Source organism: Streptomyces sp. NPDC101225, from assembly GCF_044767585.1.
Classification (GTDB): Bacteria; Actinomycetota; Actinomycetes; order Streptomycetales; family Streptomycetaceae; genus Streptomyces.
In genome coordinates, this window is sequence record NZ_JBIWOE010000007.1 from 228,894 (window position 1) to 283,723 (window position 54,830).

General features: G+C 72.8%; 52 protein-coding genes and 2 pseudogenes (1 of these 54 only partly in view). 23 read left to right on the forward strand and 31 right to left on the reverse strand.

The window, feature by feature from the left end; translation table 11 throughout:
- Nucleotides 1-187 precede the first annotated feature (187 nt).
- From ACIRPX_RS13300 to ACIRPX_RS13315, 4 genes are all read right to left on the reverse strand, one after another.
- Nucleotides 188-1,405, reverse strand: a complete 1,218-nt coding sequence (locus ACIRPX_RS13300) for an MFS transporter (protein WP_404192638.1) — start codon at nucleotides 1,403-1,405, stop codon at nucleotides 188-190.
- A gap of 97 nt (nucleotides 1,406-1,502) precedes the next feature.
- Nucleotides 1,503-2,552, reverse strand: coding sequence for an endonuclease/exonuclease/phosphatase family protein (locus ACIRPX_RS13305; protein WP_404192640.1), 1,050 nt, complete (start codon nucleotides 2,550-2,552; stop codon nucleotides 1,503-1,505).
- Between the two features lie 212 nt (nucleotides 2,553-2,764).
- Complete coding sequence (locus tag ACIRPX_RS13310) at nucleotides 2,765-3,382, reverse strand: TetR/AcrR family transcriptional regulator (protein ID WP_404192643.1); 618 nt, start codon at nucleotides 3,380-3,382, stop codon at nucleotides 2,765-2,767.
- 72 nt (nucleotides 3,383-3,454) lie between these two features.
- Nucleotides 3,455-5,044, reverse strand: coding sequence for an MFS transporter (locus ACIRPX_RS13315; protein ID WP_404192646.1), 1,590 nt, complete (start codon nucleotides 5,042-5,044; stop codon nucleotides 3,455-3,457).
- A gap of 197 nt (nucleotides 5,045-5,241) precedes the next feature.
- On the opposite strand from ACIRPX_RS13315, the gene panB reads away from it, so the two are divergent.
- The 3 genes from panB to ACIRPX_RS13330 all read left to right on the forward strand — a co-directional run bounded on the left by panB (nucleotide 5,242) and on the right by ACIRPX_RS13330 (nucleotide 8,117).
- Entirely contained in the window at nucleotides 5,242-6,117 is an 876-nt protein-coding gene (gene panB / locus ACIRPX_RS13320; protein ID WP_404192649.1) for a 3-methyl-2-oxobutanoate hydroxymethyltransferase, read from the forward strand.
- Between the two features lie 156 nt (nucleotides 6,118-6,273).
- Nucleotides 6,274-7,299, forward strand: coding sequence for an ATP-binding cassette domain-containing protein (locus tag ACIRPX_RS13325; RefSeq protein WP_404192652.1), 1,026 nt, complete (start codon nucleotides 6,274-6,276; stop codon nucleotides 7,297-7,299).
- Complete coding sequence (locus tag ACIRPX_RS13330) at nucleotides 7,296-8,117, forward strand: ABC transporter permease (protein WP_404192654.1); 822 nt, start codon at nucleotides 7,296-7,298, stop codon at nucleotides 8,115-8,117. The genes ACIRPX_RS13325 and ACIRPX_RS13330 overlap by 4 nt, the downstream gene beginning before the upstream one ends.
- A 40-nt stretch (nucleotides 8,118-8,157) precedes the next feature.
- On the opposite strand, the gene ACIRPX_RS13335 is transcribed toward ACIRPX_RS13330, so the two are convergent.
- Nucleotides 8,158-11,460 (reverse strand): BTAD domain-containing putative transcriptional regulator, encoded by a 3,303-nt coding sequence (locus tag ACIRPX_RS13335; RefSeq protein WP_404192657.1) that lies wholly within the window; start codon nucleotides 11,458-11,460, stop codon nucleotides 8,158-8,160.
- A gap of 212 nt (nucleotides 11,461-11,672) precedes the next feature.
- Between ACIRPX_RS13335 and ACIRPX_RS13340 the strand changes: the two genes are divergently transcribed.
- Nucleotides 11,673-12,440, forward strand: coding sequence for a site-2 protease family protein (locus tag ACIRPX_RS13340; protein WP_404192660.1), 768 nt, complete (start codon nucleotides 11,673-11,675; stop codon nucleotides 12,438-12,440).
- Here ACIRPX_RS13340 and ACIRPX_RS13345 read toward each other — a convergent pair.
- From ACIRPX_RS13345 to ACIRPX_RS13355, 3 genes and pseudogenes are all read right to left on the reverse strand, one after another.
- The gene (locus ACIRPX_RS13345) at nucleotides 12,425-12,601 is read right to left on the reverse strand and encodes a hypothetical protein (protein ID WP_384248726.1); all 177 of its coding nucleotides are present in this window, start codon (nucleotides 12,599-12,601) and stop codon (nucleotides 12,425-12,427) included. The two genes, ACIRPX_RS13340 and ACIRPX_RS13345, sit on opposite strands and share 16 nt — an antisense overlap.
- Before the next feature lie 85 nt (nucleotides 12,602-12,686).
- Nucleotides 12,687-13,403: an NADPH-dependent F420 reductase gene (gene npdG, locus ACIRPX_RS13350; RefSeq protein ID WP_404192663.1), complete on the reverse strand. Its 717-nt coding sequence runs from the start codon at nucleotides 13,401-13,403 to the stop codon at nucleotides 12,687-12,689.
- A gap of 37 nt (nucleotides 13,404-13,440) precedes the next feature.
- A pseudogene (locus ACIRPX_RS13355) lies at nucleotides 13,441-13,647 on the reverse strand (hypothetical protein); the annotation flags it as partial.
- Between the two features lie 154 nt (nucleotides 13,648-13,801).
- On the opposite strand from ACIRPX_RS13355, the gene ACIRPX_RS13360 reads away from it, so the two are divergent.
- A complete protein-coding gene (locus tag ACIRPX_RS13360; protein WP_404192666.1) occupies nucleotides 13,802-14,404 on the forward strand; it encodes a hypothetical protein in 603 nt (200 codons plus the stop codon).
- Between the two features lie 67 nt (nucleotides 14,405-14,471).
- Here ACIRPX_RS13360 and ACIRPX_RS13365 read toward each other — a convergent pair whose 3' ends face one another.
- Nucleotides 14,472-14,702, reverse strand: coding sequence for a hypothetical protein (locus tag ACIRPX_RS13365; protein WP_404192668.1), 231 nt, complete (start codon nucleotides 14,700-14,702; stop codon nucleotides 14,472-14,474).
- 58 nt (nucleotides 14,703-14,760) lie between these two features.
- Here ACIRPX_RS13365 and map point away from each other — a divergent pair, with 58 nt between their 5' ends.
- Together map and ACIRPX_RS13375 are read left to right on the forward strand one after the other, a co-directional pair.
- Complete coding sequence (gene map, locus ACIRPX_RS13370; protein WP_404192670.1) at nucleotides 14,761-15,618, forward strand: type I methionyl aminopeptidase; 858 nt, start codon at nucleotides 14,761-14,763, stop codon at nucleotides 15,616-15,618.
- An 85-nt stretch (nucleotides 15,619-15,703) separates the two neighbouring features.
- Nucleotides 15,704-15,823 (forward strand): annotated as a pseudogene (locus ACIRPX_RS13375) (biliverdin-producing heme oxygenase); the annotation flags it as partial.
- A 48-nt stretch (nucleotides 15,824-15,871) separates the two neighbouring features.
- On the opposite strand, the gene ACIRPX_RS13380 reads toward ACIRPX_RS13375, so the two are convergent.
- Nucleotides 15,872-16,528: a PhzF family phenazine biosynthesis protein gene (locus ACIRPX_RS13380; protein ID WP_404192672.1), complete on the reverse strand. Its 657-nt coding sequence runs from the start codon at nucleotides 16,526-16,528 to the stop codon at nucleotides 15,872-15,874.
- A gap of 234 nt (nucleotides 16,529-16,762) precedes the next feature.
- Here ACIRPX_RS13380 and efeO point away from each other — a divergent pair, with 234 nt between their 5' ends.
- Genes efeO through ACIRPX_RS13400 form a run of 4 tightly spaced genes read left to right on the forward strand, consistent with a single transcriptional unit; the run spans nucleotide 16,763 to nucleotide 21,044 of the window.
- Nucleotides 16,763-17,902 carry an iron uptake system protein EfeO gene (gene efeO, locus ACIRPX_RS13385; protein WP_404192675.1) on the forward strand — a complete coding sequence of 380 codons (1,140 nt, stop codon included), beginning with the start codon at nucleotides 16,763-16,765 and terminating at the stop codon, nucleotides 17,900-17,902.
- Between the two features lie 12 nt (nucleotides 17,903-17,914).
- Entirely contained in the window at nucleotides 17,915-19,207 is a 1,293-nt protein-coding gene (efeB, locus tag ACIRPX_RS13390) for an iron uptake transporter deferrochelatase/peroxidase subunit (protein ID WP_404192678.1), read from the forward strand.
- A gap of 3 nt (nucleotides 19,208-19,210) precedes the next feature.
- Nucleotides 19,211-20,083, forward strand: a complete 873-nt coding sequence (gene efeU, locus ACIRPX_RS13395) for an iron uptake transporter permease EfeU (protein ID WP_404192681.1) — start codon at nucleotides 19,211-19,213, stop codon at nucleotides 20,081-20,083.
- Nucleotides 20,043-21,044: a hypothetical protein gene (locus ACIRPX_RS13400; RefSeq protein ID WP_404192683.1), complete on the forward strand. Its 1,002-nt coding sequence runs from the start codon at nucleotides 20,043-20,045 to the stop codon at nucleotides 21,042-21,044. The genes efeU and ACIRPX_RS13400 overlap by 41 nt, the downstream gene beginning before the upstream one ends.
- Before the next feature lie 34 nt (nucleotides 21,045-21,078).
- Here the strand turns inward: ACIRPX_RS13400 and ACIRPX_RS13405 are convergent, their stop codons facing one another.
- Genes ACIRPX_RS13405 through ACIRPX_RS13425 form a run of 5 tightly spaced genes read right to left on the reverse strand, consistent with a single transcriptional unit; the run spans nucleotide 21,079 to nucleotide 26,001 of the window.
- Complete coding sequence (locus ACIRPX_RS13405) at nucleotides 21,079-21,819, reverse strand: bifunctional DNA primase/polymerase (RefSeq protein ID WP_404192686.1); 741 nt, start codon at nucleotides 21,817-21,819, stop codon at nucleotides 21,079-21,081.
- Nucleotides 21,820-21,857: 38 nt separating this feature from the next.
- Nucleotides 21,858-22,508, reverse strand: coding sequence for a TetR/AcrR family transcriptional regulator (locus ACIRPX_RS13410; protein ID WP_404192689.1), 651 nt, complete (start codon nucleotides 22,506-22,508; stop codon nucleotides 21,858-21,860).
- A 24-nt stretch (nucleotides 22,509-22,532) separates the two neighbouring features.
- On the reverse strand, nucleotides 22,533-23,528 hold the full coding sequence (locus ACIRPX_RS13415) for a small ribosomal subunit Rsm22 family protein (RefSeq protein ID WP_404192692.1): 996 nt from the start codon (nucleotides 23,526-23,528) through the stop codon (nucleotides 22,533-22,535).
- A 47-nt stretch (nucleotides 23,529-23,575) separates the two neighbouring features.
- Entirely contained in the window at nucleotides 23,576-24,751 is a 1,176-nt protein-coding gene (locus ACIRPX_RS13420; protein WP_404192695.1) for a serine hydrolase domain-containing protein, read from the reverse strand.
- A complete protein-coding gene (locus ACIRPX_RS13425) occupies nucleotides 24,703-26,001 on the reverse strand; it encodes a multidrug effflux MFS transporter (protein WP_404192698.1) in 1,299 nt (432 codons plus the stop codon). Before ACIRPX_RS13425 ends, ACIRPX_RS13420 begins: the two co-directional genes overlap by 49 nt.
- Before the next feature lie 84 nt (nucleotides 26,002-26,085).
- Between ACIRPX_RS13425 and ACIRPX_RS13430 the strand changes: the two genes are divergently transcribed.
- Complete coding sequence (locus tag ACIRPX_RS13430; protein WP_404192701.1) at nucleotides 26,086-27,096, forward strand: Gfo/Idh/MocA family oxidoreductase; 1,011 nt, start codon at nucleotides 26,086-26,088, stop codon at nucleotides 27,094-27,096.
- 60 nt (nucleotides 27,097-27,156) lie between these two features.
- Nucleotides 27,157-27,927 (forward strand): SDR family oxidoreductase, encoded by a 771-nt coding sequence (locus ACIRPX_RS13435; protein WP_404192704.1) that lies wholly within the window; start codon nucleotides 27,157-27,159, stop codon nucleotides 27,925-27,927.
- 242 nt (nucleotides 27,928-28,169) lie between these two features.
- On the opposite strand, the gene ACIRPX_RS13440 is transcribed toward ACIRPX_RS13435, so the two are convergent.
- The gene (locus tag ACIRPX_RS13440; protein ID WP_404192706.1) at nucleotides 28,170-29,321 is read right to left on the reverse strand and encodes a D-alanyl-D-alanine carboxypeptidase family protein; all 1,152 of its coding nucleotides are present in this window, start codon (nucleotides 29,319-29,321) and stop codon (nucleotides 28,170-28,172) included.
- Between the two features lie 200 nt (nucleotides 29,322-29,521).
- Between ACIRPX_RS13440 and ACIRPX_RS13445 the strand changes: the two genes are divergently transcribed.
- Together ACIRPX_RS13445 and ACIRPX_RS13450 are read left to right on the forward strand one after the other, a co-directional pair.
- On the forward strand, nucleotides 29,522-30,991 hold the full coding sequence (locus tag ACIRPX_RS13445; protein ID WP_404192708.1) for an ABC transporter permease: 1,470 nt from the start codon (nucleotides 29,522-29,524) through the stop codon (nucleotides 30,989-30,991).
- Between the two features lie 97 nt (nucleotides 30,992-31,088).
- Entirely contained in the window at nucleotides 31,089-31,814 is a 726-nt protein-coding gene (locus tag ACIRPX_RS13450; protein WP_404192711.1) for an ABC transporter ATP-binding protein, read from the forward strand.
- A gap of 22 nt (nucleotides 31,815-31,836) precedes the next feature.
- Here the strand turns inward: ACIRPX_RS13450 and ACIRPX_RS13455 are convergent, their stop codons facing one another.
- Both ACIRPX_RS13455 and ACIRPX_RS13460 read right to left on the reverse strand, forming a co-directional pair.
- On the reverse strand, nucleotides 31,837-32,817 hold the full coding sequence (locus tag ACIRPX_RS13455) for an aldo/keto reductase (RefSeq protein ID WP_404192713.1): 981 nt from the start codon (nucleotides 32,815-32,817) through the stop codon (nucleotides 31,837-31,839).
- A gap of 101 nt (nucleotides 32,818-32,918) precedes the next feature.
- Nucleotides 32,919-33,245 carry a nuclear transport factor 2 family protein gene (locus ACIRPX_RS13460; RefSeq protein ID WP_404192715.1) on the reverse strand — a complete coding sequence of 109 codons (327 nt, stop codon included), beginning with the start codon at nucleotides 33,243-33,245 and terminating at the stop codon, nucleotides 32,919-32,921.
- 129 nt (nucleotides 33,246-33,374) lie between these two features.
- Between ACIRPX_RS13460 and ACIRPX_RS13465 the strand changes: the two genes are divergently transcribed.
- From ACIRPX_RS13465 to ACIRPX_RS13480, 4 genes are all read left to right on the forward strand, one after another.
- Nucleotides 33,375-33,941, forward strand: coding sequence for a DoxX family protein (locus tag ACIRPX_RS13465; protein WP_404192717.1), 567 nt, complete (start codon nucleotides 33,375-33,377; stop codon nucleotides 33,939-33,941).
- Between the two features lie 54 nt (nucleotides 33,942-33,995).
- Nucleotides 33,996-34,406, forward strand: coding sequence for a MazG-like family protein (locus tag ACIRPX_RS13470; protein WP_404192720.1), 411 nt, complete (start codon nucleotides 33,996-33,998; stop codon nucleotides 34,404-34,406).
- 55 nt (nucleotides 34,407-34,461) lie between these two features.
- Entirely contained in the window at nucleotides 34,462-36,060 is a 1,599-nt protein-coding gene (locus ACIRPX_RS13475; protein ID WP_404192723.1) for an AMP-binding protein, read from the forward strand.
- Between the two features lie 98 nt (nucleotides 36,061-36,158).
- A complete protein-coding gene (locus ACIRPX_RS13480) occupies nucleotides 36,159-36,731 on the forward strand; it encodes a MarR family winged helix-turn-helix transcriptional regulator (protein ID WP_404192726.1) in 573 nt (190 codons plus the stop codon).
- A gap of 12 nt (nucleotides 36,732-36,743) precedes the next feature.
- On the opposite strand, the gene ACIRPX_RS13485 is transcribed toward ACIRPX_RS13480, so the two are convergent.
- Nucleotides 36,744-37,463: a gamma-glutamyl-gamma-aminobutyrate hydrolase family protein gene (locus ACIRPX_RS13485; RefSeq protein ID WP_404192729.1), complete on the reverse strand. Its 720-nt coding sequence runs from the start codon at nucleotides 37,461-37,463 to the stop codon at nucleotides 36,744-36,746.
- Nucleotides 37,460-38,950, reverse strand: a complete 1,491-nt coding sequence (locus ACIRPX_RS13490) for an aldehyde dehydrogenase (protein WP_404192732.1) — start codon at nucleotides 38,948-38,950, stop codon at nucleotides 37,460-37,462. Before ACIRPX_RS13490 ends, ACIRPX_RS13485 begins: the two co-directional genes overlap by 4 nt.
- A 141-nt stretch (nucleotides 38,951-39,091) precedes the next feature.
- Between ACIRPX_RS13490 and ACIRPX_RS13495 the strand changes: the two genes are divergently transcribed.
- A complete protein-coding gene (locus ACIRPX_RS13495) occupies nucleotides 39,092-39,802 on the forward strand; it encodes a type 1 glutamine amidotransferase (protein ID WP_404192734.1) in 711 nt (236 codons plus the stop codon).
- A 60-nt stretch (nucleotides 39,803-39,862) separates the two neighbouring features.
- Here ACIRPX_RS13495 and ACIRPX_RS13500 read toward each other — a convergent pair whose 3' ends face one another.
- The 8 genes from ACIRPX_RS13500 to ACIRPX_RS13535 all read right to left on the reverse strand — a co-directional run bounded on the left by ACIRPX_RS13500 (nucleotide 39,863) and on the right by ACIRPX_RS13535 (nucleotide 47,704).
- Nucleotides 39,863-41,341, reverse strand: coding sequence for an APC family permease (locus ACIRPX_RS13500; RefSeq protein WP_404192737.1), 1,479 nt, complete (start codon nucleotides 41,339-41,341; stop codon nucleotides 39,863-39,865).
- Nucleotides 41,342-41,507: 166 nt separating this feature from the next.
- Nucleotides 41,508-42,113: a TetR/AcrR family transcriptional regulator gene (locus ACIRPX_RS13505; protein ID WP_404192740.1), complete on the reverse strand. Its 606-nt coding sequence runs from the start codon at nucleotides 42,111-42,113 to the stop codon at nucleotides 41,508-41,510.
- 80 nt (nucleotides 42,114-42,193) lie between these two features.
- The gene (locus ACIRPX_RS13510; protein WP_404192743.1) at nucleotides 42,194-43,039 is read right to left on the reverse strand and encodes a fumarylacetoacetate hydrolase family protein; all 846 of its coding nucleotides are present in this window, start codon (nucleotides 43,037-43,039) and stop codon (nucleotides 42,194-42,196) included.
- An 11-nt stretch (nucleotides 43,040-43,050) separates the two neighbouring features.
- Nucleotides 43,051-43,983, reverse strand: a complete 933-nt coding sequence (locus tag ACIRPX_RS13515; protein ID WP_404192746.1) for a 3,4-dihydroxyphenylacetate 2,3-dioxygenase — start codon at nucleotides 43,981-43,983, stop codon at nucleotides 43,051-43,053.
- Nucleotides 43,976-45,439, reverse strand: a complete 1,464-nt coding sequence (locus tag ACIRPX_RS13520) for an aldehyde dehydrogenase (protein ID WP_404192748.1) — start codon at nucleotides 45,437-45,439, stop codon at nucleotides 43,976-43,978. The genes ACIRPX_RS13515 and ACIRPX_RS13520 overlap by 8 nt, the downstream gene beginning before the upstream one ends.
- 34 nt (nucleotides 45,440-45,473) lie before the next feature.
- Nucleotides 45,474-46,280, reverse strand: coding sequence for an acetoacetate decarboxylase family protein (locus ACIRPX_RS13525; protein WP_404192751.1), 807 nt, complete (start codon nucleotides 46,278-46,280; stop codon nucleotides 45,474-45,476).
- A 13-nt stretch (nucleotides 46,281-46,293) separates the two neighbouring features.
- Nucleotides 46,294-47,514 carry an NAD(P)/FAD-dependent oxidoreductase gene (locus tag ACIRPX_RS13530; RefSeq protein WP_404192754.1) on the reverse strand — a complete coding sequence of 407 codons (1,221 nt, stop codon included), beginning with the start codon at nucleotides 47,512-47,514 and terminating at the stop codon, nucleotides 46,294-46,296.
- A gap of 1 nt (nucleotide 47,515) precedes the next feature.
- The gene (locus ACIRPX_RS13535) at nucleotides 47,516-47,704 is read right to left on the reverse strand and encodes a ferredoxin (RefSeq protein ID WP_404192756.1); all 189 of its coding nucleotides are present in this window, start codon (nucleotides 47,702-47,704) and stop codon (nucleotides 47,516-47,518) included.
- 319 nt (nucleotides 47,705-48,023) lie between these two features.
- Between ACIRPX_RS13535 and ACIRPX_RS13540 the strand changes: the two genes are divergently transcribed.
- Nucleotides 48,024-49,379 (forward strand): glutamine synthetase family protein, encoded by a 1,356-nt coding sequence (locus tag ACIRPX_RS13540; RefSeq protein ID WP_404192759.1) that lies wholly within the window; start codon nucleotides 48,024-48,026, stop codon nucleotides 49,377-49,379.
- Between the two features lie 52 nt (nucleotides 49,380-49,431).
- Entirely contained in the window at nucleotides 49,432-50,748 is a 1,317-nt protein-coding gene (locus ACIRPX_RS13545) for a cytochrome P450 (RefSeq protein WP_404192762.1), read from the forward strand.
- A gap of 152 nt (nucleotides 50,749-50,900) precedes the next feature.
- Here the strand turns inward: ACIRPX_RS13545 and ACIRPX_RS13550 are convergent, their stop codons facing one another.
- The 3 genes from ACIRPX_RS13550 to ACIRPX_RS13560 form a co-directional block, all read right to left on the reverse strand.
- Nucleotides 50,901-51,572 (reverse strand): peptidoglycan-binding protein, encoded by a 672-nt coding sequence (locus tag ACIRPX_RS13550; RefSeq protein WP_404192765.1) that lies wholly within the window; start codon nucleotides 51,570-51,572, stop codon nucleotides 50,901-50,903.
- Nucleotides 51,573-51,647: 75 nt separating this feature from the next.
- Nucleotides 51,648-52,214, reverse strand: coding sequence for a hypothetical protein (locus ACIRPX_RS13555; RefSeq protein ID WP_404192767.1), 567 nt, complete (start codon nucleotides 52,212-52,214; stop codon nucleotides 51,648-51,650).
- Nucleotides 52,215-52,947: 733 nt separating this feature from the next.
- Nucleotides 52,948-54,132 (reverse strand): peptidoglycan-binding protein, encoded by a 1,185-nt coding sequence (locus tag ACIRPX_RS13560; protein ID WP_404192770.1) that lies wholly within the window; start codon nucleotides 54,130-54,132, stop codon nucleotides 52,948-52,950.
- 237 nt (nucleotides 54,133-54,369) lie between these two features.
- Between ACIRPX_RS13560 and ACIRPX_RS13565 the strand changes: the two genes are divergently transcribed.
- Nucleotides 54,370-54,830 carry the start of an AfsR/SARP family transcriptional regulator gene (locus ACIRPX_RS13565; RefSeq protein WP_404192773.1) on the forward strand. 2,833 nt of this gene lie beyond the right edge of the window, so the window shows 461 of its 3,294 coding nt (coding positions 1-461); its start codon is at nucleotides 54,370-54,372; the stop codon falls past the right edge of the window.

Here is a 54,830-nt window from a genome sequence, read left to right on the forward strand (position 1 = left end):
GGCGCGCCGGGGGGGGGGGGGGGGCGGGGGGGGCGGGGGGGGGGCGCGCCCCCCCCCCCCCCCCCCCGGGCGGGGGGGGGGGGGGGGGCCCCCCCCCCCCCCCCCACCCCCGTCGGCGCGAAGGGCGCCTCGTCCTCGCACGCCGGACGGACCGCGATGGCCCGGCCCGGCGCGCGGGCCGTGCGCGTCAGCGGTACGACGCCTCCGCTTGCGGCACGTGCGAAGCCACCACGCGCTCGCGTCCGAGCCGCGGCACCGCACGCCTCCGGTCCACCGCATACGCGACCCCGGCGACCCCCAGCCCCAGCACGGCCAGCGCCGCGCCCGTCAGCGCCGGGGACGTGACGCCGAGGCCGGCCGCCAGGGCCAGGCCGCCGATCCAGGCGCCGCCGGCGTTGGCCAGGTTGAAGGCGGCCTGGTTGGCGGAGGACGCCAGGGACGGGGCCGCCGCGGCCTTCTCCATGACCATCAGCTGGAGGGGCGAGCCGGTGACGAAGGCGGCCGCGCCCAGCAGGACGACCGCCAGGGCGGCGGTCCACCGCGCCGACATCAGCAGCGGGAACAGGGCGAGTACGGCGGCCAGGGCGAGCAGGCCGCCGAAGAGCGTGCCGCGCAGGGAGTGGTCGGCGAGGCGGCCGCCCGCCAGATTGCCGACCGTCGCGCCGACGCCGAACAGGGCGAGCAGCAGCGTCACGCTGGTCTCCGCGTAGCCGGCGGCGTCCGTGAGCATCGGCGTGATGTAGCTGTAGGCGGCGAACAGCGCGCCGAACCCGGCGACCGTGGTGCCCAGGGCCAGCCAGACGGGCAGGGAGCGCAGCGCGGCCAGCTCACCGCGCAGGCCCGCGACGGGGGCGTGCGGGTGGTCGTGCGGGATCAGCAGCGCGAGGGCGGCGATGGCCGCGAGACCGATCGCGCCGACACCGAGGAAGGTGGCCCGCCAGCCCAGGTGCTGGCCGATGAGCGTGGCCACGGGGACGCCGGCGATGTTGGCGACGGTGAGCCCGAGGAACATCAGCGACACGGAGCGTGCCTTGCGCTCCGGCGCCACCATGGCCGTCGCGACGACGGCGCCCACGCCGAAGAAGGCGCCGTGCGGCAGCCCGCTCAGGAAGCGGGCGGCCAGGAGCGAGTCGGGGCCGGGGGCGAAGGCGGACAGGGTGTTGCCCACCACGAACAGCGCCATCAGGCCGATGAGGACGCGGCGGCGGGACATCCGGGCGGTCACCGCGGCCAGCAGCGGGGCGCCGATGACGACGCCCAGCGCGTACGCCGAGACCAGGTGTCCCGCGGCGGGGATCGAGATGTGCAGGTCGTCCGCGACGTCGGGCAGCAGTCCCATCATCACGAACTCGGTCGTGCCGATACCGAAGGCGCCGACGGCCAGAGCGAGCAGGGCCAGAGGCATGGAGGAGCCTGTTCCTTTCGAGGAGCAGAGGTGCGGGTGTTCCGCCGTCTAAGTTCAGTTGCGGAACAAACTCTGCCAGGCTCAGCATTCCCAGCGGTTACGAGCTGGTGTCCAGGTTCACACGAGCCGCGATCGGAAGGTGGTCGCTCCCGGTCGCGGGCAGCGTCCACGAGCTCACCGGCTCGACGCCCTGGACCAGGATCTGGTCGATCCGCGCCATCGGGAACGAGGCCGGCCAGCTGAAGCCGAAGCCGCTGCCCGCCGCGCCCTGCGTGGAACGCATCTGCGCGGTCACGCCGTTGAGGGAGCGGTCGTTCATGGTGCCGTTGAGGTCGCCGAGCAGCACCTTGCGCTTCAGCGGCTCGGCCGCGATGGCCTCGCCCAGCGCGTCGGCACTCGTGTCACGCTGACGGGCGGTGAACCCGGCCTCCAACTTGACCCGGACGGAGGGGAGATGGGCGACGTAGAAGGCGACCTGTCCCTCGGGGGTGGCGACCGTGGCACGCATGGCCCGGGTCCAGCCCAGCTGGATGTCGACGGCCTTGACGCCGGTCATCGGGTACTTGCTCCACAGCCCGACGGTGCCCTGCACCGAGTGGTACTTGTACGTCGGGGCCAGCGCCCGCTCGTAGACCGGGACCACCGACGCCTTCAGCTCCTCCAGGGCCACCACGTCCGCCCCGGAGGCGGCCACGTCGCGGGCCGTGCCCGAGGGGTCGGGGTTGTCGGCGTTGACGTTGTGCGTGGCGACGGTGAGGTCACCGCCGCCGCCGGTCTTGTCGGTGAGCAGGCTGCCGAAGAGGTTCAGCCACACGGCCACCGGCACCACCAGCGCGATCAGCGCGGTGGCCGACCTGCGCACCAGCGCGATCAGCAGCAGGACCGGGACCAGCAGGCCGAGCCAGGGCAGGAAGGTCTCGGTGAGACTGCCCAGGTTCCCGATCCGGTTGGGGATCCGCGCATGAAGGAGCATCACGAGCGCGAGGAGCACGGCGACCGCGGCCGTCACGATGCCGCGGCGCCAGATTCTCGGATCGCCCCGCCAGCCGGAGAGCAGGCGGTTCAGCAGGCGGCGGAAGCGGTCCCCCCGGCGCTCGGGCCCCGAGCCGCCGTTGTCGGTCTCCGTCATGTACGCCTGCTGCGCCATACCGCGTCGCCTCACTGCCTGCCATGCCCACCGTCCGTCCCCCGTGTCCACGACCCTAGGGGATGTTCGGCCCCGATCTCGCCGTCCCGTGACGGCCGTACGGGCAGTGGGACGAAGAAGTCGGGGCGGTGAGTTCCGCATACGCGGACGCAAAGCGTGCTCTGTGACCGAACGCGCACATACCGGCCGGCCGGGACCCGTCGCGCCGGTCGCTAGTGCTGGGGCCGGAGCCCTTCGAGCAGGGTGTCGACGATCTGCTCGGAAAGTCCCTCGGGCAGGTCCGCGTCCGGGCGCATGACGCTGCGCAGCAGCATCGGGCCGACGACCATGTCGTTGAGCAACTCGACGTCGACGTCGGCCCGGATCTCCCCGTCGGCCTGCCCGCGCCGCAGCACCTCGACCTGGAGCCGGCGGCGCGGTTCGACGACGGCGGCCTGGTACGCCCGCCAGATCCGCGGGCTGCTCTTCATCTGGGCGAAGACGTTGTGCAGCAGCGCCGACGACCGGGTCATCACCCCGCGCCGGCGCAGCTGTTCCAGCATCGCCACCAGGTCGTCGCGCATCGTGGTGCCGGGCAGTTCGGGGTCGGGCGGCTCGGCGGCGCGGATGACGTCGACGAACAGCTCCTCCTTGCCGTTCCACCGGCGGTAGATGGTGGCCTTGCCGACGCCCGCGGTGCGGGCGATGCGCTCGATGGAGAGCTCGGCCAGCGGCACGCCGTCCTCCAGGAGCTTCATCACGCCTTCGACGATGGCGCGCTCGACGGCCTCGCTGCGGGGGCGGCCCCTGGTGGGCACCCCGGGATCGGCCTGACTGTCGGCGAGGCTCACGTCACTGCGTCCCTTCGGTCTGCTGGTCCGATTCTCCCGTGTGCACGGCACCTCCGAGCAGCCCGGAAGCGGTCATTCCGCCGCTGCCACCAACTCCTGTCGCTCCTCGCCCTGCTGAGGGGCGGCCGGCTTGCCGGGCAGGAAGAGGAAGGCCACGAGCGCGCCCAGCAGCGCGACGCCCGCGCCGCACAGGGCGGTGACGTGCATGGCGTGCAGGAAGGCGTCGTTGGCCGGGGTGATGAGGCCGTTGCCCCGCGGGCCGAGTTTCGCGGCGACGCCGAGCGTGGCCTCGATGGACTCCCCGGCGGTCTCCCTGAGCCCCTTCGGGAGCAGGCCCAGCTTGTCCTCGATGCCGGTGCGGTACGCCGTGGACAGCACCGAGCCCAGCACGGCGATGCCGAGCGCGCCGCCGACCTGGCGGAAGGTGTTGCTCAGCGCGGAGGCGGAGCCGGCCTTCTCGCGCGGCAGCGCCTGCATGATGACCACGCTGGTCGGGGTCATGACGTGGGCCATGCCGGCACCCATGAGGAAGAAGACGACTTCCAGGACCCAGATCGGGGTGTCCGCCTCGAAGCCCGCGAAGGCGGCGAGCATGCCGGCGAGCAGCAGCAGACCGCCCCCGGTGGTGGCCTTGTTGCCGAACCGGTCGACGACCAGCCGGGCCCGCGGCGCGAAGATCATCTGTGCGGCGGCCAGCGGCAGCATCAGCAGACCGGACTGCAGCGGCGAGTAGCCGCGCACGCTCTGGGTGTAGAAGACGGAGAAGAAGGTCACGCCCATCAGTGCGAAGAAGACCAGCGCTATGGCGGCCATGGCGGCCGAGAACACCTTGTTCTTGAAGTACGTGACGTCCAGGGACGGGTGGTTGCTGCGCTTCTCGAAGACCACGAACAGGGCGAGCACCAGGACGCCGGCGCCGATGGTCGACAGCACGGTCGCGTCCGTGAAGTCCGCGAGCTGACCGCCCTTGATGATGCCGTAGACGAGCAGGACGAGGCCGACGACGGACAGGACCACGCCGATCGGGTCGACCCGGCCGGGCCTGGGGTCGCGGGAGTCCGGCACCAGCCAGATCATCAGCGCGAGCGCGAGGAGCACGATCGGCACGTTGATCAGGAAGACGGAGCCCCACCAGAAGTGGTCGAGGAGCAGGCCGCCGGTGATCGGGCCGATGGCGATCGCGAGGCCGACACCGCCGGCCCAGATGCCGATGGCCTTGGGCTGCTCGTCGCGCTCGAAGACGTTCATGAGGACGGCGAGGGTGGCCGGCATGACGAAGGCGGCACCGAGCGCCATCAGCGCGCGGAAGGCGATGAGCTGGCCCGGCGAGCCGGACTCGGCGGCCAGCGCGGAGCCGACGCCGAACACGAGGAGGCCGCCGAGCAGCACCTTCTTGCGGCCCACCCGGTCGCCGATGAGGCCCGAGGTGAACAGCAGGCCCGCGAAGACGAGCGTATAGGCGTTGATCGCCCACTCCAGCTGGCTCTGCGTGGCACCGAGGCCGGTCGGAGCCGGGGTGGAGATGGTCTTGATCGCGACGTTCAGGATCGAGTTGTCGAGCACCACGATGAGCAGGCTCAGCATCAGCACGCCGAGGATCGCCCAGCGACGCCGGTGCACCTCTTCGGGGATCCGGCCGGCGGTGGCAGGTGGAGTGGTCATGGGCACCAGCCTAGATAATTAGAATACGAGACCGTACCGTATCGAAATTATTTTACTCAGCCCTTGCACGGGCCCGTGCGTCGTGCGCCGTACGCGTGACGTAGGTCCTCTTGGCTCGGGTCGGCACGAGGTGCCACCATGGACGTGATCCGGGGACGCCGTCAGGGCGCCTCGAGATGACTGAAGGAGCCGTAGTCATGACGCAGCTCTCGGCTGCCCAGCCTGCGCAGAACAAGCCCTCCGACGGCAGCAAGGCGCTGTACGGGGGCAAGAGCACGCGCCGCATCACCGTGCGCGACATCGCCCTCGCCAAGGAGCGCGGCGAGAAGTGGCCCATGCTCACCGCCTACGACGCGATGACCGCGTCCGTCTTCGACGAGGCCGGCATCCCGGTGCTCCTGGTGGGCGACTCGGCGGGCAACTGCCACCTCGGGTACGAGACGACCGTGCCCGTCACCATGGACCAGATGACCATGCTGTCGGCCGCGGTGGTGCGCGGCACGCAGCGCGCCCTGATCGTCGGCGACCTGCCGTTCGGCTCCTACCAGGAGGGCCCGGTGCAGGCGCTGCGCTCGGCGACCCGGCTGGTCAAGGAGGCCGGGGTCGGCGCGGTCAAGCTGGAGGGCGGCGAGCGCTCGCACGAGCAGATCCGCCTCCTCGTCGAGTCCGGCATCCCGGTCATGGCCCACATCGGGCTGACCCCGCAGTCCGTCAACGCCATGGGCTACCGCGTCCAGGGCCGCGGCGAGGAGGCCGCCCAGCAGCTGCTGCGCGACGCGAAGGCCGTGCAGGACGCGGGCGCGTTCGCGGTCGTGCTGGAGCTGGTCCCGGCGGAGCTGGCGGCCGAGGTGACACGGGTGCTGCACATCCCGACGGTCGGCATCGGCGCCGGCCCCGAGACCGACGCACAGGTCCTCGTGTGGACCGACATGCTCGGCCTGACCCCGGGGCGGGTGCCGAAGTTCGTCAAGAAGTACGCGGACCTGCGTGAGGTCATGGGCCAGGCGGTGAAGGCGTACGCCGAGGACGTCGTCGGCAGGACCTTCCCGGCCGAGGAGAACTCCGTCCACTGAGCCACTGCGGCACCAAGGCAGCCCGCCGATCGTCCCCCGTCGGCGGGCTGCCTCCATGTCCGCAGGGTGTGTCCGTCGGCGGGCTGTCGGCGCGCGCCGGATGCGTGTCGGTGGCCTGTCGGTCGTTTGTCGGTGGGGCCTGGCACCGTTCTGGTCATGACGCGAATCGACAACAACGCCAGTGGCGGCGGCATGGCCGTCACCGTGCGGGGGATGGTCAAGCACTACGGCGAGACCAAGGCGCTGGACGGCGTCGACCTGGACGTGCGCGAGGGCACCGTGATGGGTGTGCTCGGGCCGAACGGGGCCGGCAAGACCACCCTCGTGCGGATTCTGTCCACCCTGCTGAGCCCGACCTCGGGCGAGGCCACGGTCGCCGGGTACGACGTCCTGCGCCAGCCGCGGCAGCTGCGCCGGGTGATAGGACTCACCGGGCAGTACGCCTCGGTGGACGAGAAGCTCCCGGGCTGGGAGAACCTCTACATGATCGGGCGGCTGCTCGACCTGCCGCGCAAGGACGCCCGCACCCGTGCCGACGAGCTGCTGGAGCGCTTCTCGCTCACGGACGCCGCCAAGCGGCCCGCGAGCACCTACTCGGGCGGTATGCGGCGCCGGCTCGACCTCGCCGCCTCGATGATCGGGCGCCCCGAGGTGCTGTTCCTCGACGAGCCCACCACCGGGCTCGACCCGCGCACCCGCAACGAGGTGTGGGACGAGGTCAAGACCATGGTCGGCGAGGGCGTGACCGTCCTGCTGACCACCCAGTACATGGAGGAGGCCGAGCAGCTCGCCTCCGAACTGACCGTCGTGGACCGCGGGAAGGTCATCGCGGGCGGCGCCATCGACGCGCTGAAGGCCAAGGTGGGCGGACGCACGCTGCGGGTGCGGCCCGCCGACCCGCTGCAGCTGGAGCCGCTCGCCGGCGCCCTCGACCAGCTCGGCATCACCGGCCTCGCCACCACGACCGTCGACGCCGACAGCGGCACCGTGCTGGTCCCGGTCCTCAGCGACGAGCAGCTGACCGCCGTGGTCGGCGTGGTCATGGCGCGCGGCATCACGCTCAGCTCCATCACCACCGAACTGCCCAGCCTGGACGAGGTGTTCCTGTCCCTCACCGGCCACCGCGCCAGTGCCCCGCAGGACGCCGTTCCCACCGAGACCCGCGAGGAGGTCGCCGTATGAGTTCCGCAACCGCCACCGCCCCGGCCGCCGTTGCCGACGCCCGTATCTCCCTGCGCGGCCACCTGCGCCACACCGGCGCCCTGGTCCGCCGCAACCTGCTGTGGATCAAGCAGGACCCCGAGTCGATGTTCGACGCCCTGCTGATGCCGGTCGTCTTCACCCTGCTGTTCGTGTACGTCTTCGGCGGCTCGATCGGGCAGGCTCTGGGCGGCGGTCAGGACGGCTACGTCCAGTACGTCATCCCGGGCATGATCGCGATGATGAGCATGACGCTGTCCCAGGGCGTCGGCACCGGCTTCAGCCAGGACTTCAACTCCGGCGTCATGGACCGCTTCCGGTCGCTGCCGATCGGCCGCGGCTCGGTGCTCTTCGCGAAGATCTCGGTCGAGCTGGTGCGGATGCTGTTCGCCACCACCGTACTGATGATCGTGGCCGTGCTGGTCGGGTTCGACATCGACCACTGGAGCGGTCTGTTCGCGGCCGTGGGCCTGTCCGCGGTGTTCGCCTCCTCGATCATGTGGGTGTTCCTGACCCTGGGCGTGGTCCTGAAGAACGCGCAATCCGTGCAGGCGATGGGCTTTTTGGTGCTGTTCCCGCTGCAGTTCGGCTCGTCGATCTTCGCGCCGACGAATTCGATGCCGGGCTGGCTGCAGACCTTCACCGACTACAACCCGCTGTCCACGCTCGCCGACGCGGCGCGCGGGCTGATGGTGGGCGGCCCGGTGGCGCACGACCTGTGGGTGACGCTGGGCTGGTCGGTGGCGATCACCGCGGTGGCCGCGCCGTACGCCATCCACAAGTTCCGCACCAAGAACTGACGTTCACCCTCCCGCCACGGACCGGGACGGGGACCGGGGCTCAGACCAGGGCGGTGGCCTCCTCCGTGGAGAGGCCGCCGCCCTCCGCGTAGGCGGCCGCGTACGCCGCCTCGTCCAGGGCGGCGCGGGTGGCCGCCTCGGCCCTTTCGCGTGCCTCGCGCTCCAGGTACGAGGGGACGTGGCCGGGCGGCAGGAACCGCGCCGCGGCGCCGAGGCAGCGGGCGGCGTCGGGGGCGCGGCCGCCGCCGTCCAGACCGGCGAGGGCGATCGCCGCGATCGTCAGGTAGGTGGAGCGCATGGACGGGGCGATCGCCTCGGAGAGCGGGTCGCCGGCCCGCGCCAGGGCCTGGCGGACCTTGTCCAGGGCTTCCTCGTGGCGGCCGTCGGCGCCGTCCAGCCAGGCCTCGGTGCCGAGGATGAACGCGTCGAAGACGACGAAGTGCGCGATCTTGAACTGCTCGCGCAGCAGCCGGAGTTGCTCGCGCGCCTGCGGGATCCGGCCGGTCATGCCGTAGCGGCCGGCCAGGAACAGCCGGGCGGCGGGCATCGCCTCGTTGCCCGCGCCTTCCTGCCGGGCGATCACGTCGAGCAGCAGCAGCTCGCCGCGCTCGGTCTCGCCCGCCTCCAGCAGCGCGGCACCGAGCCGGGCGGTGAGCACGGCGACCTGGGCGCGGGCGCCGAGGCGCTCGGCGTGCTCGATCGCGGACCCGTAGTCGGCGGCGGCCGCCTGCCACCGGCCCCGCTTCTCGTTCGCCTCGCCGCGCGCCGAGAGCGCCTCGGCCGTGCCCCACAGGTCGCCGAGCCGGCGGTAGATCTCCAGCGCCTCGTCGGCGTCACGGATCGCGTCCCCGGCCCAGTCGCTGCGGTTGGCGAGCAGGTTGGCCCGCATGTGCAGAGCGGCGGCGAGCTCCCACTCGTACCCGGGCGTGGCCCGGCAGGTGCGGACGGTGGCCTCGATCAGCTCGCGCAGCCTCGTCATGTCACCGGTGAGCATGACGGCGAAGATCCAGAGGGAGCCGGGGCTGCGGCAGGTCTGCGGCAGCCCCGGGGTGTAGGTCTCGGAGATGATGCGCAGCTTCGTCTGCGCCTGCGGGGTCTGCCAGACGTCCAGCTCGGTGTCCATGCAGGCGAGATGGACGAGGTGCAGGCCGCGCCGGGCCTCGACGAGCAGCTCGCCGCTCCACGGCGGCGGGGTGTCCGTGCAGCGCTCCCACACGGCGACGGCGGGGCGGACGGGCTCGGTGAAGGGGTCGGGGCCGAGGGCCTGGACCTCACGGGACCAGTTGCGGGCCTCGATCCGCAGGTCGCGCATCTGCCAGTACCAGCCCAGCGACAGCACCAGGCAGATCGCCTCCTGCTCGTCGCCCCCGGCGACGGCGTGGCGCAGCGCGGTGCGCAGGTTCTCGTACTCGCGCTCCAGCAGGCCGATGGCCCCGCGCTGGCCGGGACCGCGCAGCAACGGGTCGGTGCGGCGGGCGAGTTCGCGGTAGTACGTGCGGTGGGCGAATGCGGCCTCGGCCTGTCCGCCCGCCTGTGCCAGGCGCTCGGCCGCGTACTCGCCGACGGTCTCCAGGAGCCGGTAGCGCATCGCTCCGTCGCCCGAAGGGGCGGCCACGACGAGGGACTTGTCGACCAGTGAGCCCAGGGCCTCCAGTGCCGCGGGTCCGCACACGGCCTCGGCGGCGGCGAGGTCGCAGCCGCCGGCGAACACCGACAAGCGGCGCAGCACCTCCCGCTCGTCCTCGTCGAGCAGGTCCCAGGACCAGTCGACGACCGCGCGCAGGGTCTGCTGGCGGGGCAGGACCGTACGGCTGCCGGAGGTGAGGAGGCGGAAGCGGTCGTCGAGCCGGTCGGCGATCTGACGGGGCGTGAGCAGCCGCAGCCGGGCGGCCGCCAGCTCGATGGCGAGCGGCAGGCCGTCCAGGCGGCGGCAGATCTCGGCGCACGCCTCGGGGTCCTCCTCGACGGCGAAGCCCGGCCGGGCGGCGGCGGCGCGGTCGGCGAGCAGGCGCAGCGCCACCGGTTCCGGCAGCGGTTCCACGGGGCGCAGCAACTCCCCCGGCACGCCGAGGGGTTCACGGCTCGTGGCGAGCACCGTCACCCCGGGGCAGCGCTCCAGCAACGCCTCCACCAGCCGGGCGGCGGCGTCGACGACGTGCTCGCAGTTGTCCAGGACGATCAGCATGCGGCGCCTGCCGCAGTGCTCGGCGAGCCGTTCCAGGGGGTCGTCGTGCCGGTCGCTGCCGGCGGCCCGCATCGCCTCGGCCCCGGCGCCGTACAGCACGGTCTCGCGGGCGCCCAGGGCGGTGAGGACGGCCTCCGGTACGGCCTCGGGGTCGTCGACGGGGGCGAGTTCGGCCAGCCACGCGCCCTCCCGGGCCGCCTCGGACACGGTCTCGGCGGCCTCCTGCGACAGCCGCGTCTTGCCGGCGCCGCCGGGCCCGAGCAGCGTCACCAGCCGGGCCGCCGCGAGGTCGCCCCTGATGGCATCGATGTCGGCCTCCCGGCCGACGAAGGAGGTCAGACGGGCACGGAGGTTGCCGGCGCGCGCGGCCTCCACCGGGGTGGCCGCGGCAGCCGGCCGCCGCTCACCGCGCACGGGCGGGGCCGTGGCGCTCACACCCAGCAACTCACCGTGCAGGGCGGCCAGTTCCGGCCCGGGGTCGGAGCCGAGCCGGTCCGCCAGCAGCCGCCGTACGTCCTCGAAGGCGGCCAGTGCCTGAGCCGTGCGGCCCGCGTCCCGCAGCGCGCGCAGCCGCAGCGCCTGGAGGGGCTCGTCGAGGGGGTGGGTGTCGCACAGGGCGGTGAGCTCCGGCAGGGACTGCTCGCCGTGGCCCAGGGCGAGGGCGGCGGCGTGGCGGGCCCGCAGCGCGTCGAGACGGCGGGTGTCCCAGCGTGCCGCCTCGGCCGTGCGGTCGGGCAGGTCGGCGAGCGCGGGGCCGTGCCACAGGTTGAGGGCGTCGTCGAGGACGACGGCGGCCTTGGCGGGGTCGCCGTCGGCGAGCGCGCGGATACCCTCGCCGGTCAGCCGCTCGAAGCGATGCAGGTCGACGTCGTCGGGCCGGGCCGCGAGCCGGTAGCCGCCCTCGTCGGAGGCGACGGCGTCCGCGCCGACGGCCCTGCGCAGCCGTCCGACCAGCGCCTGCAGCGCGCCGGGCGCGTCGGCGGGCGGGTCGCCGTCCCAGACCTCGTCGAGCAGCAGGCCGACCGGCACGGTGCGGCCGGCCCGCAGGGCGAGCACGGTCAGCAGAGCACGCAGCCGCGCCCCGCCGACCTGGACGGGTGTGCCGTCGGGGCGGAGCGCCTGGGTGGTGCCGAGGATGCGGTAGCGCACGGGGTCCATTGTCTCCGTAGACGTCGGGGCCGGTCACGGGGTTCGGGCGGGCGGTGCGGCGGCGCGGCCCGCGACGCGCGGTGCCCGCCCCGCGGAGCGGACGCGGAGACCCCGGCTGCCCACCCTTCCACGGAACCACCGCACCCCCGCGAGACGTTCTCCCCCTGCGCCCGGTACCGTCGGGCCGTCCCACCGCGGGAAAGTATCGTCCAGGGAGCCGCATGACCACCGCCACCACCAGCCGCAGCGACCGGAGGGTCAGTCCCGTCTTCCTGGGGATCGTGGCCGTCATGGCGGTGACGGGATGGGCCACCTGGACCGGGTTCGCCGAGCAGCCGGGCCTGGCCGTCTTCCTGTTCGTGACGACGGCCTGGGTCGTCTCGCTGTGCCTGCACGAGTACGCGCACGCGCGCACCGCCCTGCACAGCGGTGACATCACGGTCGGCGCGAAGGGCTATCTGAGCCTCAATCCTCTTGCCTATACCCATGCCGTACTGAGCATCGTGCTCCCCGTGATCTTCGTCATCATGGGCGGCATCGGCCTGCCCGGCGGTGCCGTCTTCATCGAGCGGGGCCGGATCCGGGGGCGCTGGCGGCACAGCCTCGTCTCCGCCGCGGGCCCGCTGACGAACGTGCTGTTCGCGGCCGTGTGCACCGCGCCGTTCTGGCTGCACGCCCTGGACGGTGTGCCGAGCGACTTCCGCTACGCCCTCGCCTTCCTCGCCCTGCTCCAGGTCACCGCGGCGATCCTGAACTTCCTGCCGGTGCCGGGCCTGGACGGCTACGGCATCCTGGAGCCCTGGCTGTCCCCCGGCGTCAAGCGCCAGGTGGAGCCGTTCGCGCCGTTCGGGCTGCTGTTCGTGTTCGCGCTGCTGTGGGTGCCGTCGATCAACGCGGTGTTCTTCGACCTCGTCGACGCGATCCTGCGCGGGCTCGGCGTCGCCGGCTGGGACACCTCCAGCGGCTACAGCCTCTACCGCTTCTGGTAGGCGCCGCGGGACCGCCTGACGTAGTACAGGCACATGTTGCTGGACAGTCCCGCCAGCAGGATCCACACGATCCCCAGCCAGCTGCCCTGCGCGAAGGAGACCACGGCCGCGGCCACGGCGAGGACGAAGACGATCAAGGCATAGACGCCAAGGCGGGGCATGTCGTTCGGCTCCTGTCGGCGGGCTCGGGAGAACACCGCGCCTGTTCGGGGGGACACTGCTACGGCTCCAGTGTCCCCCACGCGCTCACACGTCCGTCACACGGAGTCCGGCGTGCGCCTTGTAGCGGCGGTTCACGGAGATCAGGTTCGCGACCAGCGACTCGACCTGGTGGGCGTTGCGCAGCCGGCCGGCGAAGACGCCGCGCATGCCCGGGATGCGGCCGGCGAGCGCCTGCACGATCTCGACGTCGTCGCGCACCTCGCCGAGCACCATCACATCGGTGTCGATCTCGGCGATCTCCGGGTCCTGGAGCAGCACGGCCGACAGGTGGTGGAAGGCGGCCGTGACCCGCGAGTCGGGCAGCAGGGCGGCGGCCTGCTCGGCGGCGCTGCCCTCCTCCGGCTTGATCGCGTACGCGCCCTTCTTGTCGAAGCCGAGCGGGTTGACGCAGTCGACGACCAGCTTGCCGGCCAGCTCCTCGCGCAGCGCCTCGAGCGTCTTGCCGTGGCCGTCCCACGGCACGGCCACGATCACGACGTCGCTGCGGCGCGCGCACTCGGCGTTGTCGGCACCCTCGACACCGTGCCCGAGCTCCTCGGCCGCGGCCTGCGCGCGCTCGGCGGCCCGCGAGCCGATGATCACCTTCTGCCCCGCCCTGGCCAGCCGGTAGGCCAGTCCCTTGCCCTGCGGCCCGGTCCCGCCGAGGACGCCGACGACGAGTCCGGAGACGTCGGGGAGGTCCCAGGGGTCCTTGGCGGGGGCCTTCGCAGGGGTCTGTGCAGCACTGTCGGTAGAGGTCATGGGCCGACTGTACGTCCGGCCCGGGCGGCCCCGCCGGTCAGAGCCCGTTCGCCGGCTCCCGGGTGAGGCGCGTCACGGGCAGCCGCCGCAGGACGATCCGCTCGTACGCCCCGAAGTCCCCCGTCTCGTGGAGGAGTCCGACGGTGGAGGCGTCGATCCGTACGAGGTCGGAGTAGGCGGCGGGCAGTCCGTCGACGGTGCACACCGGGCCCCTGGTGCGGCCGCCGTCGGTCGAGCGCCGGAGCACGATGTCGATGTGGCCGTGGTCGCTCGCGGAGTCCACCCGGCCCGCGCGGAAGGGGACGGTGGCTTCGGTCATGCGCCCGCTGTCCCCCGGGCAGGCGAATTGAGGGTGAACTCCCGGTCACGGGTGCGCGATGGGTGCAGGATCGGTGCGCATGGATGCCGTACGGGTCGCGCTGCTGCGCGAGGTCCTTGCCGGAACCGAGTGGCTGGGCGCCACCCGGCGCTTCGCCGGGGCGCTGCGCGGCTCGGTGGTGTCGCACGGCGGGGGGCTGCTCCTGGTCGGCACCCAGGAGTACGAGCCCTGGCACCTCGCCGCCCACCTGGTGGACGAGGCCGCCTGGTCGGGAACCCCGGAGCTGACCCCGACCCTGGTGCGGCACGAGGCGCGTCCCACCGACCCCGCGCACCTGGCGGTCGGCCTGGGCCGGCTGGCCGCGGCCCGGCGCGGCGAGACCCTGCTCGTGGTCTCCCCGGGCGGGCCGGACGCCCTCCTCCTGGAGCGGGTCCACGACGCCCGCCGGGCCGGCACGACGGTCCTCGCCCTGGGCCCCGACGAGAACGACCTCACCGCGATGGCGCACGAGTGCCTGGCGGTCCCCTCCCCCTCCGAACTCGACCTCGACACCGTCCAGCATCTGGTCGGCGCCGCGGCCGGCGAGAACGCCCTGCCGTCCCCGCGAGGCCGGCGCCGCCTGCGGGACCGGCTGGCCCGCCTGGCGGACCATCTGACGGCGCCGCCGCCGGCCGGCTGGTAGAAGAACACCCGCCGAGCACCCGCCCTCCCCGGCGCCTGCCGTCCGCGCGCCCTGGCGGGAACCTCGATCAGTCGTCGTCGGGGCGCCCGGCCGGGGCGTCGTTCCACCTCGGGTCGTTGTCCCACTGGAGGTTGCGCTCCCGGGCCGTCTCCATCGCGTGCTCGGCCTCCTGCCGGGAGGCGTAGGGCCCGAACCGGTCCTTGGCGGGGCACTCCGGCCCCTCCTCGACCTTCTTGTGCTTCAGGCAGTAGAACCATTCGCCCGGCCTGCCGACCGTGCGCTTCTTGAACAACGCCATGACCTGCTCCTCTCGCCAAGCACATGTTCCCCCACAGCGGCTCGTTAGACTCGCTGGCATGTCTGGCCAGTCGCTGCTCGTACCAGGGGACCTGTCCCCCACCCGTTCCGTGCCCGGAAACATCCGCCGCCCCGAGTACGTCGGAAAGCCCGCGCCGACCCCGTACACCGGGCCGGAGGTGCAGACGCCCGAGACGATCGAGGCGATGCGGATCGCGGGCCGGATCGCCGCGCGGGCGATGGAGGAGGCCGCCAAGCTGATCGCGCCGGGCGTCACCACCGACGAGCTGGACGAGGTCGCCCACACGTACATGTGCGACCACGGCGCCTACCCCTCCACGCTGGGCTACCGCGGCTTCCCCAAGTCCCTGTGCACCTCGGTCAACGAGGTGATCTGCCACGGCATCCCGGACTCGACGGTGCTGCGCGACGGCGACATCGTGAATCTCGACGTGACGGCGTACATCGGCGGCGTCCACGGCGACAACAACGCGACGTACCTGGTCGGGGACGTCGACGAGGAGAGCCGCCTGCTGGTGGAGCGCACCCGCGAGTCCCTGAACCGCGCGATCAAGGCGGTCAGGCCGGGCCGCCAGATCAACATCATCGGCCGCGTGATCGAGTCGTACGCCAAGCGCTTCGGCTACGGCGTGGTCCGCGACTTCACCGGCCACGGCATCAACACGTCGTTCCACTCGGGCCTGATCGTCCCGCACTACGACAGCCCGCACGCGACGACGCTCATCCGGCCCGGGATGACCTTCACGATCGAGCCGATGCTGACGCTGGGGACGCACGAGTACGACATGTGGGACGACGGGTGGACGGTCGTCACCAAGGACCGCCGGCGGACGGCCCAGTTCGAGCACACGCTGGCGGTCACGGAGACGGGCGCGGAGATCCTCACCCTCCCGTAGTCGCGCACGCCGGGAACCCGCCCCGCCCGGGGGCGGGACCTTACCGGCGAGAGGCCGGGAGCCCACCGAACGAGTCTTCGGGCAGATCCCCCATCCCGCCGCCTTCGAGCGGAGTTGCCGCGCGCTCCTGGACTCCCTCCACGCGGACGACCGGGACAGGCGGCGCATCGTGACGGAGTGCGGGCGGGCCTTCGCTTTGAACACCGAGGTCTTCCGGGTTCTGGGCGAGGAGTTCCGGCTCGGCGCGCAGCCGTCACCGCTCGGGCTGGCGCTCCAGATACACCCGGCCGCCGATCTCGACCCAGCCGTACGGCTGCGGGGCGGTCAGGATCTGCGAGCCCGCGCCCTGCGTGATGTTGAGCGCCCTGCCCAGCCGATCGGTCAGCAGCAGCGCGGCCGCGCCGGTCGCCTCGTCCTCGTCGATGCCGTCGTCGCGCCCGGGGAAGCCCCGTGCCCGCACCCGCCCCGCGGGCTCGTCCTCCCAGGCCCAGGCGTAGACCCACTCGCCTTTCGGCGGCACCGGCAGTTCGTCGACCTCGGCGGCGGTGGCGTACTGGCGCAATGTCCGCGGCGGCGCCCACTCCGCGCGGGCCTCGATCCAGCAGAACTCCCCGTCCTGCCGGGCCCCGACGACCCCGGCGGGCGTCACCAGCTCGGGCACGTCGAGCAGCCAGGCCGCGCCCACACAGGGGTGCCCGGCGAAGGGCAGCCGCAGCGTGGGCGTGTAGATGTCGACGACACCGCGCTCCGGGTCGTCGACGAACACGGTCTCGCTGAACCCCAGCTTCGCGGCGAAGGCCTGACGTTCGGTCCGCCCGGGCATGACGGAACCCTCACGGACGACGCCGAGTTCGTTGCCGTAGCCGCCGTTCGGAGCACAGAAGACGCGCAGCACGTCGTAATCGGTCACCCGGGCATTGAAGCACTGAGCGGGCCATGAGGACGACCCGCCCTTGAACTTTTCTTGACCTTTTCTTGGGGTGTGTTTTAGGCCAGCGTGATCGGGCCGTGCCCATACAGCGTCCATGAGAGCTGAATCACCGCATGGGTGGGTATCACGCAGGCAAGCCTTAGATAAGTTAGGCGAGCCTCACCATCCTTCGTGAGCCCGCACCCCGATTTTTCGCCAGCCTCAGGAGCCTGCATGCGAGCCGCCAGACTCTCCGTCGTCACCGCCGTCACCGCCGTGACGGCCCTGACCGCCGTCACGGGATGCACCGAGAAGAGCAAGGCCGACGGGGATGCCGCGATCAAGGTGACGGCAGCGGACTCCACCTGCGACACCTCCATGAAGTCGGTGCCGGCCGGCCAGGTCACGCTGAGCATCGAGAACAAGGGCTCCAAGGCGACCGAGGTCGAGATCCTCTTCCCGGACGACCGGATCGTGTCGGAGAAGGAGAACATCGGACCGGGCACCAAGTACACGCTGACCGCCGAGGTGAAGGCGGGCTCCTACGAGATCGCCTGCCGGCCCGGCATGAAGGGCCGCGGCGTCCGCCAGAAGCTCACCGTCACCGGCTCCGGCTCCACCGCCGAGCGCGACCCGCGGCTGGACAAGGCCGTCGCCGCCTACCGGGCGTACGCGCAGGAGCAGGCCGACGCGACCATCCCGAAGGTGGAGACCTTCGCCGAGGCGATCAAGGCCGGTGACCTCAAGGCCGCCCAGGACGCCTACGCCCCCTCCCGCGTCGGCTGGGAGCGCACGGAGCCGATCGCCGAGTCCTTCGGCACCATCGACCCCAAGACCGACACCCGCGCCGACGGCCTGGAGAAGGGCCAGAAGTGGACCGGCTGGCACGCGCTGGAGAAGGCGCTGTGGCAGGACAGGAAGATCGGCGGCGCGCAGAAGACGCTCGCCGACCAGCTGGTCACCGACCTCAAGAACTGGCAGCAGCGGGTCGGCAAGGCCGAGATCACCCCGACCTCCATGGCCAACGGCGCCAAGGAGCTGCTCGACGAGGTCGCCACCGGCAAGGTCACCGGCGAGGAGGACCGCTACTCGCACACCGACCTGAGCGACTTCAAGGCCAACGTCGAGGGCGCGCAGCAGGCGTACGAGCTGCTCAAGCCCGTCGCGCGGACCAACGACAAGGCGCTGACCACCGAACTCGACAAGCAGTTCGCCTCGCTGGACAAGACGCTCGACACGTACCGCACCGACGCGACCTCGGACGGCTACGTCTCGTACGACAAGGTCACCGAGGAACAGCGCAAGGAGCTCTCGGACGCGGTGAACGCGCTCGCCGAGCCGCTCTCCCAGCTCGCCGCCGCCGTCGCGAAGTAGGGACGGACCGATATGACGGACACTCAGGAAGCCACCACCGCCGACGCCGGCCCCAAGCCGTCACGGCGTTCGCTGATCGGATGGGGCGGGGCCGGGCTCGCGCTCGGTGCCGCCGCGGCCGGCGGCGGGGTCGCGATGAGCCGGGCCGGCAACGACGTGGACCCGGCCGCCGCCGAGACGGGCGCCGCGGTCGCCTTCCACGGCGCCCACCAGGCCGGCATCGCCACACCGGTGCAGGACAGGCTGCACTTCGCCGCGTTCGACGTGCAGACCGAGGACCGCGCCGAGTTCGTGCGGATGCTGAAGGACTGGACGGAGGCCGCGCGCCGGATGAGCGCCGGGAAGGCGGTCGGCGACGGCGCGTACGGCGGACTCGCCGAGGCACCCCCGGACGACACCGGCGAGGCGCTGGGCCTGAAGCCCTCGCGGCTGACGCTGACGATCGGCTTCGGCCCGTCGCTGTTCGCCACGTACGGGGAGCGGTTCGGGATCAAGGACAAGCGGCCCGAGGCCCTGGTGGACCTGCCGCGGTTCGCCGGCGACAACCTGGACCGGACCCGCACCGGCGGCGACCTGTGCATCCAGGCCTGCGCGGACGACCCGCAGGTGGCGGTGCACGCGATCCGCAACCTGGCCCGCATCGGCATGGGCAAGGTCAACATCCGCTGGTCGCAGCTCGGTTTCGGCAAGACCTCGTCCACCACCCCGGGCGCGCAGACCCCGCGCAACCTGATGGGCTTCAAGGACGGCACCCGCAACATCGCGGGCACCGAGACCGACCGGCTGAAGAAGTTCGTGTGGGTCGGCGAGCAGGACGTCGACGGCGCATCGGCCTGGATGACCGGCGGCTCGTATCTGGTCGCCCGGCGGATCCGGATGCACATCGAGACCTGGGACCGCACCTCGCTGCAGGAGCAGGAGGACGTCTTCGGCCGCGACAAGGGCGAGGGCGCCCCCGTCGGCAAGGCCAAGGAGCACGACAAGCCGTTCCTCAAGGCGATGAAGCCCGACGCGCACGTCCGGCTGGCGCACCCCGACTCCAACGACGGGATCACCATCCTGCGCCGGGGCTACTCGTTCACCGACGGCACCGACGGCCTGGGCCGGCTGGACGCCGGTCTGTTCTTCCTCGCCTACCAGCGCGACGTCCGCAAGGGGTTCATCCCGCTGCAGCGCCGGCTGTCGGCGCACGACGCGCTCAACGAGTACATCCAGCACGTGGGTTCGGCGGTCTTCGCGGTCCCGCCCGGCGTCCGCGACCAGGACGACTGGTGGGGCAGCACGCTGTTCTCCGAGGAGGCGTAGCCCGTGTTCTCCAACTACCTGATCGGTCTGCGCGAGGGCCTGGAAGCCAGCCTCGTCGTCTGCATCCTGATCGCCTATCTGGTCAAGACGGGCCGCAGGGACGCCATCCGGCCCATCTGGATCGGCATCACCGTCGCCGTGCTGATCGCGATGGGCTTCGGCTGCGCCCTCGAATTCGGCTCCCAGGAGCTGACGTTCCAGGCGCAGGAGGCCCTCGGCGGCTCCCTGTCGATCATCGCCGTCGGCCTGGTGACATGGATGGTCTTCTGGATGCGGCGCACCGCCCGGCACCTGAAGTCCGAACTGCACGGCAAGCTGGACGCCGCCCTCGCGATGGGCACCGGCGCCCTGGTCGCCACCGCCTTCCTCGCGGTGGGCCGGGAGGGCCTGGAGACCGCCCTGTTCGTGTGGGCGTCGGTGCACGCGGCCAGCGACGGCACGCCGCGCCCGCTGATCGGCGTGGCCCTCGGCCTCGCGACCGCGGTCCTCCTGGGCTGGCTGTTCTACCGCGGCGCCCTGCGGATCAACCTGGCGAAGTTCTTCACCTGGACCGGCGGCATGCTGGTCGTGGTCGCGGCGGGCGTGCTGGCGTACGGCTTCCACGACCTCCAGGAGGCCGACTGGATCCCCGGTCTGACGCACCTGGCCTTCGACATCAGCGGCACCGTCCCGCCGGACAGCTGGTACGGCACGCTCCTGAAGGGCGTGTTCAACTTCCAGCCCGACCCGACCGTTCTCCAGGTCACGGTGTGGCTGCTGTACCTGGTCCCGACACTCGCGGTGTTCTTCGCCCCGGTAGGGTTCGCCTCCGGGAAGGGGAAGGTGAAGGCACCTGATGAGCAGGGATCGCGGCCCTCGAAGGCCCCGCAGGCTTGACCGGACTGCGCTGGTCGCGGCCTCGGTGACCGCTTTGTCGATGACGGCGAGCGGCTGCGTGGTGGTCCACGGGGAGCGCGAGGTGCTCCCCTCCTCCACCCGTGCCGAGGCCGCCGAGGCCCTGAAGCAGTTCACCACGGCGTACAACAAGGCCGACAAGGCGTACGACACCTCGCTGGACGCCGGCCATGTCACCGGCGCTCTCGGGGACATCGACGCGGCCCGGCTGAAGGCCGGCCATGCGATCAGCCCGGGCGGCAATCGCTCGCACACGCCGCTGAAGCTGACCGACGTGACGTACACGATCCCCAAGAAGGCGGGCTGGCCGCGCTGGTTCGTGGCGGAGGCGAAGGGCAACAAGGGCGGCGCCCTGCGCTGGGTGCTGGTGTTCACCCGGGACGGCCTGGGCAGGACGTGGCGGGTGGCGTACCTGACGCTCGTCTCCCCCGGCACCCTGCCGAAGGTGCGCAAGGACGCGGACGGCTGGGCCGAGGCGGTGCCCGCGAACTCCACCGAACTCGCCGTCGCGCCGCAGGACGTGAGCCGGAGCTACGCGACGTACCTGAGGAAGGGCGGCAAGACCTTCGCGGCCGGCCCGTACACCGACGGCTGGCGCGCGCAGCGCGCGAAGGACGGCAAGCGGCCCGGCCTGGTCACGCAGTACATCGACGAACCGCTGACCAGCGGCGACTACGCGCCGCTGGCGCTGCGCACCGCGGACGGCGGGGCGCTGGTCTTCTTCACCACCCGCCGCTACCAGAAGCAGACGGCGGCCGCGGGCACCGAGATCCCCGCTCCGAACGCGAGCGTGAAGGCCCTGACGACCGGGGAGATCAAGCAGTCGCTGACGATGGAGTTCGTCTCGAACGGCATCGCACTGGATCCGAGACAGGGTGCGGGCGGCGGACAGGTGACGGTCCTGTCCCGGCTGGAGGGACTGACCTCGGCCCAGGGGTCGTAGCGAGCCGGTTTCCGGGTGCCGTGGTGAGCCGGTGTCAGTGGCGCAGCGGCCAGGCCGCGCCCACGTGGTCGCTCTCCTCGCCGGCGTGCCGGGCGCACTCGTCGGTGAGGATCTCCAGCAGGCTCAGAGGGTCCGGCAGCGGATGCTCCGGGCCGCGCACCCAGTGCACGGTCGTGCCGTCGTCACCGGGCAGCCGGGCGGGCGGTACGAGGACGTAGGACCCGCGGCAGTGCCAGCGCAGCCCGGGGTGCTCGTCCATCGTCTCGGGGTGGCAGTCCAGCTCGCAGGGCCACCACTCGTCCTCGTCCTCGGGGGTGCCGCGGGTGAGGGTGAAGAAGAGGAGCCGGCCGTCGTCGCTCTCCGCGACGGGGCCGACCTCGATGCCGGAGGCGAGCAGCCGCATGAGCGCCGGCCGGCCCGCCTGCAGGGGGACGTCCAGCACGTCGTGCACCATGCCGGTCGCGGTGATGAAGTTGGCGCGCGGCTGGTGCCGGGCCCAGCGCTCGATCTGCGCGCGGTCGGTGGTCGACTGCGTCTGCCAGGCGAACGAGACGGGGTGGCGGGCCGGGGTGGGACAGCCCACACGGTCGCAGGAGCATCCGTAGCCGGGGGCGGGATGCGCGGCGGGGGCGAGCGGCAGGCCCGCTTCGGCGGCGGCCACCAGCAGGGCCTCACGGCCGCCGTCGTCGGCGCCGTCCTCCTTCGGGCGGCGTCCGCGCAGCCACTGGGAGAGTTTGCCCTGCCGGCCGGTGCGGCCGCCGAACTCCGCGCTCATCTATCTCCTCGCCTTGCCGTCGTGCGGACCAGCATGCCCTATGGTCCCACCGGACCGCGCCCGGGGGTGCCAGAAGGGACATCCCGGGTACGGGGGGCGAGACCGTGCAGGGCGTACTCGACGAGGGTGTCGGTGTACTGGTGGGAGATCGGTCCCGTGTGCTGGAGCCGGCGCTGGGCGAGGGGGGAGACGAAGAGCTCCAGGGCGATGCGCGGGTCGACCTCGGGGCGCACCTCGCCGGCCCGCTGGGCGGAGCGCAGGCGGTCGGCGTACCGCCGCAGCGAGGGTTCGAGGAGCTTGGCCACGACCTCCCGGCCGAGCCGTTCGTCGAGCAGGCCCTCGGCGGCCAGGGCCCGGGAGGGCACCTCGAATCGGGGGTCCTTGAGCCGGTCGACGGTGATCCGCAGCACGGCCTTGAGATCGGCCGCGAGATCGCCCGTGTCCGGGACGGCGTACGGCTCCTGGCCCGCCCGTGTGCTGAGGTCCAGGAACGCCTCCAGCAGGACGTCCGCCTTGGACCCCCACCACCGGTAGATCGTCTGCTTGCCGACGCCGGCCCGGGCGGCGATGCCCTCGACGGTCGTCCTCGGGTAGCCGATCTCGGCGACCAGGGCGAGGGCCGCGTCGTAGATCGCGCGGCGGGACCTCGCGCTGCGGCGGGTGGCGTCGGGGGCGGGCTTGTCGACCATGGTGCGACGGTATCGTTCCGCGGCCTACGGCTCCTGCGCGTACGGCGGCCAGGCGTCGCCCCAGTCCGCGTCCCGTGCCGCCTTGTACAGGCCGCCGTGGCGCTTGGTCACCGTCGAGCGGCGCAGCCGCCCGTCCCGCTCGCACAGCTCCAGCAGGACCTGCCCCTTGCGGATCTGCGGCCGCCGGACGACGCGGGAGGCCGCGGGTCCGGCCGGGAGCCGAGTGGCGGCCACGTAGCTGAACTTCTCGTCCTCGTAGGGCAGGGAACCGCCCTTGACCTGCCGGTGCAGGGAGGAGCGGCTGACCCGGGCCGAGAAGTGGCACCAGTCCTCGCCGGCCACGATCGGGCAGGCCGCGCTGTGCGGACAGGGCGCGGCGATGCGGAAGCCGGCCGCGATCAGCCGGTCGCGGGCCTCGATGACACGGCCGTAGCCAGCGGGGGTGCCGGCCTCGACGACCACGACGGCCCGGGCGGCGGACGCGGCGGCGTCCACGAGCGCGGCGCGGTCCGCCTCGGTCAGCTCGTTGAGCACGTAGGACACGGTCACCAGATCGGTGTCGCCGAGGGCGAGTTCCCCGCCGATCCGCGCACGCCGCCAGGCGGCCTGCTCCAGGGCCGGGTTGGCGGCCGCGATCTCCCGGCCGAGGGCGAGCGCGGGTTCGGCCCAGTCCAGCACGGTGACGCCGCGCCCGCCGGACCAGGTGGCGCTGACGGCCCAGGTCGCGGCCCCCGTGCCGCCGCCGACGTCCACATGGCTGCCCGGCGCCCAGTCCGGCACCGCGTCGGCGAACGCCGCCAGCGCGGCCCGCACCGCCTCGAACGTCGCCGGCATCCGGTAGGCGGCGTAGGCGGCCACGTCCGCCCGGTCGCGCAGGATCGGGGCGTCGGTGGGCGTGGCCCCGCGATAGTGGCTGATCAGCCGCTCGACGGCCTGCGCGGCCCGCTTGGGCGGAAGTCCGTCGAGGAGGGTGGCGAGGGCGGTGCGCAGGGTCGCGGCCGGGGAGGCGGGGGCGTTCACCGGGCGATTATTTCAGCCTGTCCGGTGTGCGGGACGCCCGCACGGCGCTACACCGGGCGGACCGCCCGGGCCATCCAGGTCGCCGCGGCGGCGCGGGGCCTGCTGTCCGCCCGCCGCCGTACGGGATGGACGGTGTTCGCCAGCAGCACCAGGAACGTCCCGGTCGCGGGGTCCAGCACCAGGGACGTCCCGGTGAACCCCGTGTGCCCCGCGGCCCCGTGCCCGGCCAGTTCGCCCATGAACCACGGCTGGTCGATCGCGAACCCCAGCCCCGGAGGGGTCAGCAGCAGTTCCACGAAGTCCGCGCCGAGGATGCGGGCGGGACCGTAGGAGCCGCCGGCGAGCAGTGTGCGGCAGAACACGGCGAGGTCCCCGCCGGTCGAGAACATGCCCGCGTGGCCCGCGATCCCGCCGAGCGCCCACGCGTTCTCGTCGTGGACGACGCCGCGCACCATCCCCCGGTCGACCTTGGCCCACGGCCGGCGCTGGTCCTCGGTCGCGGCCGCGCCGGGACAGGGTCCGAAGTCGGTGGAGAGCATGCCCAGCGGCCGGGTGATCCCGTCGTGGATCAGGACGTCCAGCGTGCGGCCGGTGCAGCGCTCCAGGACGAACTGGAGCAGCAGGAGGTTGAGGTCGGAGTAGGTGTACGCGCCGGGCACGCCCACCGGTTTCTCCGCGCGTAGCATCGCGAGCCGCTCGACGTCGTCCGCGCAGCCGTGGAGCGGGAGTTCGGGGCGCAGCCCGGAGGTGTGGGTGAGCAGCTGCCGCACGGTGATGCCGTACCGGGAGGCCGCGGCGAACTCCGGCAGGTACGCGCCGACCCGGGCGTCGATGCCGAGGGTGCCGCGCTCGATCTGCTGCACCGCGGCGACCGCGGTGAACAGCTTGGTGAGGGAGGCCAGGTCGAAGGGGGTGTCGACGGTCATGGGGACCCGTGCCCCGGCGGGCAGTTCGACCCCTCGGTCGCGTTCGGCGTCGTAGGCGGAGTACCGCACGGCCCAGCCCGCCGCCTCCTCGACGGCGATCACCGGGCCGCGGCCGGCGACCACGACGGTGCCCGCGGCCCAGGGCCGCTCACCGGTGGTGAGGTCGTGGACCTCCTGGACGAGGTGGCGGAGTTCGCCGGGGTCGAGGCCCGCCCGTTCGGGGCTGTCCCTGCGCAGTCTTGGTGCGCTCAGCTCTCTGCTCCCTCCGCGTTCGCACGCCCCTTCCGAGGACGGCACATTCCCATGAAGCAGGCCAGCGCCACCAGTGCTGCCGCCAGTTGGACGACCGCCATCGGGACGGCGGTGTGCTCCCCGGCGATCCCGACGAGCGGGGAGGCGACGGCGCCGATGAGGAACGAGGACGTGCCGAGCAGCGCGGACGCGGACCCGGCGGCGTGCCTGGTGCGCATCAGGGCCAGGGCCTGGGCGTTCGGCAGCGTCATCCCCATCGCGGACATCAGGACGAACAGGGCGGCGGCGACGGGCGCCAGGCCGGCCGTGCCGAGGACGCCGGTGGACATCAGCAGCAGGGCGGTCGCGGCGGCGGTGACGAGGGCCAGTCCGAGGCCCAGCACCCGTTCCAGGCGGACCCGGCCCACCAGCACCTTGCCGTTGATCTGGCCGACCGCGACGAGCCCGAGCGAGTTCAGGCCGAAGAGCAGGCTGAAGGTCTGCGGGGAGGCGCCGTAGATCTCCTGGATCACGAAGGGCGAGGCCGCGATGTAGGCGAACAGGGACGCGAAGGCGAAGCCGCCCGTGAGCATGAACCCGGTGAAGGGGAGGTCGGCGAGCAGGCGGCGCATGGCGTGCAGGGCCTCACCCGCTCCCCCGGCGTGCCGCTCGGCCTCGGGCAGGGTCTCCGGCAGTTTCGCCCACACCAGCGCGGTCAGCGCCGCGCCGACGAGGGTGAGCACCGCGAAGACGCCCCGCCAGTCCGTCACGCGCAGGATCTGCCCGCCGATCAGCGGCGCGACGATCGGGGCGACCCCGCTGATCAGCATGAGGGTGGAGAAGAAGCGGGCCATCACGACACCGTCGTACAGGTCCCGGACCACGGCCCGCGCGATGACGATGCCCGCCGCGCCCGCCAGTCCCTGCGCCAGCCGGAAGGCGACCAGCACCTCGACGGTCGGCGCGAACGCGCACAGCACGGTCGAGACGACGTAGGCGACGAGGCCGGTCAGCAGCGGGCGGCGGCGGCCCCACCGGTCGCTCATCGGGCCGGCCACCAGCTGCCCGAGCGCCATGCCGAGCAGGCAGGCGGTGAGCGTGAGCTGCACGGTGGCGGCGGGCGCGTGCAGGGAACCGGTGACCTCCGGGAGCGAGGGGAGGTACATGTCCATCGCCAGCGGGGGTGTGGCGGTGAGACCGCCGAGGATCAGGGTGACGAGCAGTCCGGTGCGGCGGACGGCGGGAGCGGCCGGTTCGCCGTCCGCTCCCGCCGCCCGCCGTACGTGTGCCGTCGGGGCCCCCTGCTCGGCCGTCATGCGTCCCTCCCTCTCCGAGTCGTCCGCAACCTATGCTCTCAGCTCGTACACAGTGCCGAATGCCATACGAGGGCGGGGTCCGTGATGACGGCGGAGAGACTGCGGTGGGGGATCCTCGCGACGGGCGGGATCGCCGCCGCGTTCACGGCGGATCTGATCGACCTGCCGGACGCGGAGGTCGTCGCGGTGGCCTCGCGGACCCAGGCGTCGGCGGACGCGTTCGCGGAGCGGTTCGGGATCGGGCGGGCGTACGGCGACTGGGCCGCGCTCGCCGAGGACGCGGACATCGATGTCGTGTACGTCGCCACCCCGCACTCGGCGCACCGCGAGGCCGCGGGCCTGTGCCTGCGGGCCGGGCGCAACGTGCTGTGCGAGAAGGCGTTCACGCTCAACGCGCGCGAGGCCGGGGAGCTGGTCGCGCTGGCGCGGGAGCGCGGGAGCTTCCTGATGGAGGCCATGTGGATGTACTGCCATCCCCTCGTACGGCGTCTGAAGGACCTCGTCGACGACGGGGCGATCGGTGAAGTGCGCAGTGTGCAGGCCGACTTCGGGCTGGCCGGGCCGTTCCCTCCCACCCACCGGCTGCGCGACCCCGCGCAGGGCGGCGGCTCGCTGCTCGACCTCGGTGTCTACCCGGTGTCGTTCGCGCAGCTGCTGCTCGGTGAGCCGACGGACGTGGCGGCGCGGGCGGTGCTCTCCGAGGAGGGCGTCGACCTGCAGACCGGCGCCCTGCTCGGGTTCGGCGGCGGCGCGCTCGCCTCGGTGCACTGCTCGATCGTCGGCGGCACGGCCACCTCGGCGTCGGTCACCGGCTCCGCGGGCCGCATCGACGTTCCGCACGGCTTCTTCTTCCCGGACCGCTTCGTGCTGCACCGCGACGGCCGTGACCCCGAGGAGTTCGCGGCCGCCCCCGCCGACGGGCCCCGCAACAGCCTCCGGCACGAGGCGCGGGAGGTGATGCGTGCCCTGCGGGCCGGGGAGACCGAGTCGCCGCTGGTGCCGCTCGACGGCACCCTGGCGGTGATGCGGACGCTGGACGCGATACGGGACCGGATCGGCGTCCGCTACCCGGGCGAGGCCGTCGCAGCGGCCTGAGCACCCGGACGGCGGACACCGCCGTCCCGCCCGCCGGGCTCTCGCCTACGCTGCGGGGCCATGAATGCCATGCAGACGCAAGAGCAGCCGAGGACCGCGGTCGTGACCGGTGCCGGCTCCGGCATCGGACGGGCGGTCGCCGTGGAGTTGCTGCGGGCGGGCTGGTCGGTGGCGCTCGCGGGACGGCGCCCGGCGACGCTGGAGGAGACGGCTGCCCTCGTGCCCGGCGCGGCGGCCGTCACCGTGCGCACCGACGTCTCGCGGCCGGAGGAGGTGGACGCGCTCTTCGCCGCCGCCGTCGAGCGGTTCGGACGGGTGGACCTGCTGTTCAACAACGCGGGGACCTTCGGCCCCGGCGGGGTGCCGGTCGAGGAACTGCCCTACGACGCCTGGCGGCATGTGGTGGACACCAACCTCAACGGGGCGTTCCTGTGCGCGCAGGCGGCCTACCGGCAGATGAAGGAGCAGCACCCGCAGGGCGGCCGGATCATCAACAACGGCTCCATCTCGGCGCATACGCCCCGGCCGCGGTCCGTGGCCTACACGGCGACCAAGCACGCACTGACCGGACTGACCAAGGCGCTGTCGCTGGACGGGCGGCCGTACGGCATCGCGGTCGGGCAGATCGACATCGGCAACGCGGCGACCGACATGACCTCCCGGATGCAGACCGGAGCGCTGCAGGCCAACGGTGAGATCGCGCCCGAGCCGGTGATGGACGTCGCCGACGTGGCGCGCACGGTGCGGCACATGGCCGAGCTGCCGCTGGCGGCGAATGTGCAGTTCGCGACCGTCCTGGCCACCGCGATGCCGTACGTGGGGCGCGGCTGACCGTCGCGCGCCGGTGCTCAACTCATCAACTTGCACAAACGGAATCTGAACATCCGGACCATAGCGGCCGGTCGGAGGCTTATGCTCGAATCTCCTCCACGGGAGCTTCACACTTGGAGGGCCCTCGTTCCGAAGGCCGAACCGAGGGGGGGAGACGGCAGCCGTTCCACCGCGCCGGGTGGGGGTGGATCTCGCGTGGGACCGCGAGAGAAGCACCGGCGGGTGGAGCGGCTGCCGCATGCTCAGGCCGTGTGCCGACCGCCGGTCCCCCGCAGCCGCCTGCGCAGTGCCCACACCCCGCCCGCCAGCAGGACGACCGTGCTGCCCGCGCCCTCCAGCAGCCGCCAGGCGGACGGGCTGCCGGACGGCGTGCCCGGCGCCCCGGCCGCGGCCCGGACCGTCGCGCGCGTGGGCTTCGCCGGCCCCCCGCCCTCGCTGAGCGGCTCGACCAGCGTGCCCACCGCCTTGGCCGAACTCCCCTTGCCGAAGCCCCAGTCCAGCAGCGCGGCGGTCTCCCGGTAGACGGCGTTGTAGCCGCTCGTGGGATGCATGACCGTGACCAGCAGGGTCCGGCCGCCGCGGGTGGCGGCGCCGGTGAAGGTGTTGCCCGCGTGGCTGGTGAACCCGTTCTTGACCCCGATCAGCCCGTCGTACGTCTTCAGGCCCCAGGCGCCGGTGAGCAGGCGGTCGGTGTTCTGGATCTGGAAGGTCTTGCCGCCGCCGGCCGGGAAGTCGGCCGTGCGGGTGTGGCAGTACGCGCGGAAGTCGGCGTTCCGCAGCCCGTGCCGGGCGAACAGGGTGAGGTCGTAGGCCGAGGACAGCTGGCCCTTGTGGTCGAAGCCGTCGGGGCTGACGACATGGGTGTCCAGCGCCTGGAGGTCCGCGGCCCCGGCCTGCATCTCGGCGACCGTCTTCGCCACTCCGCCGTTCATGTGGGCGAGCACGTGCACGGCGTCGTTGCCCGAGCGCAGGAAGACGCCCTGCCACAGCTGCTCGACGGTGTAGGTGATCCCGGGCCTGATCCCGACCAGGCTGGAGCCCGCGGGGATGTCGGCCAGGTCGGCCGCGGTCACCTTGTGCCGGTCGGTGCGGTGGAACTTCCTCAGCACCGTGTCGGCGAAGAGCATCTTCAGCGTGGAGGCGGGAGCCAGGCGCCGGTGCGCGCCGAAGGAGGCGAGCACCTCCCCGCTGTCGCCGTCGGCGACGATCCAGGCGCGCGCGGTGAGTTTCTCCGGCAGACCTGTGACACCGCTCACCTGAATTCCCTTGCGGGCGAGTCGCGCACCGCCGACGACGGTGGAAGTCAGGGCGGAAGCGGGGGCCGCCGCGGCGAGCGGAACGGCGGCGGCCAGGCCGAGAGCGGCACGCCGCGTCGGCGGAGAGAGATCGCGCATTCCGGGACCGTACACCGCACCTCACAGGACCTGTCTGGCAGTAGGCCCTGTGGAGCATAAGAATTGCCTGTCTTACGGAATTCTGACCAGGAACCCGGCTTTCTCAGCTCCGGCACACCTTTTACTCAGTCCCGCTCAAAGGTTTCTCCCTAGCTTGTGGCAGCGCCCACGGAGGGCGCCAAGAACCTTCGAGGAACGGGATGTTTGGCATCTATCTCAAGCGCGAACTGGGCCGGAGAAAGAAGGCGGCCCTGGTCATCGCACTGGGTCTGGCGCTCGGTATCGCTCTGGTCATCACCGTCGACTCGGTGTCGGCCGGCATGACCCAGGCGCAGGACAAGGTCCTCAAGTCGCTCTACGGCCTCGGCACCGACATGACGGTGACCAAGGCGCGGTCGGCTCCCACAGCGGGCAGCTCCCAGGGCCCGAACTTCAAGTTCGACGCGAAGTCGAGCAGCAAGAGCAAGCAGAGCTCGGACCGCGTCATGACACAGGGCGGTCAGGCCCTGTCGTCCTCGCTGGTCGGCAAGGTCGCCGCGCAGCGGGGCGTGTCCGCCGCGGTCGGCGCGATCGCCCTGAACGTCACCAAGGTCGACGGCTCCTTCACCCAGGGCAAGGCCAAGACGTCCACCACCGGCTCCGCCCAGCAGGGCGGCCCCGGCGGCGGCAGCGGCGGCGGCAGCGGACAGCCGCAGGTCCAGGGCGGCGGCGCCTCCTTCGACGTCAACGCCTACTCGGTGGCCGGCGTCGACGTCACCGACCAGGGCCTCGGCCCGCTGGCCACGTCGAAGATCACCTCGGGCAGGACCTTCACGGCCGCGCAGACCGACGCCAAGGTCGCGGTGGTCAGCAAGTCCTACGCCAAGTCGAAGAAGTACAAGGTCGGTTCGACCTTCAAGGTCTCCGGCACCAAGTACACCGTCATCGGCATCGCGACACCCGACAGCAGCGAGTCGACCACCGACGTGTTCCTGCCGCTGAAGCAGGCGCAGACCCTGGCCGACTCGAAGAACAAGGTCACCACGATCTACGTCAAGGCGACCGACTCGCAGCAGATCGCCGCGGTCAAGAAGACGATCCAGAAGAACATCTCCGGTACGACGGTCACCACCTCCGCCGACCTCGCCTCCACGGTCTCCGGCTCGCTGTCGACCGCCTCGAACCTGGCGACCAGCGTGGGCAAGTGGCTGTCGATCGCGGTGCTGGCCGCCGCCTTCCTGGTGGCCGCGCTGCTCACCTCCGCCGCCGTCTCCCGCCGGGTGCGTGAGTTCGGCACCCTGAAGGCGCTCGGCTGGCCGAGCCGCAAGGTGACCCGGCAGGTCGTCGGCGAGTCCATCGTCAACGGCCTGATCGGCGGCGCCCTCGGGATCGCCCTCGGCCTCGCGGCCGCCTACGCGGTCACCGCCATCAGCCCGAGGCTGACCGCACAGCTGGGCAGCACCGGCGGCGGTGGCGGCATGGGCGGTCCCGGTGGCGGCCCGGGCGGCGGCGGTCCCGGCGGGCAGTCCGCCTCCAGCACCATGGAGATCGCCCTCTCCGCCCCCGTCTCCCTCACCACCATCGGGCTCGCGGTGGCCCTGGCGGTCGCCGGCGGTCTGATCGCCGGCGCGATGGGCGGCTGGCGCGCCTCCCGGATGCGCCCGGCGGACGCGCTGCGCAGCGTCTCGTGACGCCCGCCCCCTGATCCGGGGCGCCGCCTCCGTTCCCCCCGGGACGCGGCGCCCCACCCCTGCTCCCCTCACGCCTGCTTCCCTCACGGAGAAACCCATGTACAGACTCACCGGCGTCACCAAGCGCTACACGCGGGGCAAGGAGACGGTGGAGGCGCTGCGCGGCATCGACCTCGCCATCGACGACGGCGACCAGCTCGTCATCCAGGGCCCCACCGGCGGCGGCAAGTCCACGCTGCTGCAGATGATCGGCGGCCTGGACCGGCCGACCGAGGGCAGCGTCGAACTGGACGGGGTGGACCTCGCCCGTATCGGCGAGGCGAAGCTGACCCGGCTGCGGGCCGAGAAGATCGGCATCATCTTCCAGTCGTTCAACCTCATCCCGACGCTGACCGCGCAGGAGAATGTCGAGACGGCACTCGTGCCCCTCGGGGTGAAGCCGGCCGAGCGCCGCGAGCGCGCCGCCGAGGCCCTGCGCTCCGTCGGCCTCGGCGAGCGCCTCGGCCACGCGCCCTCCGAGCTCTCCGGCGGCCAGCAGCAGCGTGTCGCGATCGCCCGCGCGCTGGTCAAGAAGCCGAAGGTGCTGCTCGCCGACGAGCCCACCGGCAACCTCGACGAGGGCACCCGCGACGACATCATGGGCCTGCTGGAGGGGCTGTGGCACGAGTACCGGCTGACCTTCGTCATGGTCACCCACGACTCGTCCATCGCCCGCCGCGCACCGCGCCTGGCGACCATCGAGGCGGGGCGGCTGACGCTGACGGAGCGGCAGGCCCACGGCGAGCGGCAGCAGTACGCCCGGTCCGGCGACCAGGGCTACTGAGCCGCGGGCCGGCAGGGGCCGTTCACCGCTGCAGCAGCCGGTCGATCTCGGCCAGCTGCGCCGCGGTGAGCGGCCCCTTGGCGATCGCCCGGGCGTTCTGCTCGGCCTGGGCCACCGAGCGGAAGCCCGGGATCGGGATCGTGCGCGGGCTGCGGGCCCAGATCCAGCCGAGGGCGCCCTGGGCGAGCGTGCGGCCGCCGCTGGTGAGGACGGAGCGGACCGCGTCGACGCGGGCCAGCCAGCCGGGGTCGGCTCCGGTGCCCTCGCCGAAGCCCGGCAGCCAGGCCGGCGGCCTGCTGCGGATGTCGCCGGCCTCCAGCCGGTCCCGGCGCCGGCCGGCCAGCAGCCCCATCGCCAGCGGGCTGCGGTTGACGCTCGCGAGGTCCGCCTCCTCGCACAGGGCGAGCATGCCGGGGGCGTCCTGGAAGACGTTGAGGGCGTGCTGCACGGCCGTGCAGTGGGTGCCCTCGGCGAAGACCGCGGCGCGGGCGGGGTCGTCGGTGCTCCACGCGTAGGCGCGGATCAGCCCCTCCCCGACCAACTCCTCGCAGGCGTCGCGGAGTCGGGCGGCCTGCTCGGGGTGGGCGTCGGAGAGGTGCAGCTGGTACAGGTCGACGTGGTCGGTGCCGAGCCGGGCGAGCGAGGCGGTGAGCGCGGCGCGGACGTGCGCCACGGAGGCGTCCTGGCCCTGGGCGGTGCGCGTGCGCTCGTCGAAGACGTTGCCCCACTTGGTGGCCACGACCACGTCCGCGCGCCGCTTGCCGAGCGCCCGGCCCAGTACCCGCTCGCTGTGTCCGGTCCCGTAGGCGTCGGCGGTGTCGAAGAAGGTCACGCCGAGGTCGAGGGCACGCCGGATCGCCCGTACGGACTCCTCGTCGTCGACCTTGCCCCAGCCCAGTGGCCGTCCGTCCGGGTCGGACCACTCACCGCCGATCGCCCAGCAGCCGAAGCCGAGCGGGCTGACGTCGATACCGCTGCGTCCGAGAGTTCTCTTCGTCTCCATGCCCGCAGACGCTAGGAGTTGGAGTGCACGCGAGGACAAGCCCTCGCGGGACGCCGCGCGCGGATCACCCGGGGCGTGCCGCACACGTCCTGGGCCACGTCCTAGGCCTGCCCGGTCTCGAAGCGGGAGATCCGGCCGTCGTCGTCGACCGTGAAGCTCCAGCGGGTGCGCATCTCGCCCCAGGTGTCGTTGCGGTAGTGGGCGAGGAGGGCGCGGCCGCCCTGGGACTCGTTGTCGACGTCCATGTGGCCGTTGGAGGAGAAGATCTCCCGGTCGATCCACTCGGTGAGTTCGCGGTCGGAGCCGTCGTCCGACATGGTGGCGTGCTCCGCGAGGAGGGAGAGGAAGCCGTCGCGGTCATGGGCGTTGACGGCGGTGACGAAGGCGCGGACGGCCGGATCGCTGAGTTTGGCTGGCTGAATCGTCATGGCAGTCAGACTCACACCGCGCGCGGGGGGCCGCCACCCGAACGGCGGCGCGGGCGGGTAGGGGGGTGGGGGAGGTGCGACGGTGGGACGCGGAGGGGACTGTTCCTGTCGCCTGTTCCGGGAGAGACCATGAGCTGTGACGACCGGCGTGATCTGGGGCTGCTGCTGCTCCGGCTGAGTACGGGCGGCGTGCTGGCGGCGCACGGCGCGCAGAAGCTGTTCGGCTGGTTCGGCGGGCACGGGCTGGAGGGGACCGGCCGGTACATGGAGTCCGTCGGCTACGCGCCGGGCCGGGCGAGCGCGACCGCGGCGGGACTCGCGGAGACCGGCGGCGGCGTGCTGCTGGCGGTGGGCCTCGCGACCCCGGCGGCGGGCGCGGCGGCGGCCGGCGCGATGGTGGGCGCGTCCGCGGTGCACGCCCCCAACGGCTTCTTCGCCATGGAGGGCGGCTACGAGTACGCCGCCTCCCTGACGCTCGCCGCCACCGGTCTCGCGATCACGGGCCCCGGCCGCCTCTCCCTCGACCACGCGCTCGGCCATGTCCTGGACCGCGGCTGGATGGTCCCGGCGGCCCTCGGCGTGACGGCCGCCGCCACGGCCCTGGTCGTGGGCGCCCGCAACAAGAGGCTGCGGAAGGGGGAGCGGGACGAGCAGCAGGCGCTGTTCGAGGAGGACGAGGCGCTGCCCAAGGAGTGAGGGGTGCGGAGCGGGCCCCGTTCAGGAGGTGACCGGGCGGGGCAGGCTGCGCCCATGACCGATCAGCCCGCTTCCTCCTCCCCCTGCCCTTCGGACCTCTGGTCCACCATCGACGATCTGTGGACCTGGCTGGACGGCCACCGCCCCCACGACGGCCGGGAGGCTCTGCTCCTGCGCATGCTCAAGCTGTCGGAGGAGGTCGGCGAGGTCGCACAGGCGGTGATCGGGGCGACGGGCCAGAACCCGCGCAAGGGGGTGACGCACTCCTGGCAGGACGTGCAGGGCGAGCTCTGCGACGTCGTGATCACCGCACTGGTCGCGCTGCGCACCCTCACCCCGGAGGCCCGCGAGGTCTTCACGCGGCATCTGGCGAGGGTCGCCGCACGCTCCCTGGAACCGTCCGCCGCCGGCAACCGACCGTCCGATCGCGGGGATTGGGCCGCGGGCCCGGGTCCTGGATACTGACGCCGTGGCCGACCGACCACGGCATGCGGGACCTCCGGGGGCTGACATGGTGGCGATGGCGTACTGGCCGGGCGAGCCCGGTGGCGAGGAGCTGCGGGACGAGACCGTCGGATCGCTGCTGCGCGGCGCCGCCGGGCGCGCGCCGGACACGATCGCCCTGGTCGAGGGGGTGGCGGATCCCGCCGAGCGGCGCCGGTGGACGTACACGGCACTGCTCGACGAGGCGGAGCGCGCGGCCCGGGCCCTGCTCGGCCGCTTCTCGCCGGGAGAGCGGGTCGCGGTGTGGGCGAACAACATCCCGGAGTGGGTGATCCTCGAACTCGCCGCCGCGCTCGCGGACATCACCCTCGTGACGGTGAACCCGGCGCTGCGCGCGGCGGAGTTGCGGCACGTGCTCGGCCATTCCCGGGCGGCCGGTGTCTTCCTGCTGCGCGAGTACCGCGGCAACCCCATGGCGCGGACCCTCGCGGACGTCCGCGCCGACCTGCCCGGCCTGCGCACGAGCGTGCTGTTCGAGGACTGGGCGGAGTTCTGCGCCGAGGGCTCCGGCGACCGCGGGCTTCCCACGGCCGGTGCGCTGTCACCGGCCCAGATCCAGTACACCTCGGGCACGACCGGCCTGCCCAAGGGCGTGGTCCTGCACCACCGCGGCATCACCAACAACGCGCGCCTGGCCTACGTGCGCACCTTCGGGCTGCGGCCGGGCGAGGCCCAGCTCAACCCGATGCCGCTGTTCCACACGGCGGGCTGCGTGCTGGCCACGCTCGCCGCGATCAGCAGCCTCGGCACCCAGGTCCTGCCGCCGCACTTCGACCCGGGCCTGATGCTCGAACTCACCGCGTCCGAGCGCTGCGTGGTGATGGGCGGGGTGCCGACGATGCTCCTCGCGATGCTCGAACACCCCGCGCTCCCCCGCACCGACCTCTCCTGTCTGCGCTACGTGCTCTCCGGCGGCGCCTCCGTGCCGCCGGAACTGGTCCGCCGGGTCGAGGACGCCTTCGGTGTGCCGATGTGCATCATCTACGCGCAGACCGAGGCGTCCCCGGGCATCACCGTCACCCGGCTCGACGACACCCCCGAGGACCGCGCCCGCACGGTCGGCAGGCCGCTGCCGCTGACCGAGGTGAAGATCGTGGACGCGGCGGGCGCGGTCGTCCCGCCGGGGGTCACCGGCGAGCTGTGCACCCGCGGGTACCACGTCATGACCGGCTACCTCGACGCGCCGGCCGAGACCGCCGCCGCCGTCGACTCCGACGGCTGGCTGCACACCGGCGACCTCGCCTCGATGGACCCGCGCGGCTACTGCCGTATCGACGGCCGCCTGAAGGACATGATCATCCGGGGCGGCGAGAACATCTACCCGCGCGAGATCGAGCAGGTCCTCGCCGAGCATCCGGCCGTCGCCGAGGTCGCCGTCGTGGGCGTGCCCGACCCGGTCTGGGGCGAACGCGTCGCCGCCTTCGTCCGCCTGGCCCCCGGCCGCACCGTGGCCGACAAGGAGCTCTTCGACCACGTCCGCGCCCACCTCGCCCCGCACAAGACACCGCGTTCCTGGATCTTCGTCGAAGCCTTCCCGCTGACCGGCTCGGGCAAGATCCGCAAGAACGTGCTGCGGGAGGAGTACGTGGCGGGGCGGCTTCAGGAGAGCTACTGAGCACGGGCGCCGCCCGGGGCCGCTCCGGCCTGCCGTCGTCGCGGAATCCCGTGGTTCCGTACAATTTGGAGCCGAACGACACCCCGAGGAGTGTGCCCGTGCCCGGCCAACGATCCATCACGCAAGCCGAGAAGCTGGCGGAGGCCAAGCTCGGCGGTTTCCCCATCCGCCGCGAGCAGATGGCTGTCGTCGCGAACATCTACCGCGCCGCCTCCGCGGTCCGCCAGCACCTGGAGAACTCCGTGCTGCGGGGTGCCGACCTGACCTGGACGGCGTTCGTCGTGCTGTGGGTGGTCTGGGTGTGGGGCGAGTCGGAGACCCGGCACGTGGCGGAGGAGGCGGGCATCTCCAAGGGCACGCTGACCGGGGTCGCGCGGACGCTGGAGAAGCGCGGGCTGGTGCGGCGGGCCGGTCACCCCAGCGACGGCAGGCTGGTGCTGCTCAGCCTCACCGACGAGGGCGAGGAGCTGATGCGGCGGCTCTTCCCGGCGTTCAACGAGGAGGAGGCGTTCGTCGCCTCGCGGCTCAGCGACGAGGAGTGCCGCGGCGTCGCGCAGGGGCTGCGCCAGGTGGTGCTCCAGGTCGAGGAGGAGGGCGAGGAGCGCCGGCTCGCCCTCCTCGACGGGGCGCCGCCCGCGCCGCGCCGCAGCGGACGGCGGGCGCAGGGCTGAGCCGGGGGCGGGTCAGCGGCGGTCGCCGGCGGCCCGTACGAGCGCGTCGAAGAGGCCCTGCTGGGCGGGGTCCTCGTGGGCGGTGTCCTCCGGGTGCCACTGGACGGCCGTGAACCACCCGGTGGCGCCCGGCAGTTCGAGCCCCTCCACGGTGCCGTCGGCGGCGCGTGCGGTGACCGCGAGTCCGGCGCCGGTGCGCTCGATCCGCTGGTGGTGGTAGCAGGACGCCTCCACCTTCTCCTCCCCCGTGGCCCGCGCCGTCAGGGAGCCGTGCCGGACGGCCACCGGGTGCACGAGGTGCCGGTGCTCGCGCTCCGGGCCGCCCATGTCCTGCTCCAGGGTGCCGCCGAGGGCGACGTTGACGACCTGGAGGCCGCGGCAGACCGCCAGCAGGGGCAGGCCCAGGCGCAGTGCCTGCCGGGCGAGTTCGAGGTCGAAGCCGTCCTGGACGTCGTCGACGTCGTAGACGCTGTCGTGGGTGTGGGTGGCGCCGTAGCGGTACGGGGCGAGGTCGCCGCCGCCGGGCAGCAGCACGCCGTCGAAGCGGGCGAGCCGGCCGGCCGCGTCGCCGGGGGCGGGGTGGATGCTCGCCGGTTCCCCGCCGGCCCGCCAGACGGCCTCGATCAGGGCGCGGGCGTTGACCTCGGCGGCGTGGCGCAGCGCGGAGGTGGTGGCGGCGAAGCGGGCGGGGACCGCGATCAGAGGGCGCGCGGGTGGGCTCGTACGGCTCACAGCTGGATCCAGGTGGTCTTCAGTTCGGTGTACTTCTCGAGGGCGTGGGCCGACTTGTCGCGGCCGTTGCCGGACTGCTTCATGCCGCCGAAGGGGACGGTCAGGTCGCCCTCCTCGTAGCAGTTGACCCAGACCGTGCCGGCCCGCAGGGCGCGGGAGACCTGGTGGGCGGTGGACAGGTCGGAGGTCCACAGGCCGGCGGCGAGGCCGTACTCGGTGGCGCTGGCCAGCCGTACCGCCTCCTCCAGGTCGTCGAAGGCGAGGACGGACAGGACGGGGCCGAAGATCTCCTCGCGGGCCAGCCGCATGCCCGGGTCCACCCGGTCGAAGACGGTGGGCTGCAGGAAGCTGCCGCCGGAGCCGGTGTCCGCGCGCCCGCCGCCCGCGCGGAGCCGGGCGCCCTCCTCGATGCCGGTGCCGATGTGACCGAGGACGCGGGCCAGATGACCCTCGCCGACCAGGGCGCCCATCTCGGTCGCCGGGTCGAGCGGGTCGCCGACCCTCAGCTCCCCGGCCCGCGCCACGATCGCCTCGGTGACGCGGTCGGCGACCGACGAGTGCACCAGCAGCCGGGACGGGGCCGTGCACATCTCGCCCTGGTTGAAGAAGATGCCCCAGGCGGCGGTCGCGGCCGCCTGCTCCAGGTCCGGGGCGTCCGGGAGGATGATGTTGGGCGACTTGCCGCCGAGTTCGAGCCAGACCCGCTTGAGGTTGGAGTCGGCGGCGTAGCGCAGGAAGTGCCGGCCCACCGCGGTGGAGCCGGTGAAGGCCAGGACGTCCACGCCGGGGTGCAGGCCGAGGGCCCGCCCGGCCACCGGGCCGTCGCCGTTCACCACGTTGAGCACGCCCGGCGGCAGCCCGGCCTCGGTGGCGATCCGGCCGAGCAGCAGGGCGGACAGCGGGGACTGCTCCGAGGGCTTCAGTACGACGGTGCAGCCCGCGGCGAGGGCCGGGGCCAGCTTCCAGCCGGCCAGCGTCAGGGGGAAGTTCCACGGGACGACCGCGCCGACCACGCCCGCGGGCTCCCGGGTGACCAGGGCGAGGGCGTCCGGGGCGGTGTGCGGCGACTCGTCGGTCAGCTTGTCGGCGAGCTGGCCGTACCAGCGGAAGGTGTTGATCACGGCCCGCAGTTCGACGGCGTACGCGTCCGTGATGGGTTTGCCCATCTCCAGGCTGACCGTGAGGGCGAGTTCGGCGCGCCGCTCTTCGAGCAGGTCGGCGACGCGCAGCAGGAGGCGGCCGCGGTCGGCGGGGGCGAGGCGGGGCCAGGGCCCGGAGTCGAAGGCGCGGCGGGCGGCGGCGACGGCCGCGTCGACCTCCGCTTCGCCCCCGTCGGCGACCTGGGTCAGCATCTGGCCGTCGCGGGGCGAGACGACGGCGAAGGCCGCCCCCGGGCCGCCCTCCTCGGCGCCGTCGATGTGGTGCGCGCCGGCCGGCTCCAGTGCCTTGGCTCGGCGCAGCCACTCCTCGTGGGTGATGTCCAGCATGCGGGACCTCCGGACGTCGTTGATCTGGCTTCGATCTGGCTTCCTGTTTATTTGACTCCAAACGATATGCTGCGGTGGACCGCCGTCACAAGAGTTCACGGACGCCCGCGGCGGTCCGTGGACCCGGGAAGGAGCCCGCCCGTGCGCGCACTCGTCATCCAGCACGACCATGTGACCGATCCCGGTCCGCTCGGAGCCCGGCTCGCGGAACGCGGCTACGGCCTCACCGTCGTGACGGTCGTCCCCGAGGACCGCCACCACAGGCCGGACGTGGCCTTCGACTTCCCCGCGGCCGGCGACTGGGACCTGATCGTGTCGCTCGGCGCGCCCTGGTCGGTGTACGACGAGGCGGCGGTCGGCCCCTGGATGCCCGGCGAGCTGGCCCTGCTGCGCAGGGCCCACCGCCTCGGCATCCCGGTGCTCGGCGTGTGCTTCGGCGCCCAGGCGCTGGCCACCGCGCTCGGCGGTTCGGTCGAGGCGTCACCGAGCGCGGAGATCGGCTGGGTCGGGATCGACACCGACGACCCCTCGTTGATCGGCCCCGGTCCCTGGTTCCAGTGGCACCACGACCGCTGCGTACTGCCGCCCGGCGCGGCGGAGCTGGCCCGCAACGCGGTGTGCCCCCAGGCGTTCCGGGCCGGGCGCAGCCTCGGGGTGCAGTTCCACCCGGAGATCACCGCCGCGACGGTGGAGCGGTACCTCGGCAACGGCGGCACCGGGCAGTGCCGGGAGCACGGGGTGGACCCGGGCGAGCTGCTCGCCCGGACCCGGGAGCTGGAGACGGTGGCCCGGGGCAACGCCCACCGGCTGGTGGACGCGTTCCTGGAGCGGGTGGCGGGGGTCCGGGAGTGACGGTCCGGTCCGGGGGATGCGCCGAGCGGCCCACCCCCCGGACCGTCGCTGCCGTGACCCCTAGGCCGCCTCGGCGGCGGGGGCCGGCTGCGCCGCCGGCCTGGTGCGGGTCACGCGGTCGGCGGCCACCCCCAGGGCCAGGACCGCCGGGACGGCCAGCCCCAGCCAGGTCGCCGTGGCCGGGTCGCCGCCGATCAGGGTGCTGAAGTTGGCGAGGATCAGCCAGATCGCGCCGGCGATGCCGAGGGCGCCCAGGACGGGGGCGACGAGGGTGTTCCAGGGACGGGTGTCCAGGCGTTCACGGCGGAAGAAGACGACCACCGAGACGGACGTCAGGAAGTACAGCAGCATGATCGCCAGCACGGCCACGCCGCTGAACCACGAGAAGAGGGTCAGCACCGGGTCCTTGCCCAGCAGGGCGAAGGGCATGACCAGCAGGACGGCGACCGTGGTCTGCACGACACCCGCCGACCACGGGGAGTGGCGCTTGTTGAGCCTGCACAGCCCGCCGGGCAGCAGCCCGTCGCGGCCGAGGGAGAACAGGTAGCGGTTGGCGGAGTTGTGGAAGGCGAGGATGCCGGCGAAGAGGGAGGTCGCGAGGAGGACCGGCAGGACGTCGCCCGCCCAGCCGCCGAACAGCGCGGTGATCGGCGCGAAGACCCAGCCCGAGGCGTCGCCGCCGGACAGTGCCTTGCCGGCGTCCGCGGTGGCGTGGGAGGCGCCGTGGGCGGAGACCAGCATCCACGAGGTGAAGGCGAAGAAGAGGCTGATGGCGACGACGGAGAGATACGTGGCCCGGGGCACCGTCCTGCGGGGCTCGCGCGCCTCCTCGCCGTAGATGGCGGTCGCCTCGAAGCCGAACATCGACGCCACGGCGAACATCAGCGCCACACCGGGAGCGCCCTGGAGCGCCGCGCCGGGCGAGAAGCTGCCGGAGAAGTCCAGGCCCTGCGGGCCGCCGCCCTTGACGAAGGTGACCAGGGCGAAGACGAACAGGATGCTGAACTCGGCCAGCACGAACACGGCCAGCACCTTGGCGCCCATCTCGATCCCGGCCGCGCCGAGGACCTGCACGACCGCCATCGTGACGAGGACGAAGACCCACCACGCGATGTGCACGTGCGCGTACTGCAGGACCAGGCCGCTGACGATGGTGCCGTAGAGCCCGTACATCGCGGCCTGGATCGCGCAGTAGGCGAAGAGCGCGACACCGGCGCTGCCGGAGCCGACGGGGCGGCCGAGGCCCTTGCCGATGTACGTGTAGAACGCGCCGGCGTCCACGACATGGCGCCCCATGGCGACGAAGCCGACGGAGAACAGCAGGACGACGAGTCCGGCCACGACGTACGCGGAGGGCACTCCGGCGCCGTTGCCGATGGCGACGGCGATGGGCACGGCCCCGGCGATTCCGGTCAGCGGAGCCTGCGCGGACAGGACGAAGAAGAGGATGCCCAGCACCCCGAGGGAGTTGGGTTTGAGCCGGCCTGCCGTGGAGTCGGCCTGGGTCGTCTGACTCCTCGGGACGGTCTGACTGTCCACACGGATCACCTGCCTGGGAGGAAGGGGGATTGTTTAGAGCCAAACGAGTTGCCCCATAGTGGGCCGGAACTATCCGGATGACAAGGGGGGCAGGCGATGATTTTTCCGCTTCGGACCATGCGACGGCCCCGGACACGGACGGTCCGGGGCCGTGCGCGAACGCGGGTCAGTCGCCGTCGGCGTCGAGCCTGCGCAGCAGGGAGCGCAGCTCGTCCAGGGCCGCGACGGTGACCTCGGGCTCGCCGAGGACGAGCTGGTGCAGGACGAGGCCGTCGAGCGCGGCGAAGACCAGCCGGGTCAGCCCCTTGTCGGCGCCGGCCGGCAGCATGCGGCCCAGCTCCCGCTGCGTGGCGTCGAAGTACTCGTCGTACAGCTCGCGCAGCGGCGGCAGCAGTTCGGGCCTGCGGCGCGACTCCAGCAGCAGCTCGTACTGGAACGCCTGGAGGTCCGGGTCCGCCGTGACCATCTCGGGCACTCCGGCCGCGAAGTCCGCGACCTTGCCGGTGCCCGGTTCGAGCGCGCTGGTGCTCAGCGAGGTGCGGATCGTGTGCTCCAGGGTCGCCTCGATCAGCGCGTCCCGGGAGCCGAAGTGGTGGACGACCAGGCCGTGGGTGACCCCGGCCTCCTCCGCGACCGCCCGGTAGGTGAGCCTGCGCAGGCCGCCGCGCGCCACCACCCGCACCGCCGCCTTCAGCAGGGCCTCGCGGCCCTCACCGTAGTGCAGGCGCCTGCGTGGCTTCCGGCTCTCGGGTGCGTCGGCGGACTCGGTCATGCGAGCGACCCTACCCGCGCGGACCCGCGCACCGTGCGGTCCGGTCGCCGGGCCGGTGCGCGGCCGTCCCGCGGGCGCCGTCACCGCCGGGGTGGGCGGATGCCGCGGAACTCCCAGTCGCCGCCGAGCGCGGTGGACAGCACCTCCTCGGACTCGGTGGGCTGCGCGCCGACGTCCGTGCGGACGGCGGTGGGGCCGGTGACGATGTGGTTGGTCAGCCTGCCCAGGCCCTCGACCTCGACCTCGACGACGTCGCCGGGCCGCACGGGGCGGGAGTTGGCCGGGGTGCCGGACAGCAGTACGTCGCCGGGGTACAGGGTGATGGTGCGGGCGATGTCGGCGACCAGGTAGTGCATGTCCCACTGCATCTCGTCGGTCGAACCGTCCTGCGCCACCTCGCCGTTGACGTACGTCCGCAGGCTCTTGCCGTGGAAGTCCCAGTCGGTGACCAGGCCCGGGCCGAGCGGGCAGAGGGTGTCGGAGCCCTTCACCCGGAGCATGGAGCCGGCGTCGGTGTCACGGAAGTCGTGCAGGCCGTAGTCGTTGGCGACCGTGTAGCCGGCGATGTGGCCGCCCGCCTCGGCCGGGGAGATGTTGCGCGCGGTCCTCCCGATCACGATGGCGACCTCGCCCTCGTAGTTGAGCCACTTGCAGCCCTCGGGGCGGACGACGGCGCCCCGGTGGGAGTTGAGGGCCGAGGTCGGCTTGTGGAAGTAGGTCGGGGTGTCCGGCAGCCGGATCTGGAACTCGTCCACGCGGCTGCGGTGGTTGAGGTGGACGGCGATCACCTTCGAGGGCACGACGGGCGGCAGGTGGCGCGCCTCGTCCGCCTTGACGCGGCGGCCGTCCCCGGCGACGAGTTCGTCCCCGTCGACGGTGACCTGGACGGCGGCGCCGTCGAGCAGGATGCGGCGGTATTCGGGCATGGTCGTGGCTCCTAGCGGCTGTGGGGGGTGCGCGGGGCGGTGGGCGCGGGCAGTCCGGCGCCCCTCCAGCCGTCGGCCGGACGGTCGAACCACAGGTGGACCTGGCCGGTGCCGACGGAGTTCTCGTACTCGCCGTACTGCCGGGCCCGTGCGGTGCAGGCCTGCTCGCCGAGGGCGCCGGCCATCATCAGGTAGTGGAAGAACTTCGCCTCGGGCCTGAACCTCCAGAACTCGTCCATGGTGTCGAGGACCTTGTCGTGGCGGCCCTCCTTGAACCAGGCGATGCGCTCGTAGTCCGCTTCGCGGGCCTCCGGCGTGCGGATGTGCACCGGGTCGCCGGACTCGTGGTCGCGCAGCTCACGCAGCGGCCAGAAGGTGTGCGAGAGGGCACCGGAGGCGATGAGCAGGACGCGGCGGCCGGAAGTGGCGGCGATGCCGTCGGCGAGCGCCCGCCCGAGCCGCAGATGGTCCTCCATGTCGCCGGTCTGGCAGACGCCGATGGTCACCCACCGCTTGCCGGGCAGGCCCTCGCCGAGGAACTTCCACAGGTTGATGGTGGCGTAGTAGATCGGCAGGTACTCGTCCTCGATCGCGGTGATCCAGGTGCCGTGCCGGTCGGCGAACGAGGCGATGTTGTGGGCGAGTTCGGGATCGCCCGGGAAGTCGTACGGCATCCGGCACATGCCGCGCGGCAGCTCCTCGGAGGTGAACAGACCGGCCCGGCGCGGCTGTGCGGTGACGACGAACTCGACGGTGGTCGCCCAGTGGGAGTCCAGGACCACGACGGTGTCGTAGTCGTCCCGCTCGAAGACCTCCTCGCGCAGCTGCCGGAGGCCGGTGACGAGGGTGATCTCCTTGCCCTCGTTCAGCTCCAGCCGTTCGGCCTTTGGCAGCACGATGGTGGGGACGTGGGCGAGCAGGCCCGCCCCGACGATCTCACCCATGGTCCTTGAATCCCTTCGGGGCGGTGACGGTGTTCTTCAGGTCGCAGTAGAAGTCGAAGCTCCAGGTGCCGCCCTCGCGCCCGACGCCGGAGTGGCGGGAGCCGCCGAAGGGCGCCTGGAGGTCGCGGACGAAGAAGCAGTTGACCCAGACGGTGCCCGCGACCAGCCGGGCGGCGACGCGGGCGGCGCGCTCGGGGTCGCCGGTGGCGAGGGTGGCGGCCAGGCCGAAGCGGGTGTCGTCGGCCAGGCGTACGGCCTCTTCCTCGGAGCGGAAGGTCTGCAGGGTCAGGACGGGGCCGAAGACCTCCTCCTGGACGATCTCGCTGCCCTGGGCCACGTCGGTGAGCAGGGTCGGCGCGTAGTACTGGCCGTCCCCGGGGTGCCCGCCGATCACCGCGCGGGCACCGGCCGCGAGCGCCCGCCGCACGAATCCGTCGATCTTCTCCAGCTGGCGGGGATGGATGGTGGGGCCGACGTCGGTGGCCTCGTCGCGGGGGTCGCCCTGCACGAGGCCGGACGCCTTGGCCACGAAGCGCCGCGTGAACTCCTCGGCGGCCGGCTCCTCGACCAGGATGCGGGTGGCGGCCAGGCAGACCTGCCCGGCGTTGTCGTACTGCTCGACCGCGAGGTCGACGGCGAGGTCCAGGTCGGCGTCGGCGAAGACCAGCAGCGGGGACTTGCCGCCGAGTTCGAGGCTGAGCGGGGTGAGGTTCGCCGCCGCCGCCGCGCTGATCCGGCGGGCCGTCGGCACCGAGCCCGTGAAGCTGATGCGGCGCACGTCCGGGTGCGAGGTGAGGGCGTCGCCGATCTCGGAGCCGTAGCCCTGGACGACGTTGAGCACACCGGCGGGCAGTCCGGCCTCGGCGGCGATGTCCGCGAGCAGCGAGGCGGTCAGCGGGGACCACTCGGCGGGCTTGAGCACCACGGTGTTGCCGACCGCGAGGGCCGGGGCGACCTTCCAGGTCGACAGCATCAGCGGGGCGTTCCACGGTGTGATCAGCACGCTGGGTCCGGCCGGGTCCCAGCTGACGTGGTTGGTGTGCCCGCGCGTCTCGAAGTCCGCGTGCTCCAGGGTGAGCAGCCAGTCCGCGAAGAAGCGGAAGTTGTGTGCGACGCGCGGCATGACGCCGCGGCGGTGGGAGCGCAGCAGGGCGCCGTTGTCGGTGGTCTCGACGATGGCGAGTTCTTCGATCCGCTTCTCGACGCCGTCGGCGACGGCGTGCAGGATGCGGGCGCGTTCGGCGCGGGAGGTGGCCGCCCAGGCCGGGAAGGCGGCCTTCGCGGCGGCGACGGCCGCCTCGGCCTCGGCGGCGGTGCCGCGGGCGATCTCGCCGATCGTGCTGCCGTCGATCGGCGAGACGTCGGTGAAGGTGCCGGCGGAGGCGACGCGCTCGCCGCCGATCCAGTGCCGGGTGTCGACGGCGACCCCGGCCACCGTGAGGGTGTGCTCGGTCATGTCCGGTCTCCAGGTCCTTTGCTGTGTACGGGGGTCACTCGGCGCCGGAGGTGCCGGACTCCAGCAGGCGGCCGCCGTCCCACACCACCCCGACCTGCCGGTAGTAGGCGGCGATCGGCTCGCGGATCTCCAGCCGGGCCAGCTCCTCCGTCGGTGCCTCGAACAGCTCCAGTTCGGCGTCGCCGATCCATGGCCGGCCGCCTTCGAAGGAGGCCGCGCCGGACTCGACCAGCTCGTCCAGCGCCAGGCCCTTGCCCTTCTCGATCGAGGGCAGCCAGCGGTGGTGGGCCATGGGGTGGCCGTTGACGAAGCCGTTGGTCTCGGACGGCTCGCGCAGGGTCACCACGGCCTGGGCGAGGCGGCGGTCGGCGGCGGCGAGGGTCGCGCCGAAGCGGGCGCCGGCCTCGATCCGCGGAGCGGGCCCGTAGGGATGCGGGCGCGTCTGGTGGATGGAGCCGAGCTTCTTCGGATAGCCCTGGTGCAGCCCGCGCGCGATCGCGAAGTCCTTGTCGACCCAGATGTACACGCAGCGGGTGTAGGTCTGGCCGCGGTACGTGCAGCGGACGACCGCGAAGGCCTCCTTGTACTGGGCGAGCACCGGGTCCAGCAGCTCCTCGCCGGAGGCGGAGCAGGACTGCCAGTCGGCCCAGATCAGCGCGACCGCGCCGGGGTCCTCGTCCGCGAGCTCCAGCGGTTCGGGCAGCAGTTCGCGCACCCGGGCGGGGTCGGTGCGGTACTCGATCGTGAGCAGGTCGCCCGAGTAGCGCCACGGCGGGGACGGGATCAGCGACGAGGCGCCCGTCGCCGTCTTGGGAGGGAAAAAACCACGGACAGCGGACATGACGTTGAGTTCCTTACACGGTGAGGGACGCGGTGAGGGCGGGCTGCTTCAGGAGCTGGGCGCGGTGGCGGGCGGCCCCCATGGCGGCTGCCTGGCCGCCGAGCGCGACGACGCCGACGAGCCGGCCGTCGGCGTGGTGGCCGACGAGGACGTCCCCGTCGGGGTCGCCGTCCAGGACGCGCACGTCGTCCTTGCCGAGGACCGGTGCCCCGAAGGACTGGATCCGGAAGTCGTGCTGGTCGCTCCAGAAGGTGGGCAGCGGCGCGAAGGGCGCCAACTTCCTGTCCTCACCGGCGAGATGGGCGGCGAGCACCTTCGCGGCGTGCTTGGCCGTGTCCGTGGGGATGGACCAGTGCTCGACGCGGCGGGGCACGCCGTCGTAGCGGGCGTTGGGGAAGCGGGCGACGTCGCCGACCGCGACGACCTCGGGCCGGCCGCCGACGCGCAGCTGCCCGCAGGTGAGCACGCCGTCGGTGAGGTCGAGCCCGTTGCCCTGGAGCCATTCGACGTTGGCGACGGAGCCGACGGACTCCACGACCACGTCGGCGGGCAGCACCCTGCCGTCGCCCAGGACGACGCCGTCGACGCGGTCCGCGCCCGTGAACCCCGTGACCGTGGCGCCCAGTTCGAAGCGCACTCCGCGCTCCTGGTGCCGTTCGAGCAGGGCCCGGCCGAGGAGTTCGCCGAGCGGTCCGGCCATGGGCAGCGGCAGCGGGTCGACGACGGTGACCTCGCGGACGCCCAGTCCCACGGCGGTGGCCGCGACCTCGCAGCCGATGAATCCGGCGCCGACCACGACCACGCGGGCGCCGGGGCGGGTCAGCTCGTCGCGCAGGCCCTGGGCGTCGGCGAGGGTGCGGACGGTGTGCCGGCCGGTGAGCGGGCCGGGGCAGCGCAGGCGCCGCGGCCGCATGCCGGTGGCGACGACCAGTCCGTCGTAGGAGAGCCGCGTGCCGTCGTCGAGGAGCACCGTCCGCTCGTCGAGGCGGGCCTCGACGGCCTTGGTGCCCAGCCGCCACTCCACGTCGGCGGCGGCCGCCTTCGGGGTGAGGGCCAGCGACGCGAAGGGGGCCTTGCCGGCCAGCACCTCCTTGGACAGCGGGGGCCGGTTGTAGGGCATGTGGGGCTCGTCGCCGACGACCGTGATCGCCCCGCTCCAGCCGGCGGCGCGCAGCTGCTCGGCGGCGCGCAGACCGCCCATCGAGGCGCCGGCGACGACGATACGGGCGCCCATGTCAGGCCTCGATCCGGATGGCCTGGAGCGGGCACACGTCCGCGGCCTCCTCGACCTCGTCGCGCAGCGCGTCGTCCGGGTCGGACACGTACGCGAGGTGGCCGCTCCCGTCCATGGAGAAGACGTCGGGGGCCGCGAAGACGCACTGGCCGTGGTCCTGGCACTTGTTCATGTCGACGACGACCTTCATGGCGGTCCTCCTGAGGGTGAGGGCGTCGGGGCGGTGGCGGGGAGAGAAAAGAGGGGCCCGGCCCGGGTGGACCGGGCCCCTCGGCCACAGGGGACGGATTCCGGGGAACCCGCCGCCCTGACTCGTTTGGCTTCAAACAACATAGGAACGTCCGGAGCCCTGGTCAATAGCTGTCCGGATGGATAAATTTTTCGCCCCACCCCCTTGCGGGGCGCCGACTCCCTTCATACCGTTCGGGTTCAAACGAATAACTCCGTGACATGCCCGCAGGTCCGGAGTACGCCTGGGAGTCCCCCACCCTTCCGCCAAGGAGACACCGGTGAGCGCATCCGACACTCCAGACATCCGCCGGCACATGGAACGGCTCGCAGCCGAGGGCGTCGACGTCGTCCGGGTGGTCTACCCCGACCTGATCGGCACCGACCGCGCCCGTGACGTGCTGCTGGACCATCTGCCGTCGGCCTGCGACCACGGCCTGGCCTTCTGCCGCGCCGTCTACCACACCAGTCCGCAGGGCGACGTGGCCGCGGTCGCGGGCGGCCTGGACGCCGGCCTGCCGGACGTGACCGTACGCCCCGACCTGTCCACGCTGACGGTCCTGCCCTGGGAGCCCGGCGTCGCCACCTGCCTCGGCGAGGTCACCGACCCGGCGACCGGCGCCCCGGCCCCCGAGTCACCCCGCGACCTGCTGCGCACCGTCCTGGCCCACGCCGCCGAGCAGGGGCTGCGCCCCGTCGTCGGCCCCGAGCTGGAGTACTTCCTGCTGGAGCCCGCCCCCGGCACCCCCACCGGCTGGCGCCGCTCGCCGGAGACCACCGGCTCCGTCTACACCGCCGGCCTGCGCGCCGACCCCGGCAACCACCTGCTGCGCACCCTGCGGCACCTGCGCGACCTGGGGCTCGGGGTCAGCACCGGCAACCACGAGTTCGACGGCGGCCAGTACGAGATCAACCTGACCCACTCCGCCGCCCTCGACGCCGCCGACCGCGCCTTCCGCTTCAAGGCGGCCGTGAAGGAACTGGCGCGCCAGGAGGGCAACCTGGCCACCTTCATGGCCAAGCCCTTCGGCGACGCGGGCGGCTCCGGCTTCCACCTCCACCTGTCCTGCGACGGCGAGGAGGGCCGCAACGCCTTCGACGATCCGGCGGGCCCCTACGGCCTGTCCGCCACCGCCCGGCACGCCGTCGCCGGCATCGTCGCGCACGCCCCCGCCCTCGCGGCGCTGGCCAACCCGACCGTGAACTCCTACAAGCGCTTCGGCCCCGACACCCTCGCGCCCTGGCTGATCGACTGGGGGCTCGACAACCGCAGCGCCATGGTCCGCATCCCGCCGGAGCGGGGCCGCGGGGCCCGGCTCGAACTGCGGCTGGGCGACGCCAGCGCCAACCCGTACCTGCTGATCGCGGGCACCGTCGCGGCCGCGCTGCTGGGCGTGCGGGCGGGTGAGGAGCCGCCGTCCCCGCTGGAGGGCTACGGCTACGACACCACCCGTGCCGCCCTGCTCCCGCAGACGCTGTCCGCCGCGCTCGACGCCCTGGAGGCGGACACCGCCCTGACCGAGGTGCTGGGCAAGGCGTTCACCAGCTCCTTCCTCACCTACAAGCGCGACGAACTCGCACGCTTCGGCCGGCACGTCACGGACTGGGAGTTCACCGAGTACGCGTACCACCTGTGATCCCGCCGCGTCCGCGGTCCCGCCGACGCCCTCGTTCAGGAGACTCACCGCCATGACCAGCCCGACCGTTCCCGCCGTCCCCACCACCCGCGCCGAGCTGCGCGCCGCCCTCGCCGAACCGCTGCCGATCGGGCAGGTGGACCTCGCGAACCTCGACAACTTCGCCGACGGCATCACCCCCTGGCGGATGTTCCACACGCTGCGCCACGAGGACCCGGTGCACTGGCAGCCCGAGGAGGCGCCCAACTCCGGCTTCTGGGCGGTCACCCGGCACGCCGACATCGCCACCGTCGACCGTGACCCGGAGACCTTCACCTCGACGAGGTTCGTCAACCTCGAGGAGGTCGACGAGGACCAGATCAAGAAGCGCGCCTCCATCCTGGAGATGGACGGCGTACGCCACCGCGCGCTGCGCAGCGTGATCCAGCGGCAGTTCGGCGCGAGCGTGATCAACAGCTACGGCGACTTCCTGCGCGGCCTGACCGCGAAGACACTGGACGCGGCGCTGGCGAAGGGGGCCTTCGACTTCGTGGCCGACGTCTCCGCGGACTTCCCCATCAACGTCCTGGCCCGGCTGCTGGACGTCCCGCCGGAGGACAACCAGCAGCTCATCGACTGGGGCAACCGCATCATCGGCAACACCGACCCCGACTACGCGGACGTGCTGCTGCACAGCGAGGAGAGCGAGAAGTACCGCGACCTGCCCTTCCGCTCCCCCGCGTCGATCGAGGTCTTCGAGTACGGCCGCGAGCTGGCGCGGCAGCGGCGCGGCGGCGAGGGCACGGACCTGGTCTCGAAGCTGGTCAACACCATGCCGCGCGACGGCATCCCGCTGTCCGCACAGGACTTCGACAACTACTTCCTGCTCCTGGTGGTGGCCGGCAACGAGACCACCCGCCACACCATCACCCACTCCATGCTGGCCCTGCTCCAGCACCCCGAGCAGCTGGCCCGCCTCAAGGACGACCCGTCCCTGATCCCCGCCGCGGTCGAGGAGTTCCTGCGCTGGGCCTCCCCCGTCTACCACTTCCGCCGCACCGCGACCCGCGACGTCGACCTCGGCGGCAAGCAGGTCCGGGAGGGCGACAAGGTCGTCATGTGGTACGCCTCCGGCAACCGCGACGAGCAGGTCTTCGGCAACCCCTACGACTTCGACGTCAGCCGCGAGAACAACGACCACGTCACCTTCGGCAAGGGCAGCCCGCACCTGTGTCTGGGCAACCTGCTGGCCCGCACCGAGATCCGCATCATGTTCGAGGAGCTCATCCCGCGCATCGCCGCCATCCGCCTGGCCGGCGACGTCCCCCGCGTCCGCTCCAACTTCGTCAACGGCATCAAGAAGCTGCCGGTGGAGGTGACGCTCGCCTGACGGAGGGCGCGCCTGTCCGCGCGGGAACGGCAGCCGGCATCACGCGGACGCGAGCGCCGCCCGCCGGGGGGTCGGCGGGCGGCGCGGGGCCGCGGTCATGGCCCTTTGGGGAGGGGGAGCCCGGTGCGGACGAGGCCGCGGCCGGCTGGGGGTCAGGCGTTGCCGCAGGTCCAGGGCTGCCAGCCGCGGGCCTGGTAGAGCCGGTAGGCGGCGGCGATGTTCTGGGGGGCGTCCAGGGCACGGGAGGTGGTGCCGAGGTAGGACTGCAGTGTGCCGCCGTTGTTGAACTGGAACACGCCGAAGTCCCGCGAGCCGTTGTTGTTGCGGCCGACGGCTATCTCGTTGAGGCCGGACTCGCAGCGGGCGACCCGGATCGCCTTGTCCTCCAGGTTGTCGGGGAACGTCCCGCGGATCATCGTCTCGATCTGGGCGGCGGACCGGGTGTTGAGGTTCACCGATCCCGGGCTGTCGAGCCGGCCCCGGGTGGCCGGACCCACGATGCCGTCCACGGCCAGGTCGGCGCGGCCCTGGAACGCCTCGACGGCGTTGCGGGTGGCCGGGCCGAAGGCGCCGTCCACCGTGAGGTGCGCGCCGAGCTGGTCGAGCCGGGACTGCAGCGCGGACACGCACGATCCGCTCGCGCCCTGGCTGAGCGTGGTCGAGCACAACGCCGACGTCGCCGCGGAGGCGGGCGGGGCGCTCAGCGCCGTGAAGCCCGCCGCGGCCAGCAGGGAGACGGCGGCCGTGCTCAGGGCCGCGCGGCGCAGGATTCTTCGTGGACGGGTGACGGCACGGTGGCCGGGAGTGCTGCGGTTGGCGAACATGCGGAATTTCCTTGGTCGTCGGAGTGGGGGGTGATGTGGTGGTGCGTCGGTTCCGTCGTCGCGAGGCGCGGGCGGTCAGCAGCCGCAGGAGTAGAAGAGGACGTCCCAGTGATTGCTCTCGCGGGCGTAGATGTTTCCGGAGGCGGCCCGGTACTGCGGGGCGTTGTCGCCTGCCCGCCGTCCGATGTAGGTGAAGGCGCCGGTGATGTAGTTGCTCAGGCACGTGGTCGGGTTGAAGTCGAGCTTGTAGCCGTTCCAGTGGCTGTACGTTCCCGAGGCGTGCCCCGTCTCGGTGCCCCCGGTGACGGTGAGCGAGCAGCGGCTGGCGTTCTTGAGCGTGATGGCGCCCCGCACCGTCGCGAGGTTGATCTGCTCGAAGGACGTGCAGTGGGCGTTGTTGCGGTTGGTGCAGTTGCCGCTGGACGTCCATCCGACCCCCGCGCTCCGCAGGCGGTTCGCGGCGTCCGCCTGGCTCAGCTTGGTCACGGCGGCCGCGGAGGCCGCGGAGGCCGCGGAGGCCGCGGAGGCTGCGGGTTCGGCCGAGGCGCCGGAGGTGGCCCAGGCCGTGCCGCCGGTGACGGTGAGGGCGACGGTGAGCACCGTGCCGCCCAGGGCGGCGCCGAGCTTGGTCTTCGTTTTCAAGTGCGCTGTCTCCTTTGTTGGTTGATGTTCGGATCAGGCGACGAGGACGCCCCGGGTACGGGCGTCCACGGCGCCGTCGGCCGGCCAGGACGTGCCGGCCGGGAAGGAGGCCACCGCCGCGGCAGGCGGGCAGGGAGGTGGTCGCTGGGACAGTCGGTGTCTGTGCGCCACCCCCTGCGCCCGCCCCGGCCTGCGGGCGTACCAGATCCACGGGCACCGGGACTTCGACTGCCGGGGCTCGCCGTGTGACGCACGATCACCTTGTGCGGGGCGCCGAGCCCACCGTGACCGGCCGGGTGGGCGGCCGGGCGCCCCGGTCGTCACAGCCCGCGATCGGCGGCCGGGCCGCGGCTTGCGCGGGTACGGCGTACCGCACGGCCGCAGCTGAGACCCCCGTACCCAGCACGACCGCACCGCGCAGGAGCACCGCCCGTCTGCCGGGGCGGTCGTGCGGCAACTCGCCAGAACGATGTGAACTGCCCACCGCTGTAAGCCCTTTCGTCCCGTCCGGCCGCCGGAGGAAGGCGGCGGACAGGACGATCGCAGTCCCCGGCGGTGTGGCCAACGATCCGCGGGACATCGGGACGGCGGGCTGTCTCACCCCCTCCTGCCTGCGCGGACGCGACGGCCTGGGACGGCGGGTGGGACGCGGAGGAGGCACGCGGACGGCGGGTGGGACGCGGAGGGGGCACGCGGAGGGGGCGCGGAGGCGGGACGCGGACGACGGCTCACGTCACGTCGGCTCACCAGCCTTCGACGGCGCCGGCTTCGATGTCGTCGGCTTCGACGTACCCGGCGTGGGCGTACCCGGCGTCGGCGTGCCCGCCTTCGCGGCCCCCGCCTCGTAGGCCTTGTCGCACGAGGGCCAGGCGCGGAAGTCGTGGGTACGGGCCCACAGGCGGTGGGCGGCCTGGATGTTCCACTCGGGGTCGAGAGCCTTGCGGGGCGTGCCGCCCAGCTCGCGCAAGGTGCCGTCGTAGAGCTGGAACACCCCCCAGTTCCGCGTGCCGTTGGTGTTGCCCAGGCTGTACAGGGGGTCCAGGTTCGAGGCGCACTTGGCGATGCCGCTGGCACGATCCGCGTCCTCGGTGAAGACCTCGCGGACCCGCCGGTCGACGCGTGCCGGCGACCACGGATGCGCCTTGACACGGCCGGAGTAGAGGGCGCGCTTGGTGCTGTCGTCGACCGAGCCGTCGGGCTCCAGGCCGGCGAGAAGCTGGAAGACGACGACGCGCATCTGGGTGATGGGGCCGAAAGCGCCGTCGACGTCGAGGTCCAGTCCGGCCTGTTTGAGCCGGAGTTGGAGTTCGCGGACGCAGGCGTCCTGGTGCCCCATGGCCACGAACCGGCACTTGGCGCTCAGGAGGGGGCGGTTCGCCGCGTCGTCGGCACCCGCCCGCCGCCCGCCGGTGAGGAGGACGGCGGCCACCACCGTCGCGCCGACGACGAGCAGGGCGCCGACGAGAACCGGCCACCGGCGCAGTTTCCGCAGCCGGGGACGGCGCGGCACGCGAGCCTGCGCGGGGCCGGTACCGGGCTGCCGGGCCGGCGGCTCCGTCGCCACGGTGCCGGGCACGGCCGGAGCCGTGGCCCGCAGCGGTTCCCCGGCCGCGAGCGCACCCTGGGCCGCTTCGGCCCGGGGCGCCCCGCGTCTTCGGCCGTCGTCGACAAGCACCCACAGCCGGTGCAGCTCCAGGAGTTCGTGCGGGTCGGCCCCGCAGGCCTTGCCGAACCGGGCGATGGGGTCGAAGTCGGTGGGCACGCCCGCGCCCGAGCAGTAGCGGTGCAGGGCGGAACCGCTCACCCCCGACCGGCGTGCCAGTGCCTCGTAACTGCTGTCCGCCCGGCTCTTCAGTCTCTGCAGCAGATCGGTGAACTCCCGCGCGTAGGGGGACCCGACCGCCCGTAACTCGGTCACGCACGTACCTCCACTGATCGGTGCCCTACCACAGCGGAGTCCACGTTGCCCCAACCGGCATGATGCGTCCACCAGTTCGAGGGGTTACACCGGCTAGGTCACATGGGTCGCACGGGCACCACGGGGTGGACCCGCGGAGGATACGGGCACGATGCGGGACGGGATGCCCGCGCGCACCTGTCCTGGAATAGCTGTTCGACCTGACGGTCCGGGACTCCGGCGGCTACTGTCCTGCGCGTGAACGCAAGTGCAAAGGCGTGGTTCCGGTTCTCCCTGCTGGGGCCGCTGCGCGCCTGGCGGCAGGAGACGGAACTGGCGCTCGGACCGCCCCAGCAGCGCGCCGTCCTCGCGCTGCTACTGCTGCGCCGCGGTCAGGCGGTCGGCGTCGGGGAACTCGTGGACGCGATCTGGGGCGCCGATCCGCCGGCCGCGGCGGTCTCCGTACTGCGGACCTATGTCTCCCGGCTGCGCAGACTCCTCGAGCCCGACCGCCCCGCGGACGCGTCACCGCGTCTGGTGGTCTCCCTCGGCGACGGCTACGCCCTCTGCTCCGACGCCGTCCTCAGCGACCTCGACCGGTTCGAGGACCTCGTGGCCGGAGCGGGTGTCCGGCGTACCGAGGGCGATGACCTGGCCGCCGTACAACTGCTCGGTCGCGCGCTGGAGTTGTGGCAGGGCACGCCGCTCGCCGGGCTGCC

Excerpts from the sequence above, each read along its gene's own strand:
- ACIRPX_RS13300 (WP_404192638.1), bottom strand. The coding sequence starts at position 1,405 with ATGCCTCTGGCCCTGCTCGCTCTGGCCGTCGGCGCCTTCGGTATCGGC.
- ACIRPX_RS13305 (WP_404192640.1), bottom strand. The coding sequence starts at position 2,552 with ATGGCGCAGCAGGCGTACATGACGGAGACCGACAACGGCGGCTCGGGG.
- ACIRPX_RS13315 (WP_404192646.1), bottom strand. The coding sequence starts at position 5,044 with ATGACCACTCCACCTGCCACCGCCGGCCGGATCCCCGAAGAGGTGCAC.
- panB (WP_404192649.1), top strand. The coding sequence starts at position 5,242 with ATGACGCAGCTCTCGGCTGCCCAGCCTGCGCAGAACAAGCCCTCCGAC.
- ACIRPX_RS13325 (WP_404192652.1), top strand. The coding sequence starts at position 6,274 with ATGACGCGAATCGACAACAACGCCAGTGGCGGCGGCATGGCCGTCACC.
- ACIRPX_RS13330 (WP_404192654.1), top strand. The coding sequence starts at position 7,296 with ATGAGTTCCGCAACCGCCACCGCCCCGGCCGCCGTTGCCGACGCCCGT.
- ACIRPX_RS13335 (WP_404192657.1), bottom strand. The coding sequence starts at position 11,460 with ATGGACCCCGTGCGCTACCGCATCCTCGGCACCACCCAGGCGCTCCGC.
- ACIRPX_RS13340 (WP_404192660.1), top strand. The coding sequence starts at position 11,673 with ATGACCACCGCCACCACCAGCCGCAGCGACCGGAGGGTCAGTCCCGTC.
- ACIRPX_RS13345 (WP_384248726.1), bottom strand. The coding sequence starts at position 12,601 with ATGCCCCGCCTTGGCGTCTATGCCTTGATCGTCTTCGTCCTCGCCGTG.
- npdG (WP_404192663.1), bottom strand. The coding sequence starts at position 13,403 with ATGACCTCTACCGACAGTGCTGCACAGACCCCTGCGAAGGCCCCCGCC.
- ACIRPX_RS13360 (WP_404192666.1), top strand. The coding sequence starts at position 13,802 with ATGGATGCCGTACGGGTCGCGCTGCTGCGCGAGGTCCTTGCCGGAACC.
- ACIRPX_RS13365 (WP_404192668.1), bottom strand. The coding sequence starts at position 14,702 with ATGGCGTTGTTCAAGAAGCGCACGGTCGGCAGGCCGGGCGAATGGTTC.
- map (WP_404192670.1), top strand. The coding sequence starts at position 14,761 with ATGTCTGGCCAGTCGCTGCTCGTACCAGGGGACCTGTCCCCCACCCGT.
- efeO (WP_404192675.1), top strand. The coding sequence starts at position 16,763 with ATGCGAGCCGCCAGACTCTCCGTCGTCACCGCCGTCACCGCCGTGACG.
- efeB (WP_404192678.1), top strand. The coding sequence starts at position 17,915 with ATGACGGACACTCAGGAAGCCACCACCGCCGACGCCGGCCCCAAGCCG.
- ACIRPX_RS13400 (WP_404192683.1), top strand. The coding sequence starts at position 20,043 with ATGAGCAGGGATCGCGGCCCTCGAAGGCCCCGCAGGCTTGACCGGACT.
- ACIRPX_RS13405 (WP_404192686.1), bottom strand. The coding sequence starts at position 21,819 with ATGAGCGCGGAGTTCGGCGGCCGCACCGGCCGGCAGGGCAAACTCTCC.
- ACIRPX_RS13410 (WP_404192689.1), bottom strand. The coding sequence starts at position 22,508 with ATGGTCGACAAGCCCGCCCCCGACGCCACCCGCCGCAGCGCGAGGTCC.
- ACIRPX_RS13425 (WP_404192698.1), bottom strand. The coding sequence starts at position 26,001 with ATGACGGCCGAGCAGGGGGCCCCGACGGCACACGTACGGCGGGCGGCG.
- ACIRPX_RS13430 (WP_404192701.1), top strand. The coding sequence starts at position 26,086 with ATGACGGCGGAGAGACTGCGGTGGGGGATCCTCGCGACGGGCGGGATC.
- ACIRPX_RS13435 (WP_404192704.1), top strand. The coding sequence starts at position 27,157 with ATGAATGCCATGCAGACGCAAGAGCAGCCGAGGACCGCGGTCGTGACC.
- ACIRPX_RS13440 (WP_404192706.1), bottom strand. The coding sequence starts at position 29,321 with ATGCGCGATCTCTCTCCGCCGACGCGGCGTGCCGCTCTCGGCCTGGCC.
- ACIRPX_RS13445 (WP_404192708.1), top strand. The coding sequence starts at position 29,522 with ATGTTTGGCATCTATCTCAAGCGCGAACTGGGCCGGAGAAAGAAGGCG.
- ACIRPX_RS13450 (WP_404192711.1), top strand. The coding sequence starts at position 31,089 with ATGTACAGACTCACCGGCGTCACCAAGCGCTACACGCGGGGCAAGGAG.
- ACIRPX_RS13455 (WP_404192713.1), bottom strand. The coding sequence starts at position 32,817 with ATGGAGACGAAGAGAACTCTCGGACGCAGCGGTATCGACGTCAGCCCG.
- ACIRPX_RS13460 (WP_404192715.1), bottom strand. The coding sequence starts at position 33,245 with ATGACGATTCAGCCAGCCAAACTCAGCGATCCGGCCGTCCGCGCCTTC.
- ACIRPX_RS13465 (WP_404192717.1), top strand. The coding sequence starts at position 33,375 with ATGAGCTGTGACGACCGGCGTGATCTGGGGCTGCTGCTGCTCCGGCTG.
- ACIRPX_RS13470 (WP_404192720.1), top strand. The coding sequence starts at position 33,996 with ATGACCGATCAGCCCGCTTCCTCCTCCCCCTGCCCTTCGGACCTCTGG.
- ACIRPX_RS13475 (WP_404192723.1), top strand. The coding sequence starts at position 34,462 with ATGGCGTACTGGCCGGGCGAGCCCGGTGGCGAGGAGCTGCGGGACGAG.
- ACIRPX_RS13490 (WP_404192732.1), bottom strand. The coding sequence starts at position 38,950 with ATGCTGGACATCACCCACGAGGAGTGGCTGCGCCGAGCCAAGGCACTG.
- ACIRPX_RS13505 (WP_404192740.1), bottom strand. The coding sequence starts at position 42,113 with ATGACCGAGTCCGCCGACGCACCCGAGAGCCGGAAGCCACGCAGGCGC.
- ACIRPX_RS13510 (WP_404192743.1), bottom strand. The coding sequence starts at position 43,039 with ATGCCCGAATACCGCCGCATCCTGCTCGACGGCGCCGCCGTCCAGGTC.
- ACIRPX_RS13515 (WP_404192746.1), bottom strand. The coding sequence starts at position 43,983 with ATGGGTGAGATCGTCGGGGCGGGCCTGCTCGCCCACGTCCCCACCATC.
- ACIRPX_RS13520 (WP_404192748.1), bottom strand. The coding sequence starts at position 45,439 with ATGACCGAGCACACCCTCACGGTGGCCGGGGTCGCCGTCGACACCCGG.
- ACIRPX_RS13525 (WP_404192751.1), bottom strand. The coding sequence starts at position 46,280 with ATGTCCGCTGTCCGTGGTTTTTTCCCTCCCAAGACGGCGACGGGCGCC.
- ACIRPX_RS13530 (WP_404192754.1), bottom strand. The coding sequence starts at position 47,514 with ATGGGCGCCCGTATCGTCGTCGCCGGCGCCTCGATGGGCGGTCTGCGC.
- ACIRPX_RS13535 (WP_404192756.1), bottom strand. The coding sequence starts at position 47,704 with ATGAAGGTCGTCGTCGACATGAACAAGTGCCAGGACCACGGCCAGTGC.
- ACIRPX_RS13545 (WP_404192762.1), top strand. The coding sequence starts at position 49,432 with ATGACCAGCCCGACCGTTCCCGCCGTCCCCACCACCCGCGCCGAGCTG.
- ACIRPX_RS13550 (WP_404192765.1), bottom strand. The coding sequence starts at position 51,572 with ATGTTCGCCAACCGCAGCACTCCCGGCCACCGTGCCGTCACCCGTCCA.